Here is a 41,405-nt window from a genome sequence, read left to right as displayed (position 1 = left end):
TGGGTCAGTTGCAGGAGMGGTTGCCAGTGCCGCCGTCATCGCGGGCAAGCCTTGCTCCCACAATGCTTCCTGCATGTGCGAGAGACTAGTGTTCGCCGCCAATCTCTGTGGGAGCCGAGCTTGCTCGCGATGGCGATGGGTCAGTTGCAGGAGCGGTTGCCAGTGCCGCCGTCATCGCGGGCAAGCCTTGCTCCCACAATGCTTCCTGCATGTGCGAGAGACTAGTGTTCGCCGCCAATCTCTGTGGGAGCGAGCCTGCTCGCGAAGCGGTGGGTCAGTTGCAGGAGAGGTTGCCAGTGCCTCCGTCATCGCGGGCAAGCCTTGCTCCCACAATGCGTCCTGCATGTGCGAGAGACTAGTGTTCGCCGCCAATCTCCGTGGGAGCGAGCCTGCTCGCGAAGCGGTGGGTCAGTTGCAGGAGAGGTTGCCAGTGCCGCCGTCATCGCGGGCAAGCCTTGCTCCCACAATGCGTCCTGCATGTGCGAGAGACTAGTGTTCACCGCCAATCTCCGTGGGAGCGAGCCTGCTCGCGAAGCGGTGGGTCAGTTGCAGGAGAGGTTGCCAGTGCCGCCGTCATCGCGGGCAAGCCTTGCTCCCACAATGCGTCCTGCATGTGCGAGAGACTAGTGTTCACCGCCAATCTCTGTGTGAGCGAGCCTGCTCGCGAAGCGGTGGGTCAGTTGCAGGAGAGGTTGCCAGTGCCTCCGTCATCGCGGGCAAGCCTTGCTCCCACAATGCTTCCTGCATGTGCGAGAGACTGGTGTTCACCGCCAATCTCTGTGGGAACGAGCCTGCTCGCGAAGCGGTGGGTCAGTTGCAGGAGAGGTTGCCAGTGCCGCCGTCATCGCGGGCAAGCCTTGCTCCCACAATGCTTCCTGCATGTGCGAGAGACTAGTGTTCGCCGCCAATCTCCGTGGGAGCGAGCCTGCTCGCGAAGCGGTGGGTCAGTTGCAGGAGAGGTTGCCAGTGCCTCCGTCATCGCGGGCAAGCCTTGCTCCCACAATGCGTCCTGCATGTGCGAGAGACTGGTGTTCGCCGCCAATCTCTGTGTGAGCGAGCCTGCTCGCGAAGCGGTGGGTCAGTTGCAGGAGAGGTTGCCAGTGCCTCCGTCATCGCGGGCAAGCCTTGCTCCCACAATGCGTCCTGCATGTGCGAGAGACTGGTGTTCGCCGCCAATCTCTGTGGGAGCCGAGCTTGCTCGCGATGGCGGTGGGTCAGTTGTCGATGGGCTTCGCCGGAACCATGCCGTTTCGATTAAAGCGACCGACCGAGCCCGAATCGCTTCATCAGGCCTTTCTCCAGCATCCCTTTGGGCAGTAATCCCGCCATCAACGGTAGCGCCCGGCTTCCATTGCCCAGGCGCAGCAGACGGGGTGGTCTGGGTTGTTGCACGGCCTTGAGCAGCCCGGCGGCGAATTCGCTGGCGGGTGTGGGGTTGTCCTGGGACGCTTTGGCCCGGGCGCGGATACCATCGCGCAGGGGCCACCAGGGCGATTGTTCGTGGAGCAATCGTTCGGCTTCATGTCCGGCGTTCTTCGCAAAGCTCGAGGCAATGGCGCCGGGCTGCACCTCCATCACGCGGATGCCGAAGGGCGCCAGTTCCATGCGCAGCGCATCGCTCAAGGCATGCACCGCGGCCTTCGAGGCGCAATAAGCGCCGGCAAAGGGTGTCACCAGCACACCGGACACGCTGCCGATATTCACCACCAGACCCTTGGCCCGGCGCAGTACCGGAAACAGCGCCCGGGTCACGCCGACGATGGCGAACACGTTGGTTTCGAACTGACGTTGCATCGCCGGTACGCCACCGTCCAGCAGTGGACCCATGGCGCCGTAGCCGGCGTTGTTTATCAGCACTTCGAGGCCGCCGTGCTGCTGGTTGATCCGTTCGCTCAATTGCTCCAGGGCCGGACCATCGTTCACGTCCAGTTGCACCGCGGTGAACCCGGCGACGCTGAGTTGGGCCACGTCCTCAGCTTTGCGGGCACTGGCCCAGACCTGATACCCGGCGACCTTGAAGGCCTCGGCGAGGGCGCGGCCGATGCCGCTGGAACATCCGGTAATCAACGCAACGGGCATGGCGCGTTCCTTGTGCGGAAAAAGGCGGAGGAAGAAAGAAATCAGTCGGAGAAACTACCCTGCAATCGCTCAGCGCGAAACTCCAGGGTCTGCGGACGGTAGCCGGGTCGCAGGGGGGGCAGGGGCAGGCAATCCTGCCAGTCCTTGCCCGCCTGCAATTGACCAGGTCCCCGATAGCGCGGTGCGCTGTAGGGCGTGTCGGCCAGGTTGATGGTATCGCCGGGGGCGTAGGCCGCGATTCGCCAGCGCAGTTCAACCAAGGGGACGTCGTTGCCGTTGTTCATGTTCAGCAACAGCGGGCGATCGGCCGGGCAGCGTTCGGGAGCATAGGTGATGCGCAGCTCCAGGCGCGCCAGTTGCCGGGTTTCACGGTTTTCCTGCCAGACCACCCAGGCGGCGACCAGCCCCAGGCCGACGAACGCTGCCAGGGACACCGGCAGCGCCTTGGCCGGATAGCGCAGCAGCAGGATCAGCCAGGTAATGACCAGCAAGACGCCGATAAGCATGTTCGAAGCCTCCGTTACCGTCATTCCATCCTACCGAAGGGGACGAGCGATGCCTATCTCATCCATTCCGCTCCATCGGTCGTCACTGTTATCTCTGACAGTAGTCACCAGGGATTGCCCCTTGTTAGATGTCGGCCAGACCGTACGACTATCAGGAGGCCTGGGGCATGAGCATGGATCACGGTACGCCGAGGCTGATTGCGGTGGATCCAAGGTTCCTGCCGGTCCGTTCGGTCGATTACTGCCGCACGCTCGAGCGAGAGCCCGCGCAATCGCGGGTCAACCGCAGCCTTTTCGACCTGGCCGGACGCGCGGTCAAGCAATGGGACCCGCGACTGTGGGCCCTGCAACAGGACGATGGGGCGACCCCGGCCAATCTTTCGACGGTGTATGCGCTGTCCGGCGCCGTGCTGCTTGCGAACAGTGTCGATGCGGGCCGGCAGCTCGACCTGCCCGGGCTCGCCAGAGAAAGCCTGCGGGGCTGGGATGGCCGGGGCACGCAGCGGGACGTGGCCTTCGACGACTTGCTCCGTCCGGTGGCGGTGTTCGAGCATGCTGGGGGGCAACCGCGCACCTGCGTCGAGCGTATGCAATATGGCGCTCCAAGCCACGGCCTACAGGCCTTCAATCAGTACGGACAATTGATGCGCCACGATGACCCGGCGGGCACCTTGTCGCTGGAGTCCTTTGCCCTGACTGGCCAGAGCCTGGCCCTGAGCCGACGTTTCAGCCTGGACGGGGTCATGCCGGACTGGCCGGCATCGGAAGCTGATCGCGAATCCCTGCTTGAGCCTGGTGACGGCGCTTTGTCGACGTGGCGTCTTGGTCCGCTGGGCGATGTGCTGGAGCAGGTCGACGCCAGGGGCAACCGTCAGCGCCAGGCGTTGACCCGTGAGGGCCGGTTGTCCAGCAGCCAATTGCTGCTGCAGGGCCAGGGCCAATGGCAATCGCTGGTGAGCGAGATCGACTACAACGCCGAAGGTCGGATCGAACGGGAAATGGCCGGCAACGACGTGCAGACCACGCTCACTTATGCCCCTGAAGACGGATGGCTGATGGAGCGCCATGTCCGGCGGGCCGGCCAGTCTTTGCAACACCTGATCTACGCCTACGACCCCATGGGCAACGTACTGGGGGTCGAGGACAAGGCCCTGCCGGTGCGCTACTTCGCCAATCAGCGTATCGACCCGGTCAGTCGTTTCCGTTACGACAGCCTCTATCAATTGATCGAGGCCAGCGGATGGGAGGCGGGTGCTCAGAGTCAAGGACCTGTGGGCCGGCTCGACCCGGCCGCGTTCAGCAACTACCGACAAACCTATCGCTACGACGACAGCGGCAATCTGCTGGAACTGACCCATGTCGGGACGCAGAACCATGGTCGTCAGTTGCGCGCGGCGCGCTACAGCAATCGTTGCCTGCCGTACCGTAACGGGGTGCCGCCGACAGAGGAGGAGATCGCTGCGGCGTTCGATGCGCGGGGTAACTGCCTGGTGTTGGAGAGCAGTCGGACCCTGGCCTGGGACCTGCGCAACCAGCTGTGCTCGGTCACGCCGATCAAGCGAGAGTCGGGGTTCAATGACAGCGAGACCTATATCTACGATGGCGGCGGTCAGCGGGTGCGCAAGCTTCGTACGCTGCATAGCGGAGCCCGGATCCTGGCCGCCGAGGTGCGTTATCTGCCGGGACTGGAACTGCGCGCCGACAGCGGCACCGGGGAATCACTGCAAGTCATCATCGCCCAGGGCGGGCTCGGCAGCGTGCGGGTCTTGCACTGGGAAAGCACGCCGCCTTCAGGAACCAATGACCGCTATCGATACGGTTTTTCCGAGCACTTGGGCTCGATCGGCCTGGAGCTTGACCGTGATGGACGAATCATCAGCCAGGAGCACTTCTACCCCTTCGGTGAGACTGCATTTCTGGCTGGTGACGATGTGATCGAGGTCAGCTACAAGACGGTCCGCTATTCGGGCAAGGAGCGGGATGCGACGGGGCTTTACTATTACGGCTATCGTTTCTATGTACCGTGGTTGCAGCGCTGGGCCAGTCCGGATCCGGCATGGTCGATCGATGGGCTGAATTTCTATCGGATGGTTCGCAACAACCCGATCACGCTGTCCGACACCGATGGCAGGATACCCACCGGTGCTGCGCCCCCTCCGCCCCCCATGCGTCCTTCCGGCTCACCGCCGCCCCCGCCGCCTCCGTCCATGGGCGGTCCGCCGCTTCCTCCTGGGCCTGGTCCCCAGCAACTCATCAAAAAAAAGTGGGTCATTGAAAAAGATCCGGCATTGTATAAACAACAGGGAGGTGAATACCCTTACTACTCTTCATTCTCAATAGCGCTTCAGAAACTGAATATTGAGCACTACAGTTCGATTGCTGATATGGCAACGTTCGTGAATGCATGGCGTGATATCGGGCGTAATATGATTCCACCCGCCAGAAACATAGATCATGAAAAGGCCTTGGAGGTTCAAGGTGTGCTTGGGGAAATAGATGCACAATGGTCTGGATATCGTCGCGCAGAGGTGAAGGAGGTTTTTCGCGGAGACTCGCCGGCCATACTGAATAGCTATCCATGGCTTGCGACCTTTGCAAAAAAGGGCGGTGACAGCGCGATAGAAAAAACAATGAACCTGGAGATCCATTCTCCACTGATAATGTCCACGGCAAAAGATCCAGGGATGGGGTACGTTTCCGGTAAATCAATAATGTGGCACTTCCAGCTGGAACCTGGACATGCGGGTGTGTCTGAGGGACTGTATGCGTCTGAGGGCGAAGTGACGTTTCCGCTGTATAACAAAATTCAAATAGTTTCCCTGCATTACATTCCCAAAGGAAAGTCCTATATGAATAATGCAGAACGATTCGGAACGGCGCATCGATATGTGATAAAAGCGAGAATGTTGCCCCGTTCAAAATCCAGATAAGTATCAGAGATACGAATGCAGCAACTAAAAAGCCCCCACCCAACCCGCTGCGGATAGGGGACGCAGTGGGCTGGATGGGGGCTTCTTGTCTTGCTGATCGTTACTGCGCGATGGTTTTCACCGACACGCCGCGTTCGATCGGGGTTGAGCGACCGTAGATGTCTTCGAAGCGCTCGATGTCGTCTTCGCCCAGGTAGCTGCCGGACTGCACTTCAATGATTTCCAGCGGGATCTTGCCCGGGTTGCGCAGGCGGTGAACCGACGCGATCGGGATGTAGGTCGACTGGTTTTCGGTGAGCAGGAACACGTTCTCGTCGCAGGTCACTTCGGCGGTGCCACTGACCACGATCCAGTGTTCGGCGCGGTGGTGGTGCATCTGCAAGGACAGACACGCACCCGGCTTGACCGAGATGTGCTTGACCTGGAAGCGCCCGCCCATGTCCACCGAGTCATAAGAGCCCCACGGACGATAGACTTCGCAGTGGTTCTGGGTTTCGGTGCGACCCCGGGCATTGAGGGTGTTGACCATTTTCTTGACGTCTTGGACCTTGTCCTTGTGGGCAATCATCATGGCGTCCTTGGTTTCGACCACCACGATGTTTTCCAGGCCGATCACCGACACCAGTTTGCCGTTGCCATGGATCATGCAGTTGCGGCTGTCCTGGACCACCACGTCGCCCTTGGTGACGTTGCCATCGGCATCCTTGGGGTTGACTTCCCACAGCGACGCCCAGCAGCCGACATCGCTCCAGCCTGCCGACAGCGGCACCACGCAGGCGCGCTGGGTCTTTTCCATCACGGCGTAATCGATGGAGTTGTCCGGGCAGCAGGCGAAGGTGGCTTCGTCGAAGGTGATGGTGTCCGCTGTCTGTTCACTGCGTTCCAGGGTCAGCAGGCAGGTGTCGTAGATATCCGGATCGTGCTTTTTCAGCTCTTCGAGGAAACGGCTGGCGCGGAACAGGAACATGCCGCTGTTCCAGAAGTAACCACCGGCGTCGACGAACTCGGTGGCGCGCTTGACATCGGGTTTTTCGACGAAATGCGATACACGGCTCACACCTTCAGGCAGCAGCGCATCGTTGGTCGACTTGATGTAGCCGTAGCCGGTTTCCGGTTTGGTGGCCGGTACGCCGAACAGCACCATTTCGCCACGCTCGGCGGCCACGGTGGCCAGGGCCAGGGCACGTTGCAGGGCTTTCTGGTCTTCGATCACGTGGTCGGCCGGCAACACCAGCATCAACTCGTCGCGACCTTCGTTGACCAGCATCATCGCGGTCAGCGCCACCGCTGGCGCGGTGTTGCGGCCGAACGGTTCCATCAGGATACGCTGGGCTTCCAGATTGCGACCGTTCAACTGCTCATTGACGATGAAACGGTGGTCTTTGTTGCAGACCACAATCGGCGTATCCATGCCTTCGAACACCAGGCGTTCGAGGGTCTGCTGGAACAGGGTGTGTTCGCCGGTCAGGGCCAGGAACTGTTTAGGGAACTGCTTGCGCGAAAGCGGCCAAAGACGTGAGCCGCTACCACCTGACAAGATCACCGGAATCATGTGTGTTACTCCTTTGAAGCGTAATGGTTATAGAGCTACTGCGTTCTGTCGTTTCACTCTTGTTTTTGTTCCGTACCCGAATGACGCCTCGGTTCAGTGTGGGAGCAGGCTTGCTCGCGAAAGCTGAGTATCAATCGACATCAATGTTGAATGTCATACCGCAATCGCGAGCAGGCTCGCTCCCACGCAGGTGTAAGCGTCAGTCGAGTGAATCTGTCAGCGGGTCGACACTGGACGCTTTACCCAGACCGGCGACAAGCTGCTTCCGGAGCCGGTGACGTACAGCACGGCCGCTTCGCCACGCTCCAGGGCCACGGGCTTGAGGTCGCCGACTTTCTTGTCGCCCTCGAACAGCGCCAGGCTGACTTTCACCGGATTGATTTCACGCTCGCCACGGCCCTTGGCCGCGACGTTCGGCACCACTTCGGTCTTGCCGTCGGCGGTCTTGAGGGTCAGTGCCTTGTCGGTGAGGTTCTGCACACGCACCAGGGATTTCTGCTTGTTCTTGAACGGTGGTTCTTCGATCAGTTGCGGCTGGCCGCTCGCGTTGTTGACCAGGGTGTAGTAGTGATCGGGAGCCAGTTTAACCGGAACGGTCTGGCTGCCCACCTTGGCGCTGTAGTCGCCACCGGGCATGAAGCTGAAGTCACTGCTGGCCAATGGGGCTACGTCGTTGAGGTTGGTGCTGCCGACGGTGGCGCTGACTTCGCTGTTGCTGGCGTTGTAGACACGCACGAAGCTCGAGCCTTTTGGCGCGACTGGGCCGTACAGGGCCGAATCACCGGCAAAGGCGGTGAAGGAAAGGGCGCTCATGCTGGCAACCAGGGCAACGGCCTTGAAGGAACGAGCGGCGAGACGGCGAGGAGTAGTGTTGAAAGTCATGGTGGACCTCTCTTTCAGTTTTGCGCCCGGTCGGGCGTCTCGGATTGAGTGTTGGCGGCAACGTTCTGTTGGCGCACACCGGCTTGTTTGAGCTCTGCGACCCACTGCGGGTCGGCGTCGCCGATTTCGTTGTTCACGGGCAGATAACGTTCAGGAAACTCCCAGATCAGCACTTGCGGAGGGCTGTTCTTGAAAGCGTCGCTCTTGAGGTAGCTGAGCATCGGCAGAATCGGGCCATGGCCGTCTTCGGCGTAGTTCACGACGTCGCTGTGCAGGGCTTGCTTGAGTGCACCGACGAAGTTCCAGTTGGGATTGGCGCTGTAGCTGGTGCCGATCAGGGCCACGGGAACCTGGGCGTCGGCAAACAGCGCGTCGTCGCCGACCGGCTGGTCGTCGGCTTCGCGGGTGACGCGTTTGACCAGCGGCTCCTGGGCCGGCATCAGGTTTTCGAACAGCGGGTCCAGGGGCAGGAACTGGCGCAGGTCACCCTTGTGGGTGATTTTTTCCACAGGCTCGGTGACGAAACGTTGTGGCTCGCCGTTCAGGGGCGCACGCTCGGCAATGGCCTTGGCAATGTTTTCGGCTGCGACCTGGGCGCCTTCCGGGGTCCAGTGGGTGTCGGTGCGCAGGAATACTTGCTGGCCGCTTTGCTTGGCCTGTTGCAGCGGGCCGAGCAGGTCGGGGGCGAGGATCTTGTCGGCTGCCACACGGGCATGGAAGTCCTTATAGAGATTGGCGTGAATGCTCGCTGGTTTCACTTCACCCAAGTGCTCCGGATATAGCCGCGCCTTGGCCGGCACGATTGCCATCACCAGAGTGATGCCCTGTTCCTTGAGTTTCTGGCGTACGCCTTCGACCAGCGCATAGTTGCCTTGCAGGTTCAGTTCTTCGTTGACGATCGGGTTGAACTCTTCGTCGCTGTACAGCCACTGGTCACGGCCGAGGACCACGCCTTTGCGGCCCTCGTTGAACAGCTTGTAGTCCAGCGCGGCCCAGATGTTGGTGCCCAGGCGCTTGATCGGGAACTCGTCGTCGTAGTGGGTTTCGACGGCCTTGGTCCAGCGCCCGTTGAGCACGGTGGCATCGGGGTTGGTACTGAAACCGAAGAAACTGCGCATCGACCACAGGCCCAGGACCGCGAGGATCAGCAGGAACAGTGCGATGTAAAAGATGCGTAATGAGCGGGTCATGTTCAGATCCCTCAGAACTGGAAGTAAAGGAACGGCGAGAAGCTTTGCGCCGAGAGTTTGAGAATCGAAGCGATGAACAGCAGCAGCACCAACGCACGCATGACATAGCGCGGCCAGTCCGCGACCCAGTAGGCCGGTTGCACCTGGGCCTCGACGCCCACGGTGTAGCCCGGCTCGTGGATCTGTGCCGGGTTGTCGCCCGGTACGGCCTTGATCAGCCCCGGTTGTGCAGTGGCCGGGCCGTTGGCCTCGGTGTTGACCTCCGGCTTGGTCTTGACCGGCGGACGATTGGTGTAGAAGTCACGCAGGCCGAAAAAGGCGAGGGTGATGTAGGCCACCACCAGCGTGGCGATCTGCAGGCCGGTGAGGTTGGCGCGGGTCAGTTCCGACAGCGACCAGTCACCGAAGCTGAACATGGCGCCGTACATACGACCGGCCACATGCAGGTTCTCGGCACGGAAGATCACCCAGCCCATGACCACCAGCAGGAAGGTCAGTGCCCACCGGATCGGGTTGAGGCTGCGTGGCGTGGTGTTGATGCCCACGGCCTTCTCGATGGCCAGCCAGATACCATGCCAGGCGCCCCAGATCACGTAGGTGATGTTCGCGCCGTGCCACAGACCACCGAGCAGCATGGTCAGGAACAGGTTGCGATAGGTCATCAGCGTGCCTTTGCGGTTACCGCCCAGGGTGATGTAGAGGTAATCGCGCAGCCAGGTCGACAGGCTGATGTGCCAGCGCCGCCAGAACTCGGTGATGGACTGGCTGATGTAGGGCTGCTTGAAGTTTTCCATGAAACGGAAGCCCATCATCAGGCCCAGGCCGATGGCCATGTCGCTGTAGCCGGAGAAGTCGAAGTACAGCTGCGCGGTGTAGGCCAGGGCACCGAGCCAGGCATCGCCGGTGGTCGGGTTCTGCAGGGCGAAGCAATGGTCGGCCACCACCGCCAGGGTGTCGGCGATGAACACTTTCTTGATGAAGCCTTGCATGAAGCGCGTGCAGCCTTCGGAGAACTTGTCCAGGGTGTGGGTGCGGTTGTTGAACTGGTCGGCCAGGTCCCGGAAACGCAGCACGGGGCCGGCGATCAGGTGCGGGAAGATCGCCACGAACGCTGCGAAGTCGATCAGGTTGCGGGTCGCCGGGGTGTCACCGCGGTAGACGTCGATGATGTAGCTGATGGACTCGAAGATGTAGAACGAGATCCCGATCGGCAACAGCACGTGGGTCAGGATGAAAGGTTCGAGACCGAAGCTGGTCATGATCGCGTTGAGGCTGTCGACCCCGAAGTTGGCGTACTTGAAGTAGCCCAGAATGCACAGGTCCACCGCCACGCCGAGCAACAGCCAGCGCTGGGCCGGCTTTGTGCGCACGCCGGCGGCACCGACTTTCAGGCCGATCCAGTAGTTCCACAGGGTCACGGCGGCGAACAGCGCCAGGAAGTCCACCCGCCACCAGGCATAGAACACGTAGCTGGCGATCAGCAGCAGCAGGTTGCGATAGCGTTGCCCACTCAAGTAGTACAAGCCGAGAAAGATCGGCAGGAACAGGAACAGGAACACGTTGGATGAAAATACCATCCCGATCTCTCCATGTTGAATCAACAGTCAAGGGCCAGAGCCCCCCCAAACCCCCCCATGAAAAAGGGCGGTGATGATCGTTCCCACGCTCTGCGTGGGAATGCCTCTACGGACGCTCCGCGTTCGGCTTTTCGGGACGCAGAGCGCCCCCGGCTGCATTCCCACGCAGAGCGTGGGAACGATCAGCGGTGAATCAGCTTCCTTTGCTACCTTTTTCGCTGGCCGGGTCATACACCTTGGTCAAGTCCCCGCCGAGGCGGAAAGTCTTGAATGGTTGCATTTCATGCTTGCGCTCCAGCACATCCCCGGAGCAGGCGTATAGGCTGCAGAACGGTTCGAGCCAGGCGAATTTCGAATCGATTTTCAGATCCTTCATGTCCTGTTCTTCGCCGTTCTTCTCCTCGAAGATGTCCGGGTCTTTCACCCCGGCCAGCACCCGGTCACCCAGGCGCTTGAGGGCGCCGTTATTTTCCTGGCGCAGATCCACACCATTGACCTGGGCGAAACTGGCGATCATCGCCAATGGCGGCAGGGCGTAGTTGTGATAGGACAGGGCCCTTTGCTTGCGCTTGAGTTCGTTGGGCAGGAAACCGTCGGCGTCGATCTGGTTGACGCCGACCTTGTATTCCTTGACGGCCCAGTCGAACAGATCGCGGCGGTTGGTCGCGACCGAGGTGGCCATCACCGACCAGGCGGCCCAGTAAGAGTGGTTGTTGGTCTTGTCCAGCGGCAGGTTGTCCCAATCGCTGACCACCTGATCGGCCATCTTGCTGAACCAGCTCTCGATCAGTTGCGCCTGCTCCTGATGGTTCGCCAACGGATGCGAGTCGGAGAACTTCAGGCGTACATAGGCCGAAGCCATGCTGCCCAGGGCCCATTTGCGCATGGACTTGCCGGTGTGGTTGAAGTCCTTGGACATCAGCGCATCGGCCTTGGCCCAGGTTGTCAGCCAGTTCAGGGTGCATTCCAACTGCTCAGGACGGCCGTCACGCATGAACTGCATCACTTGCTTGCTGACGCCGCGTTCGATCTTGGTGATGTCGGCGGTGCTGTCGCGAAAGGCTTTTTCCGATCGCACGTTCAACGTCGCACGGGCTTTGTCGGAGCCCTCGTATTTGCTGCGAAACTGCAGGGGGCCGGTATAAGGCGCCGGCACGGCATCGCAGCCTCGGGCGGAGTCGCCGGCCTTGGTCTTTTCGATCGGTGCGAAGTAACCCTGCGGCGGGCGCAGCGGGGCCGCGGCCTGGGTGGCCCCGGCGAACATCGCCAGGGTCAGCAGGGACGGCGCCAGCAGCGTCTTCAACGTTCGATTGCGCATGTTCCTGGTCATAAAGCGAGACCTCATTGTCCGATTTGAGCCGTTTGTTCGGCTTGCGGAGAGACATTGCGTTTGCAGACTTTCGCTTCGACTTGCTGTGGCGCTGTACCGGCTTCGGGGCCCTGGACTTCAACGGCCAGCAGGTTCTGCGAAGCCCAGTCCCCATCGGTGCGCAACTGGAAAGCGAAACGCCCATCGGTTTCCGCGGTGTTCGGTTTTTCGATCTTGATGTCCTCGTGGCGCCCATTCATGTACCAGAGGGTGGCTTGCAACGTTTTCACCGAGGTATCGGCGAAACGGATATCGACCTGGTGACTGCCGTTACGCAGATCCATGTTCTTGCTATTGACCATCAATTCGTTCTTGCCCGGCTTGAGGGCTGTCTTGCTGCTCATCAGTGCCGGTTTGCCTTCACAACCGTTGTCGTCCAGCAGCGCCATCATTTGGCGATAGATGGTTTCCTGGTCCAGGCGATACAGCGGCGAGAATTCCCAGATCAGGATTTTCGGTGGGCTCTTCTGGAAGTCTTCACTGCCCAGGTATTGGAGCATTGAGCCTTCGAAACCGCCGCCGGGAAAAGCCACGTTGAGGATGTCGGCGCCGATGGCTTCCTCCAGGAAACCGGCAAAGTTGTAGTTCTTGCCGCTGTGACTGGTACCCACGAGGGTGATCTGCGGGTTGCCGGAATCACCGAACAGATCGCCGTCACCAGCCTCGCCCTTAGGCTCGGTGGTGAACTGGTCCATGTACTGGATGGCGTAGCTGGTGCCGCACAGTTGCCCGGCCATGTTATGCAGGGTACCGGTCTTGCCCATGCGGCCGGACCTCTTGGTCTCGAATTCGCGCTTGGGAATGTCGGCGAAGGCCGGGATCTGCTTGACCTTCTCTGCGACTATCTTCGCCGTGCGCTGGGCCCCGTATGGCGTCCAGTGCTGGTCGCCACGGAAGTAGAAGTCGTGGGCCGGCAGGGTTTCGGGCAGGCTTTCGTTGGTCAATGGCGACAGGTCCGGCACCACGTAGCCCATCTGCGCGAAGCGGCCGAGCATGGCCTTGTAGTTGGTCAGGGCTTTTTCGTAGTCGAAGCTGGCCTTTTCCTGGGGGTTGAGCTTGTTGCGATTCACCAGGCCCCGGGTCGGCTGGTAAACGAGGACCAGTTCGACGCCTTTCTTCTTGAACGCATCGTGCAACTGTTGCATGCGCTTGTAGCCGGCCGGCGTGGTATTGAATTCGGTGCGCAGATCTTCCTGGGTACGGAACAGCCAGTCGCCCTGGGCCTGTACCAACGTGGTGAAGTTCTGCTGGTAACGCGTGGTGTAGTTCTTTGCATCATGAGCGGCGGGGCACAGGTTGCAGCAGGGTTCTGCGGTGAAGACAGGCGCCTTGATTTCGTCGGCGCGCGCGCCGCTTGCAGCGGCGAGAATGCCGGCAGTCAGGGCAGACAGGCCCAGGAGTTTGATCATCTGTGGGTTCATAAAGGTCATCCTCAGTCCCGCAATTCGGTCTGGCGTTCGACAGGGTCGATCAGCACGGCTTTCTGCTGGCGCACCAGCAGGTCGAGAATTTCATCCTGGCGCTCGCCCAGGATCCCGCTGAAGCTGATGCCGCTGGATTTGGTCGGCGCGAGCATGGATACGCGATACAGCTCGACGCTCAGGGGGGAGTCGATGGACAGCGGGCCACTGCCGTTGGCGACCAGTTCGCCACCGACCACGATCAGCGAAACCTCGGCGTCGAACGGGTCGAGCTTGATGTCCCGGTCGGTGTTGGACAGGTCCTTGATGTGGCCGTAGATACCGGTCAGGCCGTTGGCCATGGATATGTTCTCGTAGAGGCGGATGTTTACGCTGTTACGAATCCGGATGCCGTGGCGCTGGTTGCTGATCACTTTGTTGTCCCACAACAGATTGTCGGCGCTCTCGTAAAGGGTGATGCCGTCGGTGTGGTTCTTGTAAATCTCGTTGTAGGCAATGATGTTGTTGACGCTGTTACGGTCGATCACCAGGCCCGAGAGCTTGTTGTCGTAGCTGCGGTTGTTGAAGATGAAGCTGTCGTTGACCTCACGGGAAATGATGATCCCGTGCTTCTTCTTCGTCCCGTGGACGGTATTGTCGGCGATGATCAGCCGATGGGAGCGGTCGTGGGGGTCGATGCCGTAGACGATGTTGTCCTTGTAGGTGTTGCCCTTGACCACAAAGTCGCGGGTCTCGTAGCAGTAGAACCCGTACCACATGTCCGAGAACTCGGAACCGATGATCCAGCCGGTCGGTTCCGGGCGCTTGAGGACCTTGGCCATGTTCGGCGTGTACTGGGAAATACTCACCCCGTACGACTTACTGTTGGAGTAGCCGAAGCTGGCCATCTTGGTGTTGACGATGTAGGTCTCGGTGCCGCCCCACGCTAGCAGGAACGGACGGAACTCCTTGGGCGAACGGAACGTGGCGGGGCCGTTGTCCTTCTCACGCCAGCCGGTGACCTTGGTGTCGCGGATGAACATCCGGCCATCGTTGACCAGGAACGAGCCGCCCTCCTGGGACAGGCGCAGTTCCTGGGTCTGTTTGTCGATTTCCAGGATGCCTTTCTGGCCGACCACGATCGGAATCTTCGCCAGGTAGACGCCCGGCGAGGTTTCGATGATGTACTTGGGCAGCTTCTTGGCCAGATCCTTGAAGTTCATGTAGCCGTCATCGATGAAGATGGCCTGCGGGATGCCGTGCTGGCGCACCACCCACTCGGCCATCTTGTTGTCACCGCCGATGAAGTCCTTCAAGGCGTTTTCCTGCATCATCCGGCGCACGCTGATCTTGCCGGGCTTGGTTCGCACGATCTTGGCCGCGACCGCTTCGGCGGTGAAGCCTTTGAGGTCGGGCAAGGTCGGCTTGGCCAGTTCCAGCGGCGCGGTCGGTGCGCTGTTGACGGTGTAGGTCTTGGCTCGTTGCAGTTCCTTGACCACGTTGCCCGGCTTGACCGCCGGTTCAACGTTGGCGAACGCCGGCGAGCCGGCCAGCAGCATCGCTGCGACCAACAGGCTGATCGAACCTTTCATCGCCTGGCTGTTCCTGAGGTAGCGGTTCATTTCGGGCACTCCCATGGCCATTCGCATCAGAAGCGCCAGATCACGTCGACAAAGGCGCGATGCATGTACGAGTCGACGTCTTTGCCGTAGGCATCGCCTGGCTTGAACACGCCGCCACGCAAGCGCACCAGCGCCGAGGGTTCGTCGATGGACTGGCTCAGTGCGGCCGGCAGCAGTCCTTGCTTGAAGTACTTGGTGACCACCAGGTCGACCTCCTGGCCCAGGTCCTTGTCGCCGTCACGCAGCGGCAGGGTCGAGGTGGAGAGGATGGCGCCGGTCACGTCGTCGGTGTTGTTCTGTACGGCGTTGATGCCGTTGCTGCCCACCGGCTTGTTGCCGTCCACACGCCAGAACTTGTGGTACACCAGGCTGGCGTCGTATTCATCGCGCAACTGCCAGGAGCCGAACAGGCTGGCGCTCTGGGTGTTGGCCATCTCGCCACGGAACGCCTCGCCGAAACGGTGGACACGCGAGCGGGTGCCGGTGAAGTTCGAGCGGTTGCTCTGCAGGCCGTTCTGTTGGTACTCGTCGCTGGCGCGGGCATAGGCTGCACCGACTTGCCATTGCGGATCGAGGCGCAGCCGGATACCCAAGTCAGTGGCCCAGCCGTTCAGGTCGTCGCTGCGCTTGGCTTGCGCAGGACGTGTGCCGTCGGCGTTGAGGGGATTGACGGTGTCGCTGTCGCCGGTCATGCCGGTAAGGCTGGCCCAGTAGTTGACGGTGTTGGTGTTGCGCCAGTTGTAGGCGTCGCTGTTGGCTTCCAGACCGAGCCAGGTCAAGTCGCCGTTCTGGGTCTTGTCCAGGGTGTCGGTGGGTTCGCCCGGGGTCGGGTAGTCGAGGCTGCCGTTGTCATGGGTGTGATGGGCACGGATACCGGCCCATTGACCTGGCATCCACTGGTAAGCCACATCGCCATAGACGTGCAGGCGGTCCTTGTCCTTGGGCGACAGTTCCTTGAGGTCGGTGCGATATTCGCTGAAACGTTCGGCGACGCCGAGGTTGGCCCGCAGCAACGTGGTGTCGAAGGTCCAGTTCAGGGCTTCGATGTTGGTGTCGCGCCATTGGCCGTCGTCGTTGCGCAGGCGCTGGCGCCCGAACTTCAACTGCTCGCCCGGATAAGGGGTGAGGCCGCTGTAGCCAATCCAGAACTCACGCATGGCCAGGTAATTTTTCTTGGCTTCGCGATCGCCGCTGTCAGTCTGCTGGGTGGTGCCATCGGACTGTTGCAGGGTGTCGGTCTCGATGACATCAGTGGAGGTTACGGCCTGGGCCATGGCGTAGGCGCTCCAGTTACCGCTTTCGCCATAGACCCAGGGACGCAGGTCCAGGCCCACCCCATTGACGTCGCCACCGCTCTGGGTGCCCAGGTCACGGTCGTCTTCGGATTGGCCGGTGATCTTCACTTCCAGGCCGAAATTCTTGCTTTCGGTCAGGGCCGCCAGGGTCGGGCAGGACCACATCAGTGCGAATGTCAGGCCAATTCCGGCCTGCACAAAAGGATTGAGCTTCAAAGGCTTCATAGTTGTTCCTCGCCGTTATCTTCTTTCAGGGCTTGCAGTTCCAGCGTATCGGGGCTCATGACGCCACGAATGGCCTGCTCTTGTTGCAGCAGGCGTTTGGCTTGGGCAAGCTGCTCCGGCGGTAGTTGTGCTTCGAGAGTCTGGGCAAGCTCGATGGCTTGCGGGGTGTTCTGGACCTTGGCCAACTGGCTGAACACATAGGCGTTGACCGGATTGGGCTTGGTACCCTTGCCTTGGGAAAACAATTGGGCAATGGCGAAGTCGGCGCTGTTCTGGCCGTTACGGGCGGCCTTGAGCAGATGGTCCAGGGCTTTTTGCGAATACACCCGGCCCAGGTAGCCTCGGCGATAGATCTGGCCAAGGTAGTAATCGGCGGCTACTTCGCGGCCGACGGCTTTCTGGAAATGTGCCTCGGCGACCTTGGCGTCGGCCGGTACCCATTTGCCTTCGTAGTACAGCTTGCCCAGCAACAGCTCGGCGCGAGGCTGGTCGGCGGCGCGGCCGTTTTCCAGGTATTGCATCATCTTGTCGACGTCGCCCAGTTCGGGAAAGTCGTAGAGCAACTGCGCCAGGCTGACCCAGGCAGCCGGGTAGCCGGGGGCGATGTCTTCGAGCAGGGACTGAGCGGTCTTCTCATCAGTCTTGCCCAGACTGGCATCGGCCAGGACACGGGCAACACTGTCCACTCGCTGGGCTGACACCACGCCACGACTGTGACCGGCCTGCATCTGCTTGAGCAGTTCGGCCTGCTGTTCCGGCTGGCCGCGTTTTTGGTAGACAGTGGCCAGTTCGACATAGCAGATATCGGTGGTGGCCAATGCGGCCTTGCAGACCTTCTCGACTTCGTCCAGGTGCTGATCGTAGGTGCCCTGGGTGCGATAGAGCAGAATCTGCGCCAGGCCCGCTTCCGGGTAGCCGGCGCTGCGCCACTGGCTGATCTGCTGTTGGGCGTTGATGTTCGGGAAGCTGTGGGGGTATTGCAGGTACAGCATTGCCAGCGGGATCAGGGTATTGCCTTCACCGTTGGCGAAGGCTTTTTTCAACAGGCCTTCGGCTTCGTGCTTTTCAGCCTCGGTGGAACCCGGTTTGGCCACCAGCAGGCGACCCAGGCGGGCCTGGGCCCGTGGCGAGATGTCAGCGGCGGCGCGGTAGGTGGCCTCGGCCTTTTTCATCTGCTCGGGGTCGCGGCTGTCCACCTGGATGTCGGCCAGACCCACCTGAGCCTCGCTGTAGCCAAGGTCGGCCAGTTGCTGATAGTTCTGCTGCGCCAGCGCCGTGTCACCACGCTTGAGGGCCTCATTGGCCAGGCGCTGGTCGGGCAGGCCGGCGCAACCGGCCAGGCTGACGGCCAGTGCAATGGCACACAGCGTCCCTTTGTGGGAGCGAGCCTGCTCGCGAAGCAGGCGCTGCGGTCCTTCAGATACATCGCTGCGATCCCATCGCGAGCAGGCTCGCTCCCACAGGGAGTGCAGCGCGTTGTTGTTTTGTGGAGTCGTCACGGGCAGTCCTCCGCTTACTTACCGACAGCCATGGCTTTGTCGATCAGCCAGTTCAGGTTCGGACCACGGTCGCTGTTGACTTCCACGGGACGACCGGCCAGGGCGCTGTCCAGAGGCTCGTCGGGCTTGATCAGCACACGGATATCCGACGACAGGTCTTCGCTTTTCAGGCTGGTGCTGCTGATGATCTTGCCGGTGCGGGTGACGTCTTCGCCGGCGACCTGGAAGTTCACCGAGGTGCCTGGACGCACTTCGCCGAACTGGCGATAGGAGAAGCGTGCTTCCACGTTGGCTTCGGTACCGCGCGGAACCAGTTGGAAGATCACGTCGCCCTTGCTGGCGTATTGACCGTTGGCGACCAATTGCTGGGCCACGATGCAATCGCAAGGGGAGGTCAGGGTGCCGGTCATCTGCTTGCCGAACAACTCTTCGACCTTGGCCGGTTGCAGTTGGTTGTCGTCCAGGTGGCCCTTGAGCACGTCGAGCATGCTGGTGCTGAAGGTCGCTAGCGGGGCGCCTTTGGCGGCCACGCCGTCAGGCTTGACCAGGCTCTGCACGGTGCCGTCGCGCGGCATGGTGATCGCCATGCCCGGTACGTTCACCAGGCCTGCCTGGGCGTGGCTGACGAAGTACATGCCGTACACCGACTTGAAGATGAACCCGAATGCTGCCAGGCCGACGATGAACACGCCCAGGCTGAAGGTCACGGCCCGCAGGCGACCCAGGGCGCTCATGCCGCTGCTTTCATCCTTCTGCTTGCGCGCCTTGGTGAAGTTGTCGCGTTGCAGGGTCGCCAGCACATCGCCGACGCCGACGATGTCGCCGGCCAGATGCGAGGTGATGATATGACGCAGTGTCGAGATATCCCGAGGTTCCAGGTTCTGGAACTGGCAACCGGTGCGGCCGGTCTGGCGCTCGTGGGAGCGGATCTGCAATTCCACGTCCATGGCCAGGCCAAGGTTGTCGATGACGAATTGCAGGCGACCCTTGTAGGCCTCACCCACCTTGAGCGGCATCTGGCCGGCGTTGAAGCTCAGGCCGCCGGCGGACAGGTCCAGGACCTTGACTTCCATGGGGGTGCGGTCGGGACCGAAGAAGCGCAGCTTGGCCGGGATTTTCACCCGGGCGTGTTGGCGCTGGGCTTCGGATTCATGCACTACGTTGACATTCACGGCGGTGTTCATAGGGGCGATTTCCTAGTTAATTCAGGCGAGTTCGGTCAGACCATCGTCAACAGCACGGCGACGAAAATACTGCCGGCAGAGAAGGTCATGGTCCGAGACGACCAGGTGTTGAACCAACGTTGAAAGCTGGCGAGATCACGGGTAAGAGAAGTGGGCTGTCGGGTCCAGGACTGCTGATCGAGGCGGAAAAACACATAGATCTTCACCATCGCGCCGACGATCTGGTTGTAATAGAGAATCGCCGGGTAAGCGGGGCCGATCCGGTGTCCGGAGCACGACAGCAACAGGGTCAGGATCAATCGGGTGATGCCGATCCACAGCAGGTACACCAGGATGAACGCGGTGCCGTACTTGAAGCTGGCAATCAGCGCCACCGTCAGGCCCAGCAGCGAAGTCCACATCGACACTCGCTGGTCGAACAGCACCACCGAGGTAAACAGGCCCAGACGTTTCAAGCCCAGCCCCAGTGCCCGGGAGTTCTGCCGCAGATTGTTGCCGTACCAGCGGAACATCAGCTTGCGACTGGCCTTGATGAAGCTTTTTTCCGGCGGGTGTTCAACGGTGTTGATCGCTGCATCGGGTACGTAGAAAGTGTCGTAGCCCAGGCGCATCAGGCTGAACCAACTCGACTTGTCATCACCGGTAAGGAACTTGAAGCGACCCAGGCGCCAGTGTTGCAGCGAGTCGCTTTCCACGTCGGCGATGAAGTCCGGGTTGGTTACCACGGTGGCGCGGAACACCGACATGCGACCGGTCATGGTCAGTACGCGCTTGGACAGGGCCATGGAGCACATGTTGATGTGACGCTGGGCGAAACGCAGCTTGTGCCACTCGGCCATGATGTAACCGCCACGCACTTCGCAGAACTCGTTGGTGGTCAGGCCGCCGACGTTGCCGAACAGCTGGAACCACGGCACGGTCTTGCGCACGACGCCTTCGGCGAGCACGGTGTCGCCATCGATCACGGCGACCACGGCGCGATCATCCGGCAGGTGGCGGGAGATGGCGCGGAAACCGTAGGCCAGGCCATCACGCTTGCCGGTGCCCGGGATGCGCACGAAGTCCAGCTTGACTCGCTCTGGCGGGTTCATGCGAGCCCAGAGGCTCTTGACCAGCAGTTCGTCGGACATTTCCACGATGGAGCAGACCACGGTGGTGGGCAGCCCGCACTCGATGGCTTCGCGGATCACCGAGCCATAGACCTGGGCGGTGGTCAGCGCGTCGATCCGGAAGCTGGTGACCATCAGGTAGACGTGGGAAGGATCCGCCGCCGCGCCCAACTTGCGTACCTTGCGACGCAGGTGCGGGTAGACGATGTACAGGAAGATCATGCCACGCACGAAATGCGTTGCTCCCATGGAGTAACGCCAGATGCCCACGGCGCCGATCAGGAAGATGAAATCCTTGGATTCGGAGTCGAACGTGGACGTGGGCAACGCCATGGCGATGCCCATCAGTAAACTCAAGTAAAACAGCCAACCGGCGGCCTGAAGCAGGCCGTGCTTTAGCCTGTGCATAATCTGCATCCGTCTCTATCTCGGGCGGGCCTTGTGGGCGGCCCGATGGGTTAAGGCAGGCGAAAGGCCGGCCAGGGCAGGCCCCGGCCGGCAAACAGACTTACCAGCAGATGCCTTCGGTCCGGCCACTCGGGTTGGTGGCCTTGGACATGAAGCCGACCAGGTCGATGACCTGCTTGCCTTCCGGTACGTTTTCGGTCAGCGCGCGGAACTTCTCGTCGCGGTTGCCGAGGATGATGATGTCGGAGTTGTCGATGACCGAGTCGAAGTCGGAGTTGAGCAAGGACGAGACGTGAGGAATCTTCGACTCGATGTAGTCCTTGTTCGCGCCGTGGACACGGGCGTATTCGACGTTGCTGTCGTAGATGCGCAGGTCGTAGCCCTTGCCAATCAGCATCTCCGCCAGTTCTACCAGTGGGCTTTCGCGCAGGTCGTCGGTACCGGCCTTGAAGCTCAGGCCCAGCAGGGCGACTTTGCGTTTTTCGTGGCTGGAGACGATGTCGAAGGCGTTCTGCACCTGGGATTCGTTGCTGCGCATCAGCGAGTTGAGCAGCGGCGCCTCTACGTCCAGGGAGCTGGCGCGATAGGTCAGGGCGCGTACGTCCTTGGGCAGGCACGAGCCACCGAAGGCGAAACCTGGGCGCATGTAGTACTGGGACAGATTCAGGGCCTTGTCCTGGCACACCACGTCCATTACTTCACGGCCATCGACGCCCACCGCCTTGGCGATGTTGCCGATCTCGTTGGCGAAGGTCACCTTGGTGGCGTGCCACACGTTGCAGGTGTACTTGATCATCTCGGCGACTGCGATGTCCTTGCGGATGATCGGCGCATCGAGTTCTTCGTACAGCGATTGCAGAACGTCGCCGGAGGCCTTGTCGAACTCGCCGATGACGGTCATCGGTGGCTGGTCGTAGTCCTTGATCGCGGTGCTTTCACGCAGGAATTCAGGGTTGACCGCGACGCCGAAATCGACACCGGCCTTTTTGCCGGAGCAGTCTTCGAGGATCGGGATGACAACGTTTGCCACGGTGCCTGGCAATACGGTGCTGCGCACCACGATGGTGTGGCGGGTGGTCTTTTCGCGCAGGACAAAACCGATCTCGCGGCAGACGGCCTCGATGTAGTTCAGTTCCAGATCACCGTTCTTTTTGCTCGGTGTACCGACGCAAATCATCGACAGGTCTGTATCGCGAATGGCTTCCGCGAAGTTGGTCGTACCACGCAGGCGAGCTGTTTGAATGCCTTGAGCCAGCAACTCCCCAAGACCCGGTTCAACAATAGGCGACTTGCCGGCGTTGATCATATCGATCTTGTCTTTGGCGACATCCACGCCAACCACATCATGGCCCCGTGCAGACAGGCAACCGGCACATACTGCACCGACGTAACCCAAACCAAATATGCTAATGCGCATCGCATTTACCTCTGTTTTTCACGCCATTAAATGGCCGGAGTTAATAGTGTTCAGCGGTCATAGTGCACTCGGAAGTGTGGAATGCAGGCGCCACAGTGCCGTGTGCAGGCATACTAAGTTCCGAGTGTCTAAATAATTGCACTCAAGTTGTGCGCAGTGCGGCCTTCTTGTTATGACCTGCCCTGTTATGCAGCCAGTCCTCGTTATCCAGAACATTCGTGCAAAGGTAGTTCACTTCTGATTTCTGGCAAAAAGCCCACAAAATCAGAAGCTTGTGTGCTCAGGTGAGCACGTTGTAGGGGCGCAGCCTTGGCCTTGTAGGGGATAGTGATGCTGCCTTATCTCCTGTCCTTTTCATCTTGGGTCTATAAGGGCGACCGTTTCGCTTAGTTGCTGTGACAACTTGGTTACTTTGGTCGACGTCCTTTGTAAGTTATCTCGTACACGCTCGGCGAGAATCGTTACGGGTGGTATGAGCCGTGCATTTGGACATAGTTCCAGTCCGCTCATCGCGATTTCTGAAATTTTTTGAAATATGAGTCGAGATGGCACTGCTTTCATATTGATAGCACTTGCGATTTCGCCCTTTAGTTACGGGGAGTTAAGAGGCCTAGATACTTTTTTGCCACTACTGTTGAAAATTTTCTGTGCCACTACGGAAAAAACTGACAATTGTCGAGTGAAAGAATAGTTAGCCCAGGACGGGCTTTAAATATTGACGCCAATAAAGTGGCGATTCGAATGGGGAAGTACAATGACCTGCGTGGGGCTGATCGAGGCCCCTGATCAGGGGCCCGGAGGCAGTGCTGCGTTATTGTGGGGCGTGGTCGCGCAGGAAAATCAGTCTCTGCGGTGAGGACTGTTCGGCGCTGTAACGATAGCCTTGCACGTCGAACTGTTTGAGCAGTGCCGGATCGTTGATGCGCTCCTGGATGACAAACCGGCTCATCAAGCCGCGGGCTTTTTTAGCGTAGAAACTGATGATCTTGTACTGGCCGTTCTTCAGGTCCTTGAATTCGGTATCGATGATGCGCGCGTTCAAGGCACTGCGTTTGACCGCCGAGAAGTACTCGTTGGAAGCCAGGTTCAACAGCACGTCATCGCCTTGGTCGGCCAGGGCTTCGTTCAGCCATTCACTGATACGGCTGCCCCAGAATGCATAGAGATCCTTGCCCCGGGCATTCGCCAACCTGGTGCCCATTTCCAGACGATAGGGCTGCATCAGGTCCAGCGGCCGCAGCAGGCCGTAAAGACCGGAGAGCATGCGCAGATGCCGTTGGGCCTGGTCGAAGTCGGCTTCGCTGAAGCTCTGTGCATCCAGGCCCGTATACACGTCACCCTTGAAGGCCAGTAAGGCCTGCTTTGCATTGGCCGGGCTGAACGCCGGGGTCCAGCTGCCGAATCGCGCAGCATTGAGGCCGCCGATCTTGTCGGAGACGTGCATCAATTCGCTGATCTGTGTCGGCGAGAATTCACGCAATTGCTCGACCAGTTCCTGGGAATGGTCCAGGTACTGTGGCAGGGTAAAGCGTTCGGTGGCCGGCGGCGTTTCGTAATCGAGGGTCTTGGCGGGGGAAATCACCATCAGCATGAATCGTCTCCTTCTAAGGGTGCGGCGATTCTAGGGGGTTGTCCGGGTGGACTCCAGCTATCGGGGTAATAGGTGATCGGTGGTGGCCCTAGAGCGAATGCGGCGTAGGAGCTGCCGAGTGCAACGAGGCTGCGATCTTCCCCTGTCCATTGAGTCGAGAGCGAACGACAAAGATCAAAAGATCGCAGGCTTCGCCAGCTCCTACAGGGTTCCGGGTTCAGAGTTCCGGTGTCGCTGAATTCCCTTGCCACACAAAGCTCCCGGGCCTTGCTTCCATTCGGATCAGCTATGATGCCGCGCGGGTTTCGTTATGGAGACATCCCTTTTGCGTATCGTGCTTGTGTTATCGGTCTGGCTCTTGAGCCTCACTGCCATTGCCGCGCCCAACGACATCGCCACCCTGGACCGCAGCACCTGGCCGGAACAACTCACCAGCCCGACCCTGTTCGACGTCGCTTCGCGGGCCGAGATCCTGATGTTCGCCCGGGTGTTGTTGGATACCGATGCCATGGACGAAATCGCTCTCAAGCAGTACCTGGGACTGCGCTCGGTGAACATGGCGGCGATCACCGCCCTGCGTACCCGGTTGTGGCAGAGATTACTGACCAGCTACAACTTCGCCCAGCAGAGCTGTGACCAGGACGCTTCTTTCTGCTACCTGGTGGAGAACATGGCGACCTTGCGTGAGGAGGCGCGCCGATTCCACCTTGATGAAGACTCGTTCTATTTCAAATGGGCCGGGCCGAGCGAGATTTTTCATACCCAGTACCGGGATGAGTTGCTGCGAAAAGCCGCGCTTTTTCCGCAAACCACCAGCGAAATCGAACGTTTCGGTGATTACGAGCGCAACGGCGAGGACATGCCTGACCGGCTGTTCCTGCTGACCTTCGACAGTGGTGCCAACGTTGTGCCAGACAACACCGGGTGGCTGACGGATTACTTGCGCAAGTCGAACATGAACGGCACCTTTTTCGTGCTGGGCAAGGACATCCAGGCGCGGCTGGTGGAGGAGTCCGCCAACGACCTCCAGTCGTTGTATTCAGAACAGTGCGTGGGTGTTCAGGGCTGGGAGTTCCGCTCCCATAGCTATTGGAGGGACTGGCAGGATTCGATACGGCGCAGCGTCGATCTGGTCAAGAGCAAGCTGCCAGAGAATTATGTGCCGCTGTTCCGTCCCCCCCAGGGCCAGCGACGTGGCGATGCTGAAGCATTTTTCAGGCAACAGGGCCTGCAAGTGGCATTGTGGGATATCGATCCCCAGGATGGCAGCAATCGGCTCAAGCCCGAGCAGAGTGCCCAGCGCGCGCTGACCTTGATGCTGCTGTGGCGCCACGGAGTGATCAACTTCAACGCCAAGCAGGACGCGGTGAAGACAGCAATGCCCTGGCTCGTCACGCAGACGGCGCAAAGTGGAATCGGTTGGGAGGATTGTCAGGAGGCCTTTCGCTGAAACCGCAAAGGCCCGGAAATACTGGGGAAAAGGAAAAAAAGCGGTGCGCATTCATGACGACCCGACTTCCGACTTTAACGGCGTAGCGGCGGTACGCCAAGGGCTTTTCGTCACTCTGAAAAATAAACTTCAAAAAAGCGTCAAAGTGCTTTTTCCTGTCATGGGTTTTGGAGTATCAAGAAGTCAGACCGCCGAAACCTGCAACACAGGTGGCGTCTTCCAAGACCCAGTTTGTGTGCAGTTCACCTGAATCCTCGCGGGTGAATTCGGTGGCTACCTCGAGGCGCAGCACTGTCATGGTATTGCGTCGAATGGCCCCCACAAAGGTGACCGAGTATGGATGACCACGGACGTAGCCCTTCCTCCAACCAGCCAATCCTCTATGTACTCGATACCAACGTATTGATCCACGATCCAAACGCACTGCTGAATTTCGAAGAACACCACGTTGCCATTCCGATGACCGTGCTCGAGGAGCTGGATAAGCTCAAGAGCGGCCATCACAGCGTCGCGGCCGAATGCCGGCAGGCGATCCGCCTGATCGACAAGACCCTGGGGGATGCGTCTCCAGAAGATGTCGAGCTGGGTGTGCCGATCCAGCGTGGCAAAGGCGGCCCCAAGGGCCTGCTCTCGATCCTGATGAGCAAGCGCACCGAACCCAACCTTGTACTGCCCGAACACCTGAACGACAACATCATCATCAACCAGTTGATCGACCTGCACGCGCGCAACCAGGATCGTGCTGTGGTGCTGGTGACCAAAGACATCAACATGCGTCTCAAGGCCCGAGCCTGCGGGATTGCAGCGGAGGATTACAGCACCGACCAATTGGTCGACGACGTGTCGCTGTTGCCCAACGGCTACCACACCATGACCGGCTCCTTCTGGGACCGTGTGAGCAAGGTCGATACCCGCCAGGACCATGGTCGCACCTGGCACCAGGTGCAACTGATCGACAACCTGCCGGCGGTGCACATCAATGAGTTCATCATCGACGAACAAGGGTTTGTCGGCTGGATCAAGGAGATCGAAGAGGACAAGCTGCTGATTCTCGATTTGCATCAGGAGCCCTTGCTGCATCAGGAAGCCTGGGGCCTGAAGCCCCGTGACATCTACCAGAGCCTGGCCCTGTTCGCCTTGCTCGACCCGGATATCCACCTGGTCAACCTGTCCGGCGCGGCCGGTTCCGGCAAGACCATCCTGGCCTTGGCTGCCGCCATCGAGCAGACCATGGTCAGCAAGCGTTACCGGCGCATTATCGCCACACGCAGCGTGCAGGGCCTGGACCAGGAAATCGGCTTCCTGCCCGGCACCGAAGCGGAAAAGATGGAGCCCTGGCTGGGGGCCATTACCGACAACCTCGAAGCCTTGCATATGGATGACGAGAGCACCCATGGCAGCGTCGACTACATCCTCAGCAAGGTGCCGTTGCAGTTCAAATCCCTCAACTACATCCGGGGCCGCAGCTTCCAGCAGAGCCTGATCCTGATCGACGAATGCCAGAACCTCACCCCGCACCAGATGAAAACCATCATCACCCGTGCCGGCGCCGGTTCCAAAGTGGTGTGCCTGGGTAACCTGGCGCAGATCGATACCCCTTACCTGTCCGCGACCAGTTCCGGGCTGACCTACCTGACCGAACGCTTCAAGGACTTCCCCAACGGGGTCCACATCACGCTGCAGGGCGTACCGCGCTCGATCCTGGCCGAATACGCCGAATCCCATCTGTAACCCTTGATGAAGCCGGGCCACCTTGTGGTCGCCCGGTTCCTGAACACGACAAATAACCCTGTGAGCGAGCCTGCTGTGGGAGCAAGGCTTGCTCGCGATAAAGACACCGCGATTTCTGACAGACCGCATCAACTTCATCGCGGGCAAGCCTTGCTCCCACAGCAAGCTCTACTTCAGCGAGTTCAGCGAGCCGGCTCTCATAGGAAAGAGCAGGTGCGACAATCAGGCGTGCCGGAATTTGACTCACGGGTTTACAATCGACGCTCCTGATCAGGAGTAACCTCGTGCTGACCCATCTCGATTCCCAAGGTCGCGCCAACATGGTCGACGTGACCGACAAGGCCGTGACGTTCCGTGAGGCCACCGCCGAAGCTTTTGTGCGTATGTTGCCTGCTACGCTGCAGATGATCGTCAGCGGCGGTCACCCCAAGGGCGATGTGTTCGCCGTCGCACGCATTGCCGGCATCCAGGCGGCGAAAAAAACCAGCGATCTGATTCCGCTCTGTCATCCGCTGATGCTCACCGGCGTCAAGGTCGAGCTCAATGCCGAAGGGGAGGATCGGGTGCGCATCGTTGCCCGTTGCAAGCTCTCGGGACAGACAGGGGTGGAGATGGAAGCCCTGACCGCCGCCAGTGTCGCCGCGCTGACCATCTATGACATGTGCAAGGCCGTGGACCGGGGCATGACCATTGAAGGGGTGCGGGTGCTGGAAAAGCTCGGCGGCAAGAGTGGTCATTTCCAGGCGGACGCGTCATGAAAATCCATGTGAAGTTCTTTGCCCGTTACCGCGAGGCCGTGGGCATGGACGCTTTGAGCGTCGATGGTAAATTCACTAAGGTCGACGACGTTCGCGCGCTGTTGGCGGATCGCCAGGGCTTCGACGTGTTGAGCGAGCAGAACCTGATGTGCGCCCGCAACGAAGAGTTGTGCCAGCTTGATGAACCGCTGGTGGATGGTGACGAAGTCGCGTTCTTCCCCACGGTGACCGGAGGCTGACTCATGGCGATTCGTGTACAGGCCGACCCGTTCGATCCGGGCGCCGAAGTCAACGCAATGCACGCGGCCAATGTCGGCGTGGGCGCGGTGGTGAGTTTTGTCGGCTACGTGCGGGACTTCAATGACGGCCTGGATGTGTCCGGGATGTTCCTGGAGCACTACCCGGGCATGACCGAGAAAGCCCTGGGCAAGATTGCCGTCGAGGCGCAGCAGCGCTGGCCACTGCTGAAGCTGGAAGTGCTGCACCGCATCGGTGCCCTGGAACCGGGCGAGCCCATCGTTTTCGTCGCGGCCGCCAGCGCCCATCGCCAGGCGGCATTCGACGCCTGCGCCTTTGTCATGGACTACCTCAAGACCCGTGCTCCGTTCTGGAAAAAGGAGAGCACCGCGGATGGCCCGCGCTGGGTCGAGGGGCGGGACAGTGATCATGCGGCGGCGGATCGCTGGAAACAGTAGACCTTTCTTCGTTAGCTGATAGTCCGCCATCGCGAGCAGGCTCGCTTCCACATCGGATCTGTGCAGCCGCTCCTTTGTGGGAGCGAGCCTGCTCGCGATGGGGCCATCAGCTTTCCATCATTTCTTCAATTGACGATGTGTACATTAAAGTCCAGTATGGATTTATAAGTACATAATTAGTCACGCCTGTTTTTTCTCTGCCAAACCAACAACAACCCGCGAGAGAACAATCATGAAGAAATTCCCCCTTGTCACTGGCCTGGCCCTGAGCCTGCTGGCCTCCGGCAGCCTGTTCGCCACAGAGAAGACCCTGCGCATCGGCATCGAAGCGGCCTATCCGCCATTTGCTTCCAAGACCTCGGAAGGGAAGATCGAGGGTTTCGACTACGACATCGGCAATGCGTTGTGCATGCAGATGAAGGTCAAGTGCGAATGGGTCGAAGGTGAGTTCGACGGACTGATTCCGTCGTTGAAGGTGAAGAAGATCGACATGGCGCTGTCGTCCATGACCATAACCGAGGAACGCAAGAAGTCGGTGGATTTCACCCACAAGTACTACTTCACTTCTTCGCGGCTGGTCATGAAGGAGGGGGCCGTGGTGGATGACCAGTACGCCAGCCTGAAGGGCAAGACCGTGGGTGTGCAGCGTGCGACCACCACCGACCGCTACGCCACCGAAGTCCTCGAACCCAAAGGCGTGATCGTCAAGCGCTACAGCAACAACGAAGAAATCTACATGGACCTGGCATCCGGCCGCCTGGACGCGATTTTTGCCGACACCATCCCGCTGGAGGATTTCCTGTCGATGCCCCGAGGCAAGGGCTACGGGTTTGTCGGTCCTGAACTCAAGGACCCGAAATACGTTGGGGAAGGAGCTGGTATTGCGGTGCGCAAAGGCAATACCCAGTTGGTGGCGGATTTGAACAAGGCCATCGACGGCATTCGGGCCAACGGTGAATATCAGAAGATTCAGGCCAAGTATTTCAAGTCGGATATCTATGGTGACTGAATGATTGCCATCGCGAGCAGGCTCGCTCCCACATTTTGATCCGTGCGAACCTGTGGGAGCGAGCCTGCTCGCGATGGCGTCAGTCCAGGCGACGCAACCTCAGCCCTTCAATTCCTTCAAGTGTTTGTACACCGTCGCCCGCCCCATGTTCAGCACATTGGCGACGTAGTTGGAGGCGCTCTTGCCCTTGAAGGCGCCTTCGGCGTGCAGCGCCAGCACCAGTTCGCGTTTATGGTCGCGGGTCAGCAGGTTCAGGCTCAATTGGCGCTCGCGCATCCAGGCATGCAGAAAGGTGTTGATGCGCTCCTGCCAGTCATCGCGAAACAGGGAGTCCGGCTGTGGAATCAACTTGCCCGGCGACAGGAACAGGTCCAGCGCGGCCTTGGCATTTTCAAACAGTGAAATATTCAGGTTGATGCACAGCACTGCCAGCGGCCGACCTTCGACATCGCGCAGGACGCTGCTGAGGCTGCGGATCTTCTGGCCGTCCCAGTTCAGTTTTTCATACGGACCGATGTTCCGTTCGCTGACGTCCTCGCTGAGCATGTCCTCCAGGGACGAGTCATCACCGATCTCGCGCTTGGAGAGGTTGTTGGCGATGTAGTCGACTTTCTGTGTGCGCAGGTCGTGCAGCACCACTTCGGCGTGAGGGTAGAACAGCGTGGCGATGGCGTCGGCGATGGTGTGGAAATTGTCCATTGCCGGATCGGGTTGCGGGGCAGTCATGACAGGGCTCCAGGCAGCGTCGGCGCCCCGTGAAGCAGGGGCGCAGGGAGTGTGCCGCAATCGTGGCGATGCGTCACCTTCCAGGAAGGTCAGCCAAGTCGCTCCGGCGACAGCATTGCACTGTTCAGGCCGAAGCGAGCCAGGGCTTCGGGCAGTGGTTCGCCGCGTACCAGCGCTGCGCTGGCCTGGCCCATCGCCGGAGAGGTCTGGATGCCATAGCCGCCCTGGGCGGCGACCCAGAAGAATCCGGGTAACTGTGGGTCGAAACCGGACACCAGATCACCGTCGTTGACAAAGCTGCGCAACCCGGCCCAAGTGCGGGTCGGGCGGCGAATGCTCAGGGTGGTGGCTTCTTCGATCTGGTAGATCCCCAGGGCGATATCCAGTTCTTCCGGTTGTACATCATGTGGCTCCACCGGATCGGCATTGGCCGGCGAACCCAGGAGCATGCCGGCATCCGGCTTCATGTAGAAAGATTCGTCGAGGCTCACCAGCATCGGCCAGTCATGGGTGTCCAGGCCTTCGGGGCCGGCGAAGATGAAAGCCGCGCGCCGCTTGGGTTGCAGGCCCAGCGTCCGGGCGCCGGCCAGTTGCGCAACCTGGTCGGCCCAGGCACCGGCCGCGTTGATCAGAATCGGCGCGGTGAAGGTCCGGTTGGCCGTTCGCACCTGCCACTGCCCATGGTTGTCGCGAATCAGGTCCAGGACCTCGCTGTCGGTATGCACTTCACCGTCGTTGCGGCGGATACCGCGCAGGTAGCCCTGGTGCAGCGCATCCGTGTCGATGTCGGCGGCCGTGGGGTCATAGATGGCCCCGTGGACTTTTTCCCGGCGAAGGATCGGCACCCGCACGCAGGCTTCTTCGGCGCTGAGCAACTGCATCTGCGGTACGGTGGCCTTGGCGCTGAGGTATTGATTGTTCAACTCGGCCGGATCACCGGTGAAGTCCACAGTCATTTCGCCTCGGGGCGTGAGCAGGGGATGTTCGCAGAAGCCGGCCGGCGGTGTGTCGAAGAAATCGCGGCTGGCCTGGGTCAATGCCCGTACCTGCGGGGTGCCATAGGCGGCGGTGTACAGCGCCGCCGAACGGCCGGTGGAGTGATAGGCCGGATGGGATTCGCGTTCGAGCACAATGACTCGGCCGTGGGGGGCCAGCCAGTAGCCGGTGGAGGCACCGGCAATGCCGCCGCCGATGATGATGAAATCTGCTGAGGTCATGAAACTCTCCTGTGAAGCGCGATCCCGAGGTATACGCAGATCCCTGTGGGAGCGTGCCTGTGTGGGAGCCGAGCTTGCTCGCGATGAAGACGCCTCGATCCATTGACCGTGTTTTCGTTCATCGCGAGCAAGCTCGGCTCCCACAGGCTCGCTCCCGCAGGGGAATGTGGTGTATCAGGTGCGGAGTTGGTAAAGCGCATTCGCCAACGCCACATCTTCCAGCCCCAGGCCGATGGAGCGGAAGAAAACGTGGCGCTCAAGAGTCGGTCGCGCAACCTGTCCGCTGAGCAATCCAGGCAAGTCACCGATGATGCTCGACGGCTCCCAGCCATGCTGTTCGGCAGCGATCAGCATCTCGCCTGCCGAACCTGGGGTGGTCTGACGATAGTCGCAGTACACGTCCATATCATTGAGGCTGTTGGGTGGCACTTCATGGGCGCGTGGCGCGTTGGTGCTGATTGAGGTGATCAGCGCCGGTTTGTCCAGCATCTTCGGTTCGAGCACTGTTTTGGCGGACGAGGTACAGAGCATCACCACGTCGGCGTCATGCACCGCCGCCGCAAGGCTGTCGGTAATCTCCAGGCGCGAATCCAGGCCGGTGATCAGTGCACGATCCTGTGCCGTCTTGCTCTGTAGGCCCGGCGAGTAGAGGCTGATGTTATTCCAGTCCCGCAAACCCTTGGCGTAATGCACATGCGCCCGCGCTACCGCACCGCTGCCGATAACGGCGAGGCGCCGGGACTGGGGGTGGGCGAGGGCATCGACGGCGACGGCCGTGGTGGCTGCGGTGCGAGCAGTCGTCAGTTCGGCGGCATCGCACAACAACAGCGGCTGACCGGTGCGCATCGACATCAGCAAGGTCCAGGCGGTGACCAGCGGACCCTGCTCGCGCACGATGTAGGGTGAGGTCTTGATGCCATAGACCTGATCCTCAGCCAGCACGCCCAGATAATTGATGAAGTCCCCGGCGCCCTGGGGAAATTCTACCCATTGCTGGGCCGGCTGCACCGCCTGTCCGGTCGCCAGGTCGCGAAACAGTTTGCGCAGGATTTGCGGCACATCGATTTGCCCAAGCAGTGCGCGAGCCTGGGCTTGGGTCATCACATGAGGCGTACTGGACATCGGGACTCCGGACGGTGTCATTTAAACTAATTTGTCTATTATGGACTTTTAGTTTATTCGAGCAATATCCCGGGCAAAAAAAAACGCAGCCATCGAGGGCTGCGCTTTCGGGGGGGCGGCGACTGTCAGTGACGTTTACGCTCAACTGGCCGCAGCAGGTGGGTTGGCGGCATTTCGCAGCTGATCTTGCGGCCCAGCAGCGCCTCGATGGACGGCAACTGATAAGAGTCGTCTTCGCCGGCGAAGCTGATGGACACGCCCTCGGCACCTGCACGGCCGGTACGGCCGATGCGGTGCACGTAGTCGTCCGGCACTTCGGGCAGGGTGAAGTTGATCACATGGCTGATGCCGTCAATGTGAATACCGCGACCGGCCACATCGGTTGCCACCAGCACGCGAATCTTGCCTTCGCGAAAGCCTTCGAGCGTCTTGATGCGCTTGTGCTGGGGCACATCGCCTGACAACTGGGCCGCATTGACGCCGTCGCGCACCAGGCGTTCTTCGATGCGCCGTACTTCGTCCTTGCGGTTGGCGAACACCATCACCCGTTCCCAGCCGTTGTCATTGACCAGGTTGTAGAGCAGCTTGTACTTGTCGGCACCGGCTACGGCGTAGATATGTTGTTCGACGTTTTCACTGGCGACGTTCTCGGCTTCGATCTCGACGACGGCCGGATCGGTGGTCCATTGTCGGGCCAGGTTCATTACGTCCTCGGTGAAGGTGGCGGAGAACAGCAGGGTCTGGCGTTCGCTTTTCGGCGGAGTCTGGCGAATGATCTGGCGCACTTGCGGGATGAAACCCATGTCGAGCATGCGGTCGGCCTCGTCCAGCACCATGACCTCAACCATATCCAGGTGCACGTCGCCGCGCTGGTTGAAGTCCAGCAGGCGGCCGGGTGTAGCCACCAGGATGTCGCAATGGCGGGCTTCGAGGTGTTTGAGCTGCTTGTCGAAGTCCATGCCGCCGACGAACGTCATGACATTAAGGCCGGTGTATTTGGTCAGGTCGGCGGCGTCCTTGGCGATCTGCACAACCAGCTCGCGGGTAGGCGCGATGATCAGTGCCCTCGGCTCGCCCATGTAGCGCTCTTTGGGCGGTGGGGTCTGCAGCAGCTGGGTGATGATGGAGATCAGAAACGCGGCGGTCTTGCCGGTACCGGTCTGGGCGCGACCGATAGCGTCCTTGCCGGCGAGGGTGTAACCCAGAACCTGAGCCTGGATCGGCGTGCAATACGGGAACCCCAGGTCCTGGATGGCGTGCATCAGTTCCGGGGCCAGCTTGAAATCGTGGAAGCGGGTCTTGCCTTCCTGGGGCTCTACGACGAAGTCCTCGAGCTTCCAGGCGACGACCGGAGGTTTCTGTGCACGTTCGCGGCGCGGCTTGGGGGCTTCATTGCGCGGCTTGTCCGGCGCAGGAGCGGAGGCAGGCGAGGTCACCGGCTCTTTTTTCGTCTGCGCAACAGGTGCGGGGTGGCGCGATTGTTGTGGCGCTTCGGTACGGCTCGGGCCTTGGGCAGGGGCGCTGGGGCCAGGCGCGAGCTGCTCGGCCTCGCTCTTACCGAACATCTTCTTGAGTGCTTTGAGCACGGTCATCTCATCGATTGGTTAAGGAATGTACGCCGGCCAGTGTAATGCAAGAAACGGGCGCGGCGTAGTGTGTTCGTCAAAGGCCTGACGTGGCGATTCAGCGCAACCGTTCTGCCAGCCAGGTGCCGATGTCGCGAATCTCCTCGGGTAACACTTCGTGGCCCATTGGGTATTCCTGCCATGTCACGGTGACACCATGCTGCTTTAAATACTCTTTTGCAGTCCGGCCCATGGGATTGAGTACCACTTCGTCGTATTGCCCGTGCAGCGCCAGGACCGGAATGCGCTGCTGGCTGGCGGATAATTGCAGTTCGTCACCGAACGTCGGCGCATAGGTCGACAGCGCGATCACACCACCCAACGGCCCCTGCCACTTCACGAAAGCCGTGTGATAGACCACCGCACCGCCTTGGGAAAAGCCGGCCAGGAAAATCCGCGAAGCGTCTATTCCGCTGGCTCGCTGGCTTTCGATCAAGTCCATGACCCGTTTTGCCGACACCTCAAGTTGCTGCTCGTCAATGGCGCGCGCCGGGCTCAATGCACGGATGTCATACCAACTGGGCATGGCGTAACCGCCGTTGATCGTTACTGGCTGGGTCGGTGCCTGGGGTAGAACGAAACGCGTGGAGTGCAGGCTTTGCTGCAACATTTCGGCTACCGGCAGAAAGTCGTAACGATCGGCGCCCAGGCCGTGAAGCCATATAACACATGCGTTTGCGGTGCTATTTGGCTCAAGAATCAGGGGGTCGGTCATGGCTGTGCTCCAAATCTGTGCGGGCGCGCTCAATCAGTGCGTGATTACGGTGCGTGCCCGGTTCCTCAGTTAATTAGATGTCGCAAAATTACAACTTTATGTCTTGACGTATTTCTCAAAGGCCCAGCGCGGCGGTCTGGTACGGGCTTTGCTTTGAGGATACTCGAGTGATGAATCTTACGCTGCGCGGTAACACTATCAGCTCGACGCGACGCATGGGATATCAGAAATCCGGTGATGGATGTTCGCCAATAGCCGCTACGGGCTTCGCGAACGTGAAGGGCTACAGCCCGTTCGGCCGATTGGTGAGAAGTGGGTATGGCCGCCAATAGTGCACCGTCCTCATTAATAGACTCATAGCGAAGGTCCAGACGTCGGTTGACCCTAAAAAAAGCCAACAAGGGTCGGCAATGCCCCAAAAGGGTGCGACAGGACTCAAGCTCCGACACAACAAGAGCAAAACTGGAGGTTTGAATGAAGTTACTGAAATCCACCCTGGCTGTCGTGACCGCAGCTGCTGTGCTCGGCGTCAGCGGGTTCGCGCAAGCGGGTGCAACCCTGGACGCAGTGCAGAAGAAAGGTTTTGTACAGTGCGGCGTAAGTGATGGTCTGCCGGGTTTCTCGGTGCCTGATTCGACCGGCAAGATCGTCGGTATCGACGCTGACTTCTGCCGTGCCGTTGCCGCCGCGGTATTCGGCGATGCGACCAAGGTCAAGTTCAGCCAGTTGAACGCCAAGGAGCGCTTCACTGCGCTGCAGTCCGGCGAAATCGATGTGCTCTCGCGCAACACCACCATGACCAGTTCCCGTGACGCGGGCATGGGCCTGAAGTTTCCGGGCTTCATCACCTACTACGACGGCATCGGTTTCCTGGTAAACAACAAGCTGGGTGTCAAGAGCGCCAAGGAACTGGACGGCGCGACCATCTGCATCCAGGCCGGTACCACTACCGAACTGAACGTGTCTGACTACTTCCGTGCCAATGGCCTGAAGTACACCCCGATCACGTTCGATACCTCCGATGAGAGCGCCAAGTCGCTGGAATCCGGTCGTTGCGACGTACTGACCTCCGACAAATCCCAGCTGTTCGCCCAGCGCAGCAAGCTGGCTTCGCCGAAAGACTACGTGGTTCTGCCGGAAACCATTTCCAAGGAACCACTGGGCCCGGTCGTTCGCAATGGCGACGATGAGTGGCTGGCGATTGTGCGCTGGACTGGCTACGCAATGCTCAACGCTGAAGAAGCTGGCGTGACCTCGAAGAACGTCGAGGCCGAAGCCAAGTCCACCAAGAACCCGGACGTCGCTCGTATGCTCGGCGCTGACGGTGAATACGGCAAGGACCTGAAACTGCCGAAGAACTGGGTTGTGCAGATCGTCAAGCAAGTCGGCAACTACGGTGAAATGTTCGAGCGCAACCTCGGCAAAGGCACCCCGCTGGAAATCGACCGCGGCCTGAATGCGCTGTGGAACGCTGGCGGCATCCAATACGCACCACCAGTGCGCTGATGGTTCTGTCACCCGGTGGGCCAACCACCGGGTGATGTTCTGTTCCATTCTTTGCGGGGCACTTCATGCAAAATTCAATCGGCGCACCAAAGCAGAGGCTCGGCCTCAGCGATCCAAAAGTGCGTGCGTGGGTATTTCAGATCGTCACTGTCGTGACGGTTATCGCGCTGGGCTGGTTCCTGTTCGACAATACACAGACCAATCTCCAGCATCGGGGCATCACGTCCGGTTTCGACTTCCTGGAACGCAGTGCCGGGTTCGGCATCGCTCAACATCTGATCGATTACACTGAAGCGGACAGCTATGCCCGCGTCTTTGTCATCGGTTTGCTAAACACGTTGCTGGTGACCTTCATCGGGGTGATCCTGGCGACTATCCTCGGCTTCATCATCGGTGTCGCGCGCTTGTCGCAGAACTGGATCATCTCCAAGCTGGCGACCGTTTACGTGGAGGTTTTCCGTAACATCCCGCCGCTGCTGCAGATCCTGTTCTGGTACTTCGCCGTCTTCCTGACCATGCCAGGGCCGCGGGCCGCCTATAACTTCAGCGACACTTTCTATGTCAGTAGCCGGGGCCTGAACATGCCGGCCGCGCAGATTGCCGACGGGTTCTGGCCGTTCGTGGTCAGTGTGGTGCTGGCAATCGTTGCTATCGTGCTGATGACCCGCTGGGCGAACAAGCGTTTCGAAGCCACTGGCGAGCCGTTCCACAAGTTCTGGGTGGGCCTGGCGCTGTTCCTGGGGATCCCGGCATTGTGCGTCTTGCTGTTTGATTCGCCGGTGCATTGGGAAATGCCACAACTGGCCGGTTTCAACTTTGTCGGTGGCTGGGTATTGATCCCGGAGTTTCTGGCGTTGACCCTGGCCTTGACCGTGTACACGGCGGCGTTCATCGCCGAGATCGTGCGCTCGGGCATCAAGTCGGTCAGCCACGGCCAGACCGAGGCAGCCCGTTCCCTGGGGCTGCGCAACGGTCCGACCCTGCGCAAGGTAATCATCCCGCAGGCCTTGCGCGTGATCATTCCGCCGTTGACCAGCCAATACCTGAACCTGGCGAAAAACTCCTCCCTGGCGGCCGGTATCGGTTACCCGGAAATGGTGTCGCTGTTCGCCGGCACGGTGTTGAACCAGACCGGCCAGGCCATCGAGGTGATCGCGATCACCATGAGTGTGTACCTGGCAATCAGTATCAGCATTTCCCTGCTGATGAACTGGTACAACAAGCGCATTGCGCTGATCGAGCGGTGAGGAAACGCGCATGACATCCCATACTTTCAAACCCGACATGCCCCCTCCGAGCAGTAGCATCGGTGTGGTGGCGTGGATGCGCGCCAACATGTTCTCCAGCTGGATCAACACGCTGCTGACCCTGTTTGCGTTCTACTTGATCTACCTGATTATCCCACCGCTGCTGCATTGGGCGATCCTGGATGCGAACTGGGTAGGTACTACCCGCGCCGACTGCACCAAGGACGGCGCCTGCTGGGTGTTCATCCAGCAGCGTTTCGGTCAGTTCATGTACGGCTACTACCCGACGGACCTGCGCTGGCGCGTAGACCTGACCGTGTGGCTGGCAGTGCTCGGCGCGGCGCCGCTGTTCATCTCGCGCTTCCCGCGCAAGGCGATCTACGGTCTCGGCTTTCTCGTTCTGTACCCGATCATTGCCTACATCCTGCTGCACGGCGGCGTCTTCGGCTTGAAAAACGTGGCGACCAGCCAATGGGGCGGCCTGATGCTGACCCTGGTGATCGCCACCGTCGGCATTGCCGGCGCGCTGCCGTTGGGCATCGTCCTGGCCTTGGGCCGGCGGTCGGACATGCCGGCGATCCGCGTGGTCTGCGTGACTTTCATCGAGTTCTGGCGTGGCGTGCCGTTGATCACGGTGCTGTTCATGTCGTCGGTGATGCTGCCGCTGTTCCTGCCTGAAGGTATGAACTTCGACAAGCTGCTGCGAGCGCTCATCGGGGTGATCCTGTTCCAGTCGGCCTATGTTGCCGAAGTGGTACGCGGCGGTTTGCAAGCCATTCCAAAGGGGCAATACGAAGCGGCTGCGGCGATGGGCCTGGGTTACTGGCGCAGCATGGGCCTGGTGATTCTGCCGCAAGCCCTGAAGCTGGTGATCCCGGGTATCGTCAACACCTTCATTGCGTTGTTCAAGGACACGAGCCTGGTGATCATCATCGGCCTGTTCGACCTGCTCAACAGCGTGAAACAAGCTGCCGCCGACCCGAAATGGCTGGGCATGGCCACCGAAGGCTACGTGTTCGCCGCCCTGGTGTTCTGGATTTTCTGTTTTGGTATGTCGCGCTATTCCATGCATCTGGAACGCAAGCTCGACACTGGCCACAAGCGTTAGGAGTTCTGTAATGAGCGAAGCAATAAAACAGCCTGTGAGCCCTGAAGGCATTATTCAGATGCAGGGCGTCAACAAGTGGTACGGCCAGTTCCACGTGTTGAAAGACATCAACCTGAACGTCAAGCAGGGCGAGCGTATCGTGCTGTGCGGCCCGTCGGGCTCCGGCAAGTCCACCACCATCCGTTGCCTGAACCGTTTGGAGGAGCACCAGCAAGGCCGCATCGTGGTCGATGGCGTGGAGCTGACCAACGACCTCAAGCAGATCGAAGCGATCCGCCGTGAAGTCGGCATGGTGTTCCAGCACTTCAACCTGTTCCCGCACCTGACCATCCTGCAGAACTGCACCCTGGCGCCGATGTGGGTGCGCAAGATGCCCAAGCGCAAGGCCGAGGAAATCGCTATGCACTATCTGGAGCGCGTGCGCATTCCAGAGCAGGCGCACAAGTACCCGGGCCAGCTCTCCGGCGGTCAGCAGCAGCGTGTGGCCATTGCTCGTGCCCTGTGCATGAAGCCGAAGATCATGCTGTTCGACGAGCCGACCTCGGCTCTCGACCCGGAAATGGTGAAGGAAGTACTCGACACCATGATCGGCCTGGCCGAAGACGGCATGACCATGTTGTGCGTAACCCACGAGATGGGCTTCGCCCGCACCGTGGCCAACCGCGTGATCTTCATGGACAAGGGTGAAATCGTCGAGCAGGCGGCACCGAACGACTTCTTCGACAACCCGCAGAACGACCGCACCAAACTGTTCCTGAGCCAGATCCTGCATTGATCGACGCCAGGTAATGAAATAAACCCGGACTGTGTTCCGGGTTTATTTTTTAGTGCCTGGTATTCAGGACGCCGTGAGGGTTTCGAGCTCTTTGTGTACACGGGTCTTGAATTGCCTCAAGTCCGCTCCTTCCGCCAGGCTCCGTGCATCTGCGAGCAGATGGGGGTAGAGGTCAAGCAAGCGCATCAGCAGTATCAATGGTTTTGGCGGCAATATCTCGCCGCGCTCGTAGCGGGAAATCGCGTTATGCCCTCCGCCTGACAAAAGCGATACGACTTCTTTTTGCGTGAGGTGCAGTTTGCGGCGGATGCGTTTCATTTCCTCGCCGATCATCTGCCTGGCGGCGTTGACCAACTCATCACCCGCCTTTGCATGGCCTTCCGAGCAATGGGCATCAAGCTCGACCTCCCCGCATATCCGGCATTCCCAACCTGACAGATCATCGACTCGGCGTTCCAGGCCCTTGACGCTCAGGGTTTCGCCACGTCCTTCGAAGTGCAACATCCCCTCCGGGGCGCCACAGCTGAAGCATTGCTGGGTTTTCATGCGTTCTTCTCCTTGAAGGAGATTACCGGTTCACCTCCGCTCGGGCGGTAGGTCACCTTGATGTAAATCTCCAGACCATGTGTATTGGCGTGATAGACGTCGTGCCAGAGCCGATGATCGTTATAGGTGGTCATCGATTTATGGAATTGCTTTCGCTGGAGTCCGGAAATGACCTCCTGCATATCTGAAAGCGTCAGGCCGAGCGCCCATGCGTTGCTTTTTGCCGTGCTGGTGAACGCATTCCCCCGAGCCGCCTGACATCCGCCTGTATCACCGCCAGCGCGTAATGAGGTGTGTTCTTCTCCATAAGAAACCTTGGACCTCTGCTTCCATAATTACCCTAAAAGGGTAATTTGACTAGTCGAAAAATTTTTCTTCATTTCCCTCCACTGACCGTAGGCGGTTGCCGTCCTACAAGAAGCTGACTAACATGTCAGAAAATTCATCCTATGATTGGATGAAAGGGCGCTTCTAATGACAGAAACTTCTCCAATAATCCGTCGATCATTGGTCGATCAGGCGCTTGAGCAGATGCGTCGGCGTATCAGCGACGGCCAGTGGCCGGTGGGGCAGCGACTGCCCACCGAGCCGGAACTGGTGGCCGAGCTGGGGATCAGCCGCAATACCGTGCGTGAGGCCATGCGCGTACTGGCATTTTCCGGATTGATCGAGGTCCGCCAGGGCGACGGCAGCTATGTACGGGCGCTGGTCGATCCACTGGATACCCTCAAGGTGTTGTCCCGCTGTTCGCTGGAACAGGCTCGGGAAACCCGGCACATCCTGGAAGTCGAGGCCATCGGCCTGGCGGCGATGCGGCGTACCGACGAAGACCTGCAGGCCTTGCACCAGGCGCTAAGCGCCAGCGGCGCGCATTATCACGGCGACCTGGAGCAGTACATCGCCTGCGACCTTGTGTTCCATCGCCGCCTGGTAGACGCCGCGCACAACCCGGCGCTCAGTGAGTTGTATCGCTACTTTTCCAGCGTGATCGCTGCGCAACTGCGCCAGAGCCTCAACATCGCCCCGCGCCATCAACACGTGTTCGACCTGCATACCGAAATTCTCGAAGCCGTCGAGCAGCAAGATTCGCAGCGGGCCAAGGCCCTCTGTCGACAATTGATCAATGAACCCTGAATCCGAGTTTTTCCATGTCCCGCGATCTGCTTGACGCTCCATCCTCGCAAGCGCCAAAGCGCGCCGCCGAGCTCGAAGAACTACTGATCGACGCTGAAGCCGACGACGAACAGACCCCGCAGGCCCACCCGCTGCCGTGCCGGCCCTGGTTGTTGCTGCTTGGGTTGATCCTGGTCGCATTGAACCTGCGTCCGGCGCTGTCGAGT

Annotated in this window: 35 protein-coding genes and 1 pseudogene (1 of these 36 running past the window's edge); 14 read left to right on the top strand and 22 right to left on the bottom strand. The window is 60.0% G+C overall.

Annotated elements, in window-relative coordinates:
* Positions 1 to 1,254 precede the first annotated feature (1,254 nt).
* Together AD665_RS08220 and AD665_RS08215 are read right to left on the bottom strand one after the other, a co-directional pair.
* The gene (locus AD665_RS08220) at positions 1,255 to 2,079 is read right to left on the bottom strand and encodes an SDR family oxidoreductase (RefSeq protein WP_053191668.1); all 825 of its coding nucleotides are present in this window, start codon (positions 2,077 to 2,079) and stop codon (positions 1,255 to 1,257) included.
* 41 nt (positions 2,080 to 2,120) lie between these two features.
* On the bottom strand, positions 2,121 to 2,585 hold the full coding sequence (locus AD665_RS08215) for a hypothetical protein (protein WP_024777599.1): 465 nt from the start codon (positions 2,583 to 2,585) through the stop codon (positions 2,121 to 2,123).
* A 167-nt stretch (positions 2,586 to 2,752) separates the two neighbouring features.
* On the opposite strand from AD665_RS08215, the gene AD665_RS08210 reads away from it, so the two are divergent.
* A complete protein-coding gene (locus tag AD665_RS08210; protein ID WP_053191666.1) occupies positions 2,753 to 5,515 on the top strand; it encodes an RHS repeat-associated core domain-containing protein in 2,763 nt (920 codons plus the stop codon).
* A gap of 100 nt (positions 5,516 to 5,615) precedes the next feature.
* On the opposite strand, the gene AD665_RS08205 is transcribed toward AD665_RS08210, so the two are convergent.
* The 13 genes from AD665_RS08205 to yaaA form a co-directional block, all read right to left on the bottom strand.
* Positions 5,616 to 7,067, bottom strand: coding sequence for a mannose-1-phosphate guanylyltransferase/mannose-6-phosphate isomerase (locus AD665_RS08205; RefSeq protein WP_024777601.1), 1,452 nt, complete (start codon positions 7,065 to 7,067; stop codon positions 5,616 to 5,618).
* 216 nt (positions 7,068 to 7,283) lie between these two features.
* Positions 7,284 to 7,949: an alginate O-acetyltransferase AlgF gene (locus tag AD665_RS08200; RefSeq protein ID WP_024777602.1), complete on the bottom strand. Its 666-nt coding sequence runs from the start codon at positions 7,947 to 7,949 to the stop codon at positions 7,284 to 7,286.
* Positions 7,950 to 7,963: 14 nt separating this feature from the next.
* On the bottom strand, positions 7,964 to 9,139 hold the full coding sequence (locus AD665_RS08195; RefSeq protein WP_024777603.1) for an alginate O-acetyltransferase: 1,176 nt from the start codon (positions 9,137 to 9,139) through the stop codon (positions 7,964 to 7,966).
* A gap of 11 nt (positions 9,140 to 9,150) precedes the next feature.
* A complete protein-coding gene (locus AD665_RS08190; RefSeq protein ID WP_024777604.1) occupies positions 9,151 to 10,716 on the bottom strand; it encodes an MBOAT family O-acyltransferase in 1,566 nt (521 codons plus the stop codon).
* Between the two features lie 193 nt (positions 10,717 to 10,909).
* Positions 10,910 to 12,034: a mannuronate-specific alginate lyase gene (locus AD665_RS08185; RefSeq protein ID WP_024777605.1), complete on the bottom strand. Its 1,125-nt coding sequence runs from the start codon at positions 12,032 to 12,034 to the stop codon at positions 10,910 to 10,912.
* A 23-nt stretch (positions 12,035 to 12,057) separates the two neighbouring features.
* Positions 12,058 to 13,506, bottom strand: coding sequence for an alginate O-acetyltransferase (locus AD665_RS08180; RefSeq protein ID WP_024777606.1), 1,449 nt, complete (start codon positions 13,504 to 13,506; stop codon positions 12,058 to 12,060).
* 11 nt (positions 13,507 to 13,517) lie between these two features.
* The gene (gene algG / locus AD665_RS08175; RefSeq protein ID WP_024777607.1) at positions 13,518 to 15,107 is read right to left on the bottom strand and encodes a mannuronan 5-epimerase AlgG; all 1,590 of its coding nucleotides are present in this window, start codon (positions 15,105 to 15,107) and stop codon (positions 13,518 to 13,520) included.
* A 26-nt stretch (positions 15,108 to 15,133) separates the two neighbouring features.
* Positions 15,134 to 16,618, bottom strand: coding sequence for an alginate export family protein (locus tag AD665_RS08170; protein WP_024777608.1), 1,485 nt, complete (start codon positions 16,616 to 16,618; stop codon positions 15,134 to 15,136).
* 5 nt (positions 16,619 to 16,623) lie between these two features.
* Positions 16,624 to 18,126: an alginate biosynthesis TPR repeat lipoprotein AlgK gene (gene algK, locus AD665_RS08165; protein ID WP_024777609.1), complete on the bottom strand. Its 1,503-nt coding sequence runs from the start codon at positions 18,124 to 18,126 to the stop codon at positions 16,624 to 16,626.
* Between the two features lie 14 nt (positions 18,127 to 18,140).
* Positions 18,141 to 19,310: an alginate biosynthesis protein Alg44 gene (locus tag AD665_RS08160; protein ID WP_024777610.1), complete on the bottom strand. Its 1,170-nt coding sequence runs from the start codon at positions 19,308 to 19,310 to the stop codon at positions 18,141 to 18,143.
* 35 nt (positions 19,311 to 19,345) lie between these two features.
* Positions 19,346 to 20,827 carry a mannuronan synthase gene (gene alg8 / locus AD665_RS08155; protein ID WP_392396969.1) on the bottom strand — a complete coding sequence of 494 codons (1,482 nt, stop codon included), beginning with the start codon at positions 20,825 to 20,827 and terminating at the stop codon, positions 19,346 to 19,348.
* A 100-nt stretch (positions 20,828 to 20,927) separates the two neighbouring features.
* Entirely contained in the window at positions 20,928 to 22,244 is a 1,317-nt protein-coding gene (locus AD665_RS08150) for a nucleotide sugar dehydrogenase (protein ID WP_024777612.1), read from the bottom strand.
* An 811-nt stretch (positions 22,245 to 23,055) separates the two neighbouring features.
* A complete protein-coding gene (gene yaaA, locus AD665_RS08145; protein WP_024777613.1) occupies positions 23,056 to 23,835 on the bottom strand; it encodes a peroxide stress protein YaaA in 780 nt (259 codons plus the stop codon).
* Positions 23,836 to 24,160: 325 nt separating this feature from the next.
* Between yaaA and AD665_RS08140 the strand changes: the two genes are divergently transcribed.
* From AD665_RS08140 to AD665_RS08110, 7 genes are all read left to right on the top strand, one after another.
* On the top strand, positions 24,161 to 25,285 hold the full coding sequence (locus AD665_RS08140) for a polysaccharide deacetylase family protein (protein ID WP_024777614.1): 1,125 nt from the start codon (positions 24,161 to 24,163) through the stop codon (positions 25,283 to 25,285).
* 43 nt (positions 25,286 to 25,328) lie between these two features.
* Positions 25,329 to 25,535, top strand: coding sequence for a hypothetical protein (locus tag AD665_RS27335; RefSeq protein ID WP_155514778.1), 207 nt, complete (start codon positions 25,329 to 25,331; stop codon positions 25,533 to 25,535).
* Between the two features lie 86 nt (positions 25,536 to 25,621).
* The gene (locus AD665_RS08135; RefSeq protein ID WP_024777615.1) at positions 25,622 to 27,016 is read left to right on the top strand and encodes a PhoH family protein; all 1,395 of its coding nucleotides are present in this window, start codon (positions 25,622 to 25,624) and stop codon (positions 27,014 to 27,016) included.
* Between the two features lie 284 nt (positions 27,017 to 27,300).
* Positions 27,301 to 27,774 carry a cyclic pyranopterin monophosphate synthase MoaC gene (gene moaC, locus AD665_RS08125; protein WP_024777617.1) on the top strand — a complete coding sequence of 158 codons (474 nt, stop codon included), beginning with the start codon at positions 27,301 to 27,303 and terminating at the stop codon, positions 27,772 to 27,774.
* Positions 27,771 to 28,013 (top strand): molybdopterin converting factor subunit 1, encoded by a 243-nt coding sequence (gene moaD, locus AD665_RS08120; protein WP_024777618.1) that lies wholly within the window; start codon positions 27,771 to 27,773, stop codon positions 28,011 to 28,013. Before moaC ends, moaD begins: the two co-directional genes overlap by 4 nt.
* Before the next feature lie 3 nt (positions 28,014 to 28,016).
* Positions 28,017 to 28,469, top strand: a complete 453-nt coding sequence (gene moaE / locus AD665_RS08115; RefSeq protein WP_053191662.1) for a molybdopterin synthase catalytic subunit MoaE — start codon at positions 28,017 to 28,019, stop codon at positions 28,467 to 28,469.
* 232 nt (positions 28,470 to 28,701) lie between these two features.
* On the top strand, positions 28,702 to 29,478 hold the full coding sequence (locus AD665_RS08110) for an ABC transporter substrate-binding protein (RefSeq protein WP_053191660.1): 777 nt from the start codon (positions 28,702 to 28,704) through the stop codon (positions 29,476 to 29,478).
* A gap of 99 nt (positions 29,479 to 29,577) precedes the next feature.
* On the opposite strand, the gene AD665_RS08105 is transcribed toward AD665_RS08110, so the two are convergent.
* The 5 genes from AD665_RS08105 to AD665_RS08085 all read right to left on the bottom strand — a co-directional run bounded on the left by AD665_RS08105 (position 29,578) and on the right by AD665_RS08085 (position 34,883).
* Positions 29,578 to 30,204, bottom strand: a complete 627-nt coding sequence (locus tag AD665_RS08105) for a helix-turn-helix transcriptional regulator (protein ID WP_024777621.1) — start codon at positions 30,202 to 30,204, stop codon at positions 29,578 to 29,580.
* Positions 30,205 to 30,293: 89 nt separating this feature from the next.
* The gene (locus AD665_RS08100; protein WP_024777622.1) at positions 30,294 to 31,421 is read right to left on the bottom strand and encodes an NAD(P)/FAD-dependent oxidoreductase; all 1,128 of its coding nucleotides are present in this window, start codon (positions 31,419 to 31,421) and stop codon (positions 30,294 to 30,296) included.
* A gap of 174 nt (positions 31,422 to 31,595) precedes the next feature.
* Positions 31,596 to 32,543: an ornithine cyclodeaminase family protein gene (locus AD665_RS08095; protein ID WP_053191658.1), complete on the bottom strand. Its 948-nt coding sequence runs from the start codon at positions 32,541 to 32,543 to the stop codon at positions 31,596 to 31,598.
* A 125-nt stretch (positions 32,544 to 32,668) separates the two neighbouring features.
* Positions 32,669 to 34,135: an ATP-dependent RNA helicase RhlB gene (gene rhlB / locus AD665_RS08090; RefSeq protein ID WP_024777624.1), complete on the bottom strand. Its 1,467-nt coding sequence runs from the start codon at positions 34,133 to 34,135 to the stop codon at positions 32,669 to 32,671.
* 91 nt (positions 34,136 to 34,226) lie between these two features.
* Positions 34,227 to 34,883, bottom strand: coding sequence for an alpha/beta hydrolase (locus tag AD665_RS08085; RefSeq protein WP_024777625.1), 657 nt, complete (start codon positions 34,881 to 34,883; stop codon positions 34,227 to 34,229).
* 474 nt (positions 34,884 to 35,357) lie between these two features.
* On the opposite strand from AD665_RS08085, the gene AD665_RS08080 reads away from it, so the two are divergent.
* The 4 genes from AD665_RS08080 to AD665_RS08065 all read left to right on the top strand — a co-directional run bounded on the left by AD665_RS08080 (position 35,358) and on the right by AD665_RS08065 (position 39,519).
* On the top strand, positions 35,358 to 36,389 hold the full coding sequence (locus AD665_RS08080; protein ID WP_024777626.1) for an amino acid ABC transporter substrate-binding protein: 1,032 nt from the start codon (positions 35,358 to 35,360) through the stop codon (positions 36,387 to 36,389).
* 65 nt (positions 36,390 to 36,454) lie between these two features.
* Positions 36,455 to 37,636: an amino acid ABC transporter permease gene (locus tag AD665_RS08075; RefSeq protein WP_024777627.1), complete on the top strand. Its 1,182-nt coding sequence runs from the start codon at positions 36,455 to 36,457 to the stop codon at positions 37,634 to 37,636.
* Positions 37,637 to 37,646: 10 nt separating this feature from the next.
* A complete protein-coding gene (locus tag AD665_RS08070) occupies positions 37,647 to 38,744 on the top strand; it encodes an amino acid ABC transporter permease (protein ID WP_024777628.1) in 1,098 nt (365 codons plus the stop codon).
* A gap of 10 nt (positions 38,745 to 38,754) precedes the next feature.
* Entirely contained in the window at positions 38,755 to 39,519 is a 765-nt protein-coding gene (locus AD665_RS08065; RefSeq protein WP_003178331.1) for an amino acid ABC transporter ATP-binding protein, read from the top strand.
* Between the two features lie 63 nt (positions 39,520 to 39,582).
* Here AD665_RS08065 and AD665_RS08060 read toward each other — a convergent pair whose 3' ends face one another.
* Positions 39,583 to 40,065 (bottom strand): type II TA system antitoxin MqsA family protein, encoded by a 483-nt coding sequence (locus AD665_RS08060; protein WP_024777629.1) that lies wholly within the window; start codon positions 40,063 to 40,065, stop codon positions 39,583 to 39,585.
* Positions 40,062 to 40,372 (bottom strand): annotated as a pseudogene (locus AD665_RS08055) (type II toxin-antitoxin system MqsR family toxin). Before AD665_RS08055 ends, AD665_RS08060 begins: the two are co-directional and overlap by 4 nt.
* 167 nt (positions 40,373 to 40,539) lie before the next feature.
* On the opposite strand from AD665_RS08055, the gene AD665_RS08050 reads away from it, so the two are divergent.
* Both AD665_RS08050 and AD665_RS08045 read left to right on the top strand, forming a co-directional pair.
* Positions 40,540 to 41,199: a FadR/GntR family transcriptional regulator gene (locus AD665_RS08050; RefSeq protein WP_053191656.1), complete on the top strand. Its 660-nt coding sequence runs from the start codon at positions 40,540 to 40,542 to the stop codon at positions 41,197 to 41,199.
* Positions 41,200 to 41,213: 14 nt separating this feature from the next.
* Positions 41,214 to 41,405, top strand: partial view of a CynX/NimT family MFS transporter gene (locus tag AD665_RS08045; RefSeq protein WP_053191654.1) — the beginning only. Its footprint extends 1,113 nt past the window's final position; 192 of the gene's 1,305 nt are visible here — the first part of the coding sequence; the start codon lies at positions 41,214 to 41,216; its stop codon lies beyond the right edge, outside the window.

Origin of the sequence: Pseudomonas corrugata, assembly GCF_001269905.1 — a bacterium.
GTDB lineage: Bacteria > Pseudomonadota > Gammaproteobacteria > Pseudomonadales > Pseudomonadaceae > Aquipseudomonas > Aquipseudomonas corrugata.
Note: the sequence above shows the minus strand (reverse complement) of the source record. Positions and strands in the feature narration are given on the sequence as shown.

Excerpts from the sequence above, each read along its gene's own strand:
- AD665_RS08220 (WP_053191668.1), bottom strand. The coding sequence starts at position 2,079 with ATGCCCGTTGCGTTGATTACCGGATGTTCCAGCGGCATCGGCCGCGCC.
- AD665_RS08215 (WP_024777599.1), bottom strand. The coding sequence starts at position 2,585 with ATGCTTATCGGCGTCTTGCTGGTCATTACCTGGCTGATCCTGCTGCTG.
- AD665_RS08210 (WP_053191666.1), top strand. The coding sequence starts at position 2,753 with ATGAGCATGGATCACGGTACGCCGAGGCTGATTGCGGTGGATCCAAGG.
- AD665_RS08205 (WP_024777601.1), bottom strand. The coding sequence starts at position 7,067 with ATGATTCCGGTGATCTTGTCAGGTGGTAGCGGCTCACGTCTTTGGCCG.
- AD665_RS08200 (WP_024777602.1), bottom strand. The coding sequence starts at position 7,949 with ATGACTTTCAACACTACTCCTCGCCGTCTCGCCGCTCGTTCCTTCAAG.
- AD665_RS08195 (WP_024777603.1), bottom strand. The coding sequence starts at position 9,139 with ATGACCCGCTCATTACGCATCTTTTACATCGCACTGTTCCTGCTGATC.
- AD665_RS08190 (WP_024777604.1), bottom strand. The coding sequence starts at position 10,716 with ATGGTATTTTCATCCAACGTGTTCCTGTTCCTGTTCCTGCCGATCTTT.
- AD665_RS08185 (WP_024777605.1), bottom strand. The coding sequence starts at position 12,034 with ATGCGCAATCGAACGTTGAAGACGCTGCTGGCGCCGTCCCTGCTGACC.
- AD665_RS08180 (WP_024777606.1), bottom strand. The coding sequence starts at position 13,506 with ATGAACCCACAGATGATCAAACTCCTGGGCCTGTCTGCCCTGACTGCC.
- algG (WP_024777607.1), bottom strand. The coding sequence starts at position 15,107 with ATGAACCGCTACCTCAGGAACAGCCAGGCGATGAAAGGTTCGATCAGC.
- AD665_RS08160 (WP_024777610.1), bottom strand. The coding sequence starts at position 19,310 with ATGAACACCGCCGTGAATGTCAACGTAGTGCATGAATCCGAAGCCCAG.
- alg8 (WP_392396969.1), bottom strand. The coding sequence starts at position 20,827 with ATGCACAGGCTAAAGCACGGCCTGCTTCAGGCCGCCGGTTGGCTGTTT.
- AD665_RS08150 (WP_024777612.1), bottom strand. The coding sequence starts at position 22,244 with ATGCGCATTAGCATATTTGGTTTGGGTTACGTCGGTGCAGTATGTGCC.
- yaaA (WP_024777613.1), bottom strand. The coding sequence starts at position 23,835 with ATGCTGATGGTGATTTCCCCCGCCAAGACCCTCGATTACGAAACGCCG.
- AD665_RS08135 (WP_024777615.1), top strand. The coding sequence starts at position 25,622 with ATGGATGACCACGGACGTAGCCCTTCCTCCAACCAGCCAATCCTCTAT.
- moaD (WP_024777618.1), top strand. The coding sequence starts at position 27,771 with ATGAAAATCCATGTGAAGTTCTTTGCCCGTTACCGCGAGGCCGTGGGC.
- moaE (WP_053191662.1), top strand. The coding sequence starts at position 28,017 with ATGGCGATTCGTGTACAGGCCGACCCGTTCGATCCGGGCGCCGAAGTC.
- AD665_RS08110 (WP_053191660.1), top strand. The coding sequence starts at position 28,702 with ATGAAGAAATTCCCCCTTGTCACTGGCCTGGCCCTGAGCCTGCTGGCC.
- AD665_RS08105 (WP_024777621.1), bottom strand. The coding sequence starts at position 30,204 with ATGACTGCCCCGCAACCCGATCCGGCAATGGACAATTTCCACACCATC.
- AD665_RS08100 (WP_024777622.1), bottom strand. The coding sequence starts at position 31,421 with ATGACCTCAGCAGATTTCATCATCATCGGCGGCGGCATTGCCGGTGCC.
- AD665_RS08095 (WP_053191658.1), bottom strand. The coding sequence starts at position 32,543 with ATGTCCAGTACGCCTCATGTGATGACCCAAGCCCAGGCTCGCGCACTG.
- rhlB (WP_024777624.1), bottom strand. The coding sequence starts at position 34,135 with ATGACCGTGCTCAAAGCACTCAAGAAGATGTTCGGTAAGAGCGAGGCC.
- AD665_RS08085 (WP_024777625.1), bottom strand. The coding sequence starts at position 34,883 with ATGACCGACCCCCTGATTCTTGAGCCAAATAGCACCGCAAACGCATGT.
- AD665_RS08080 (WP_024777626.1), top strand. The coding sequence starts at position 35,358 with ATGAAGTTACTGAAATCCACCCTGGCTGTCGTGACCGCAGCTGCTGTG.
- AD665_RS08075 (WP_024777627.1), top strand. The coding sequence starts at position 36,455 with ATGCAAAATTCAATCGGCGCACCAAAGCAGAGGCTCGGCCTCAGCGAT.
- AD665_RS08070 (WP_024777628.1), top strand. The coding sequence starts at position 37,647 with ATGACATCCCATACTTTCAAACCCGACATGCCCCCTCCGAGCAGTAGC.
- AD665_RS08065 (WP_003178331.1), top strand. The coding sequence starts at position 38,755 with ATGAGCGAAGCAATAAAACAGCCTGTGAGCCCTGAAGGCATTATTCAG.
- AD665_RS08060 (WP_024777629.1), bottom strand. The coding sequence starts at position 40,065 with ATGAAAACCCAGCAATGCTTCAGCTGTGGCGCCCCGGAGGGGATGTTG.
- AD665_RS08050 (WP_053191656.1), top strand. The coding sequence starts at position 40,540 with ATGACAGAAACTTCTCCAATAATCCGTCGATCATTGGTCGATCAGGCG.